46 protein-coding genes (2 of these 46 only partly in view) are annotated in these 57,671 nt (G+C 74.3%); 25 read left to right on the forward strand and 21 right to left on the reverse strand.

Translation table 11 applies throughout. The features are described 5' to 3' along the window. The 7 genes from EDD28_RS15080 to glgX form a co-directional block, all read left to right on the forward strand. A protein-coding gene (locus tag EDD28_RS15080; protein ID WP_123740565.1) for a carbohydrate ABC transporter permease crosses the window boundary here: on the forward strand, window positions 1-859 show its 3' portion. The gene continues 23 nt to the left of window position 1, outside the view; 859 of the gene's 882 nt are visible here — the last part of the coding sequence; its start codon lies off the left edge, out of view; its stop codon occupies window positions 857-859. 69 nt (window positions 860-928) lie between these two features. Further along, window positions 929-3,175, forward strand: coding sequence for a glycoside hydrolase family 3 N-terminal domain-containing protein (locus tag EDD28_RS15085; RefSeq protein ID WP_123740566.1), 2,247 nt, complete (start codon window positions 929-931; stop codon window positions 3,173-3,175). A 143-nt stretch (window positions 3,176-3,318) separates the two neighbouring features. Then, window positions 3,319-4,113 (forward strand): hypothetical protein, encoded by a 795-nt coding sequence (locus EDD28_RS15090; RefSeq protein ID WP_148059641.1) that lies wholly within the window; start codon window positions 3,319-3,321, stop codon window positions 4,111-4,113. A gap of 55 nt (window positions 4,114-4,168) precedes the next feature. Beyond that, window positions 4,169-5,674, forward strand: a complete 1,506-nt coding sequence (locus tag EDD28_RS15095; RefSeq protein ID WP_123740568.1) for an SDR family oxidoreductase — start codon at window positions 4,169-4,171, stop codon at window positions 5,672-5,674. Next, window positions 5,671-7,395: an alpha/beta-hydrolase family protein gene (locus tag EDD28_RS17525; protein ID WP_170169514.1), complete on the forward strand. Its 1,725-nt coding sequence runs from the start codon at window positions 5,671-5,673 to the stop codon at window positions 7,393-7,395. The genes EDD28_RS15095 and EDD28_RS17525 overlap by 4 nt, the downstream gene beginning before the upstream one ends. Window positions 7,396-7,441: 46 nt before the next feature. Then, window positions 7,442-7,957: a hypothetical protein gene (locus tag EDD28_RS15110; RefSeq protein WP_123740569.1), complete on the forward strand. Its 516-nt coding sequence runs from the start codon at window positions 7,442-7,444 to the stop codon at window positions 7,955-7,957. A gap of 90 nt (window positions 7,958-8,047) precedes the next feature. After that, window positions 8,048-10,387, forward strand: coding sequence for a glycogen debranching protein GlgX (glgX, locus tag EDD28_RS15115; RefSeq protein ID WP_123740570.1), 2,340 nt, complete (start codon window positions 8,048-8,050; stop codon window positions 10,385-10,387). Here the strand turns inward: glgX and EDD28_RS15120 are convergent. Then, window positions 10,384-11,931, reverse strand: coding sequence for a M23 family metallopeptidase (locus EDD28_RS15120; protein ID WP_123740571.1), 1,548 nt, complete (start codon window positions 11,929-11,931; stop codon window positions 10,384-10,386). The genes glgX and EDD28_RS15120 overlap by 4 nt on opposite strands. Before the next feature lie 160 nt (window positions 11,932-12,091). Between EDD28_RS15120 and EDD28_RS15125 the strand changes: the two genes are divergently transcribed. Beyond that, window positions 12,092-12,535: an HIT family protein gene (locus EDD28_RS15125; RefSeq protein WP_123740572.1), complete on the forward strand. Its 444-nt coding sequence runs from the start codon at window positions 12,092-12,094 to the stop codon at window positions 12,533-12,535. A gap of 288 nt (window positions 12,536-12,823) precedes the next feature. Here the strand turns inward: EDD28_RS15125 and EDD28_RS15130 are convergent, their stop codons facing one another. Further along, window positions 12,824-13,318 (reverse strand): hypothetical protein, encoded by a 495-nt coding sequence (locus EDD28_RS15130; RefSeq protein ID WP_123740573.1) that lies wholly within the window; start codon window positions 13,316-13,318, stop codon window positions 12,824-12,826. 120 nt (window positions 13,319-13,438) lie between these two features. Here EDD28_RS15130 and zapE point away from each other — a divergent pair, with 120 nt between their 5' ends. Continuing rightward, the gene (zapE, locus tag EDD28_RS15135) at window positions 13,439-14,425 is read left to right on the forward strand and encodes a cell division protein ZapE (RefSeq protein WP_123740574.1); all 987 of its coding nucleotides are present in this window, start codon (window positions 13,439-13,441) and stop codon (window positions 14,423-14,425) included. A gap of 21 nt (window positions 14,426-14,446) precedes the next feature. On the opposite strand, the gene EDD28_RS15140 is transcribed toward zapE, so the two are convergent. Beyond that, window positions 14,447-15,790 (reverse strand): carboxylate--amine ligase, encoded by a 1,344-nt coding sequence (locus EDD28_RS15140; RefSeq protein WP_148059642.1) that lies wholly within the window; start codon window positions 15,788-15,790, stop codon window positions 14,447-14,449. A gap of 49 nt (window positions 15,791-15,839) precedes the next feature. Between EDD28_RS15140 and EDD28_RS15145 the strand changes: the two genes are divergently transcribed. From EDD28_RS15145 to EDD28_RS15160, 4 genes are all read left to right on the forward strand, one after another. Next, window positions 15,840-16,427, forward strand: coding sequence for a DUF3000 domain-containing protein (locus EDD28_RS15145; RefSeq protein WP_245968105.1), 588 nt, complete (start codon window positions 15,840-15,842; stop codon window positions 16,425-16,427). Continuing rightward, window positions 16,420-17,694, forward strand: a complete 1,275-nt coding sequence (locus tag EDD28_RS15150) for an HRDC domain-containing protein (protein WP_123740576.1) — start codon at window positions 16,420-16,422, stop codon at window positions 17,692-17,694. The genes EDD28_RS15145 and EDD28_RS15150 overlap by 8 nt, the downstream gene beginning before the upstream one ends. 181 nt (window positions 17,695-17,875) lie before the next feature. Continuing rightward, entirely contained in the window at window positions 17,876-19,129 is a 1,254-nt protein-coding gene (locus tag EDD28_RS15155; RefSeq protein WP_123740954.1) for a thiolase family protein, read from the forward strand. After that, window positions 19,126-21,255, forward strand: coding sequence for a 3-hydroxyacyl-CoA dehydrogenase NAD-binding domain-containing protein (locus EDD28_RS15160; RefSeq protein ID WP_425469986.1), 2,130 nt, complete (start codon window positions 19,126-19,128; stop codon window positions 21,253-21,255). The genes EDD28_RS15155 and EDD28_RS15160 overlap by 4 nt, the downstream gene beginning before the upstream one ends. Window positions 21,256-21,265: 10 nt before the next feature. Here EDD28_RS15160 and pflA read toward each other — a convergent pair whose 3' ends face one another. Beyond that, window positions 21,266-22,069 carry a pyruvate formate-lyase-activating protein gene (pflA, locus tag EDD28_RS15165; RefSeq protein ID WP_123740577.1) on the reverse strand — a complete coding sequence of 268 codons (804 nt, stop codon included), beginning with the start codon at window positions 22,067-22,069 and terminating at the stop codon, window positions 21,266-21,268. 101 nt (window positions 22,070-22,170) lie between these two features. Continuing rightward, on the reverse strand, window positions 22,171-24,465 hold the full coding sequence (pflB, locus tag EDD28_RS15170) for a formate C-acetyltransferase (protein ID WP_123740578.1): 2,295 nt from the start codon (window positions 24,463-24,465) through the stop codon (window positions 22,171-22,173). Between the two features lie 159 nt (window positions 24,466-24,624). Between pflB and EDD28_RS15175 the strand changes: the two genes are divergently transcribed. The 7 genes from EDD28_RS15175 to EDD28_RS15205 are packed head-to-tail and all read left to right on the forward strand — an operon-like array spanning window position 24,625 to window position 30,525. Then, window positions 24,625-26,079 carry a GuaB1 family IMP dehydrogenase-related protein gene (locus tag EDD28_RS15175; RefSeq protein ID WP_123740579.1) on the forward strand — a complete coding sequence of 485 codons (1,455 nt, stop codon included), beginning with the start codon at window positions 24,625-24,627 and terminating at the stop codon, window positions 26,077-26,079. Window positions 26,080-26,083: 4 nt separating this feature from the next. Beyond that, window positions 26,084-26,770, forward strand: a complete 687-nt coding sequence (locus EDD28_RS15180) for a trimeric intracellular cation channel family protein (protein WP_245968106.1) — start codon at window positions 26,084-26,086, stop codon at window positions 26,768-26,770. A 19-nt stretch (window positions 26,771-26,789) separates the two neighbouring features. Next, a complete protein-coding gene (locus EDD28_RS15185; protein WP_123740580.1) occupies window positions 26,790-27,470 on the forward strand; it encodes an NUDIX hydrolase in 681 nt (226 codons plus the stop codon). Then, a complete protein-coding gene (locus EDD28_RS15190; RefSeq protein WP_170169515.1) occupies window positions 27,467-28,432 on the forward strand; it encodes a phosphotransferase in 966 nt (321 codons plus the stop codon). Before EDD28_RS15185 ends, EDD28_RS15190 begins: the two co-directional genes overlap by 4 nt. A gap of 4 nt (window positions 28,433-28,436) precedes the next feature. Beyond that, on the forward strand, window positions 28,437-29,150 hold the full coding sequence (locus tag EDD28_RS15195) for a GNAT family N-acetyltransferase (protein WP_123740582.1): 714 nt from the start codon (window positions 28,437-28,439) through the stop codon (window positions 29,148-29,150). Further along, entirely contained in the window at window positions 29,147-29,887 is a 741-nt protein-coding gene (locus EDD28_RS15200; protein WP_123740583.1) for a class I SAM-dependent methyltransferase, read from the forward strand. Before EDD28_RS15195 ends, EDD28_RS15200 begins: the two co-directional genes overlap by 4 nt. Further along, window positions 29,887-30,525, forward strand: coding sequence for a histidine phosphatase family protein (locus tag EDD28_RS15205; protein WP_123740584.1), 639 nt, complete (start codon window positions 29,887-29,889; stop codon window positions 30,523-30,525). The genes EDD28_RS15200 and EDD28_RS15205 overlap by 1 nt, the downstream gene beginning before the upstream one ends. A gap of 43 nt (window positions 30,526-30,568) precedes the next feature. Here EDD28_RS15205 and EDD28_RS15210 read toward each other — a convergent pair whose 3' ends face one another. From EDD28_RS15210 to EDD28_RS15240, 7 genes are all read right to left on the reverse strand, one after another. Next, a complete protein-coding gene (locus EDD28_RS15210) occupies window positions 30,569-31,879 on the reverse strand; it encodes a serpin family protein (RefSeq protein WP_123740585.1) in 1,311 nt (436 codons plus the stop codon). Between the two features lie 86 nt (window positions 31,880-31,965). Continuing rightward, window positions 31,966-34,815, reverse strand: a complete 2,850-nt coding sequence (gene acnA / locus EDD28_RS15215) for an aconitate hydratase AcnA (protein WP_123740586.1) — start codon at window positions 34,813-34,815, stop codon at window positions 31,966-31,968. A 36-nt stretch (window positions 34,816-34,851) separates the two neighbouring features. After that, entirely contained in the window at window positions 34,852-37,356 is a 2,505-nt protein-coding gene (locus EDD28_RS15220; RefSeq protein ID WP_123740587.1) for an HAD-IC family P-type ATPase, read from the reverse strand. Between the two features lie 273 nt (window positions 37,357-37,629). Further along, window positions 37,630-39,030: an Ig domain-containing protein gene (locus EDD28_RS15225; RefSeq protein WP_123740588.1), complete on the reverse strand. Its 1,401-nt coding sequence runs from the start codon at window positions 39,028-39,030 to the stop codon at window positions 37,630-37,632. A gap of 121 nt (window positions 39,031-39,151) precedes the next feature. After that, window positions 39,152-40,528, reverse strand: a complete 1,377-nt coding sequence (locus EDD28_RS15230) for an RNA polymerase sigma factor (protein WP_170169516.1) — start codon at window positions 40,526-40,528, stop codon at window positions 39,152-39,154. Between the two features lie 144 nt (window positions 40,529-40,672). Next, complete coding sequence (locus tag EDD28_RS15235) at window positions 40,673-41,956, reverse strand: class I SAM-dependent RNA methyltransferase (RefSeq protein ID WP_245968107.1); 1,284 nt, start codon at window positions 41,954-41,956, stop codon at window positions 40,673-40,675. Window positions 41,957-41,970: 14 nt separating this feature from the next. Continuing rightward, the gene (locus EDD28_RS15240; protein WP_123740590.1) at window positions 41,971-43,977 is read right to left on the reverse strand and encodes an APC family permease; all 2,007 of its coding nucleotides are present in this window, start codon (window positions 43,975-43,977) and stop codon (window positions 41,971-41,973) included. Window positions 43,978-44,040: 63 nt separating this feature from the next. Here EDD28_RS15240 and EDD28_RS15245 point away from each other — a divergent pair, with 63 nt between their 5' ends. Beyond that, window positions 44,041-44,694, forward strand: a complete 654-nt coding sequence (locus EDD28_RS15245) for a potassium channel family protein (protein ID WP_123740958.1) — start codon at window positions 44,041-44,043, stop codon at window positions 44,692-44,694. Further along, window positions 44,691-45,437: a potassium channel family protein gene (locus tag EDD28_RS15250; RefSeq protein WP_123740591.1), complete on the forward strand. Its 747-nt coding sequence runs from the start codon at window positions 44,691-44,693 to the stop codon at window positions 45,435-45,437. The genes EDD28_RS15245 and EDD28_RS15250 overlap by 4 nt, the downstream gene beginning before the upstream one ends. On the opposite strand, the gene EDD28_RS15255 is transcribed toward EDD28_RS15250, so the two are convergent. The 4 genes from EDD28_RS15255 to dut are packed head-to-tail and all read right to left on the reverse strand — an operon-like array spanning window position 45,334 to window position 47,819. Next, window positions 45,334-46,122 carry a DUF3159 domain-containing protein gene (locus tag EDD28_RS15255; protein ID WP_245968108.1) on the reverse strand — a complete coding sequence of 263 codons (789 nt, stop codon included), beginning with the start codon at window positions 46,120-46,122 and terminating at the stop codon, window positions 45,334-45,336. The genes EDD28_RS15250 and EDD28_RS15255 overlap by 104 nt on opposite strands. Next, window positions 46,119-46,517 carry a single stranded DNA-binding domain-containing protein gene (locus EDD28_RS15260; RefSeq protein ID WP_211339242.1) on the reverse strand — a complete coding sequence of 133 codons (399 nt, stop codon included), beginning with the start codon at window positions 46,515-46,517 and terminating at the stop codon, window positions 46,119-46,121. The genes EDD28_RS15255 and EDD28_RS15260 overlap by 4 nt, the downstream gene beginning before the upstream one ends. Window position 46,518: 1 nt before the next feature. Continuing rightward, window positions 46,519-47,295, reverse strand: coding sequence for a DUF3710 domain-containing protein (locus tag EDD28_RS15265; RefSeq protein WP_123740592.1), 777 nt, complete (start codon window positions 47,293-47,295; stop codon window positions 46,519-46,521). Next, window positions 47,295-47,819, reverse strand: a complete 525-nt coding sequence (gene dut, locus EDD28_RS15270) for a dUTP diphosphatase (protein WP_245968109.1) — start codon at window positions 47,817-47,819, stop codon at window positions 47,295-47,297. The genes EDD28_RS15265 and dut overlap by 1 nt, the downstream gene beginning before the upstream one ends. A gap of 74 nt (window positions 47,820-47,893) precedes the next feature. Between dut and EDD28_RS15275 the strand changes: the two genes are divergently transcribed. Continuing rightward, entirely contained in the window at window positions 47,894-48,376 is a 483-nt protein-coding gene (locus EDD28_RS15275) for a DUF3093 domain-containing protein (protein ID WP_123740594.1), read from the forward strand. 118 nt (window positions 48,377-48,494) lie between these two features. Here EDD28_RS15275 and EDD28_RS15280 read toward each other — a convergent pair whose 3' ends face one another. Both EDD28_RS15280 and EDD28_RS15285 read right to left on the reverse strand, forming a co-directional pair. After that, complete coding sequence (locus EDD28_RS15280) at window positions 48,495-48,794, reverse strand: DUF4193 domain-containing protein (RefSeq protein ID WP_123740595.1); 300 nt, start codon at window positions 48,792-48,794, stop codon at window positions 48,495-48,497. Between the two features lie 261 nt (window positions 48,795-49,055). Next, complete coding sequence (locus EDD28_RS15285) at window positions 49,056-49,910, reverse strand: inositol monophosphatase family protein (RefSeq protein ID WP_245968110.1); 855 nt, start codon at window positions 49,908-49,910, stop codon at window positions 49,056-49,058. A gap of 94 nt (window positions 49,911-50,004) precedes the next feature. On the opposite strand from EDD28_RS15285, the gene sepH reads away from it, so the two are divergent. Further along, on the forward strand, window positions 50,005-51,156 hold the full coding sequence (gene sepH, locus EDD28_RS15290) for a septation protein SepH (protein WP_123740597.1): 1,152 nt from the start codon (window positions 50,005-50,007) through the stop codon (window positions 51,154-51,156). A gap of 82 nt (window positions 51,157-51,238) precedes the next feature. Here sepH and EDD28_RS15295 read toward each other — a convergent pair whose 3' ends face one another. From EDD28_RS15295 to EDD28_RS15305, 3 genes are read right to left on the reverse strand one after another with little or no spacing between them, the layout of a single operon-like run. Then, complete coding sequence (locus EDD28_RS15295; RefSeq protein WP_123740598.1) at window positions 51,239-52,423, reverse strand: alkaline phosphatase family protein; 1,185 nt, start codon at window positions 52,421-52,423, stop codon at window positions 51,239-51,241. Continuing rightward, window positions 52,420-52,995, reverse strand: coding sequence for a DUF5998 family protein (locus EDD28_RS15300; RefSeq protein WP_123740599.1), 576 nt, complete (start codon window positions 52,993-52,995; stop codon window positions 52,420-52,422). The genes EDD28_RS15295 and EDD28_RS15300 overlap by 4 nt, the downstream gene beginning before the upstream one ends. 17 nt (window positions 52,996-53,012) lie before the next feature. After that, window positions 53,013-55,763, reverse strand: coding sequence for a GNAT family N-acetyltransferase (locus tag EDD28_RS15305; RefSeq protein ID WP_245968111.1), 2,751 nt, complete (start codon window positions 55,761-55,763; stop codon window positions 53,013-53,015). A 70-nt stretch (window positions 55,764-55,833) separates the two neighbouring features. On the opposite strand from EDD28_RS15305, the gene EDD28_RS15310 reads away from it, so the two are divergent. Further along, window positions 55,834-57,671, forward strand: partial view of a DNA gyrase/topoisomerase IV subunit A gene (locus EDD28_RS15310; RefSeq protein WP_211339243.1) — the 5' portion only. The gene runs 661 nt beyond the window's last position; only the first 1,838 of its 2,499 coding nucleotides appear in the window; its start codon is at window positions 55,834-55,836; its stop codon lies beyond the right edge, outside the window.

A 57,671-nucleotide genomic window follows, 5' to 3' on the forward strand; every position in this document is an offset into this window, starting at 1 on the left:
CCCGGCCGAGATCCACGCCCCGAACCGGCCGCGCCGGATCACCCCGGGCAGGATCCTCCTGATCCTCACCCTCACGCTCGGTCTGGCGGCGACGCTGCTGCCGTTCGTCTGGATGCTCCTGGGAGCGTTCAAGACCAACGCCGAGATCATGCGACGCCCGGTCACCTGGTGGCCGCAGGCGCCGACGATGGACAACTTCCGTGCGTGGTTCGTCGACTTCGACATGTCGCGGTACTTCTTCAACTCGGTCTTCCTCGCACTCGTCGCCGTCGCCACGACGCTCCTGTTCTGCTCGATGGTCGGCTGGGCGCTGGCGAAGCTCGAGTTCCCCGGCAAGCGGGTGCTCATCGGCGTCGTGCTCTCGACCATGTTCGTCCCGGGCATCGTCACCCTCATCCCGACGTTCGTGCTCGTCGCCAACTTCAACATGGTCGGCACCTACTGGGGGATGATCCTTCCCGGCATGGTCGGGGCGTTCGGCGTGTTCCTCATGCGCCAGTTCATGCTCGAGATCCCGGACTCCCTGCTGGACGCGGCCCGGATCGACGGCGCCGGCGAGTTCCGGATCTTCGGCGGCATCGTCATGCCCCTGTGCCGCGCACCCCTGGCCACGCTGGCGATCTTCACCTTCATGGGCTCCTGGAACGGCTTCCTGTGGCCGCTCATCGTGGCCCAGCGCGAGTCGCTCTACACCCTGCCGGTCGCGCTGGCGCTCTACACGAGCCCGACCGGTGACAAGGGCGCGGAGTTCGGTCTCCAGATGGCCGGGTCGGTGCTCATCATCGTCCCGGTGCTCCTCGTGTTCATCGCGATGCAGAAGCACTTCGTCCAGGGCATCGCGATGACCGGGATCAAGTAGACCGCGACGGGTCAGCGCACGACGCGCCGACCCGTCGGCCCGGCCCACGACACGAGAGGACCCACCTCGATGACCCATCCCTACCGCGACGCGCGCCTGCCGGTCGAGGCGCGCGTCGCCGACCTCCTCGGCCGCATGACGCTGCCGGAGAAGGTCGGCCAGATGATGCAGCTCTCGGCGCCGGACGGGATCGACGCCCAGGTGCTCGAGCGGCACGTCGGAGCGATCCTGCACGCCTCGCCCGAGCTGATCGCGCGGGCCCACCGGCTGACCGAGCAGACCCGGCTGCGCATCCCGCTGCTCGTCGGGGAGGACGCGATCCACGGCCACTCGTTCTGCCGCGGCGCCACGATCTTCCCCACCCAGCTCGGGATGGCGGCGACCTGGTCGCCGGCGCTCGTCGAGCGGATGGCGCGCGCGACGGCCCGCGAGGCGGCGGCGACCGGCCTGCACTGGACCTTCTCCCCCGTGCTCTGCCTCGCCCGCGACCTGCGCTGGGGTCGCGTGAACGAGACGTTCGGCGAGGACCCGCACCTCGTCGGGGAGCTCGCCAGCGCGGCCGTCCGCGGCTACCAGGGCGACGGGCTGCACGACCGCACGGCCGTCCTGGCGACGGCCAAGCACTTCGCCGGCTACTCCGAGACGCAGGGTGGGCGGGACGCATCGGAGGCCGACCTGTCCCAGCGCAAGCTCCGGTCCTGGTTCCTGCCGCCGTTCGAGCGGGTGGCGCGCGAGGGCTGCGGCACGTTCATGCTCGGCTACCAGACGATCGACGGCGTGCCCGTCACGCTGAACGACTGGCTGCTCACCGACGTGCTGCGCGGGGAGTGGGACTACCCGGGCATGCTCGTGACGGACTGGGACAACGTCGGGCGGATGGTGTGGGAGCAGGGCCTGCAGCCCGACTACGCGCACGCCTCCGCCGCCGCCGTCAGGGCGGGCAACGACATGATCATGACGACCGAGGAGTTCTTCGACGGCGCGCTGGAGGCGGTCGAGCTGGGACTGCTCACCGAGTCCGACCTCGACGGCGCCGTCGCGCACATCCTCGAGCTGAAGTTCCGCCTCGGTCTCTTCGAGGACCGTCGCGGCCCGGATGACGCGGCCATGGCGTCCGTCGTCGGCTCGCACCAGGACCTCAACCTGGAGATCGCCCGACGCAGCCTCGTGCTGCTGCGCAACCGGGACGTGCTGCCGCTGCCGCGGGACCGCCGGCTGAGCGTCGCCGTCGTCGGCCCGCTGGCGCACGACGCGCAGAACCAGCTCGGCGACTGGGCCGGGTCGTCCGGCCAGGTCGCGGACATGGCGGACGGGCAGCCGCGGGAGATGATCACGACCGTCCTCGACGGGCTGCGCGCCCGCGTGCCGGACGGATGGCGGGTGACGTTCGCGCGCGGGGCGTCGATCACGACGCTGGAGCCCGATCCCGAGGGCCCTCTCCACCCCGACGGGCAGCCGCGCCCCCCGCTGGCCGTGTCGGCCCCCGTCGACCCGGCCGAGCTGGCAGCGGCGGTCGAGGCCGCGGCGGACGCGGACGTCGTGGTCGCCGTCGTCGGGGACCAGATCGAGCTGGTCGGCGAGGGGTGCTCGACCGCGACGCTTGACCTCCTCGGCGGACAGGTCGCGCTCCTGGACGCGCTCGCGGCGACGGGGACGCCCGTCGTCGTCGTCCTGCTCGCGTCCAAGCCGCTCGTGCTCCCGCCGTCGGCGCTGGAGGCGGCCGCGATCGTCTGGGTCGCGAACCCCGGCATGACGGGGGGCCTCGCCCTGGCCGAGCTCCTGCTCGGCGAGATCGAGCCGACGGGGCGCCTGCCGATCTCGTTCGCGCGGCACGTCGGCCAGCAGCCCGTCTACTACAACCAGGTCCGCGGCCAGCACGGCAGCCGGTACGCCGACCTGACCCAGGACCCCGCGTTCGCGTTCGGCGAGGGGCTCTCCTACACGAGCGTCGCGTACTCCGACCTCGTCGTGACCACGCCGGTCGTCACGCCGCAGGAGTCCGTCCGGGCGCGGGTGACGCTGACGAACACGGGCGCGCGCCCCGCGCTCGAGACCGTCCAGGTGTACCTGCGCGACGTCGTGACCTCGGCGTCGTGGGCGGACCGCGAGCTCAAGGCGTTCACCCAGGTCGACGTCGCCCCCGGGGCGAGCGTCGACGTCGACCTCGTGCTCGACGCCCGCGACTGCTCGATCGTGGACGGTCGCGGACGCCGGGTCGTCGAGCCCGGGGAGTTCCACCTCCTCGTGGGGCCGAGCAGCCGGCCGGGCGACCTGCTGAGCTCGACCTTCCACGTCGCGGCGGGCGAGACCTCGTGACCGGCACGACGGCTGCCCGACCGACCGCCGGGCGGAGCGGACCACCGGTCGAGGCGTCGATCGAGGGGCCGTGCGACGGGCCGTGCTTCCCGATCCGGCCGCCGCGGCACACGGCCGAGCCCGCCGGGGAGACGAGCGGCGAGGTGGGCGACGGACCCCTGGGCCGAGCCCTCGGTGCCCTCGGCCGGGGAGCTGGGCTGACGCTGCTCCTCGCGGCCGCGAACGCCCCGCTCGTCCTGTCGACGCTGCTGCTGCGGCCCGAGCCGTCCCTCACCTGGCTGGTCGCTCTCTGCGCGCTCGCGCTCGGGCCCGCCATGAGCGCCGGGCTCTGGACCGTGCGCGAGCACCACCGCTCCCCCGACGTCGGGGTCCTCGACGCGTTCCGTCGCGGCTACCGGCTCGGCTGGCGCGACGCCCTCGTCACCACGGCGCCGGCGTGCCTCGTCGGCTGGCTCCTCGTCACCAGCGTGGCGGGAGGTCCGGCCGCCGGCGTCCCCGACGTCGTGACCGGCGTCGCCCGCGGGGCCGGCGTCCTCCTGCTCGTGCTGACGCTGCACGCGCTGGCGCTGCGGACCTTCTTCCGCCTCCGCCCGGCGGCCGCGTGGGCGCTGGCCGCCCACCAGCTCGTCCGGTCGTGGCGGTCCTCGATCGCCACGCTGGCGCTGGTCGCGGGTGCCGTCGCCGTCGCGACGCTCACGTCCGACGTCCTGCTCACCGCGCTGGGCGGGCTGTGGGCGGCCCTCTGGTATCGCGCGGTCGCGCCGATGCTCCGGACGTCCGGCGCCGCGTTCCTCGCCGACGCCGACGGCGCCGACGGTGTTGACGGCACCGCGGGGACCCGCGGCTGCCGCGTCCACGGCGAGCCCGATGCCGCCCTCGCGCGCGGTGGCCGCCGCGGGACGGCGCGCGGCGCCGCCGACGCGGGTGCGCGCCCGTAGAATCGCCCGGACCCCACGACTCCGCAGGCCCGGCCTGCACCAGCCCGGCAGGACCATGACGGCAACCCACGACGCGCCCGAGATCGACGCGGCGCCCAGCGACCCGACCAGCACCGTCGCCGACCCGCGCGGCATCGACCCGGCGGACATGGCGGTGTTCCTCCGCGTCGCCCAGGAGGTCGCCGCCCTGCCCTCCGACCACCCGGACCAGGTGCTCGCGCGCCGCGCGACCGCCGGGATGTACAAGATCGCCAAGAAGGTCCGCCGGGACGAGCGGCGGCGCGACCTGCTCGACCACGACCGGTCGGTCATCGAGGCGACCGCGACGGGCAGCCCCGGCAGGATCGACGACGAGACCGCCGGGCTCCTGCCCTCCTCCGCGACCGGCGAGGGCCGGGTCGCCGGGACGCTGCGCCGGCCCCAGCCGTGCTACGTCTGCAAGGAGCCGTTCACCCAGGTCGACTGGTTCTACCACCAGCTCTGCCCGGCCTGCGCCGCGCTCAACCACGCGAAGCGGGACGCCCGGACGGACCTGACCGGACGTCGCGCGCTGCTCACAGGCGGCCGGGCGAAGATCGGCATGTACATCGCGCTGCGTCTCCTGCGCGACGGCGCCGACCTCACGATCACGACGCGCTTCCCGCGGGACGCGGCCCGCCGGTTCGCCGCCATGGCGGACTCGGCCGACTGGCTGCACCGGCTGCACATCGTCGGGATCGACCTGCGCGACCCCGCCCAGGTCGTGGCCCTCGCCGACTCCGTCGCCGCCGGCGGCCCGCTCGACATCCTGGTCAACAACGCGGCGCAGACGGTCCGCCGCACGCCCGGCGCCTACTCGGCGCTCGTCGAGGCCGAGTCGATCGACCTGCCGGACGACCCGGACGTCCCGACGATCACGTTCGGCCGGACGAGCGCGGCGCACCCGGCCATGCTGGCCGGCTCCGTCACGGACCTGCCGTCGACGTCGCTCGCACCGGGCGGCGTGGCGCGCGCGGCGCTCGACGCGGCGTCCGCGTCGCTGGAGCGGCACCTCGCGGGGACCGCGATCGACGCCGGCGGCCTGCTGCCCGACGAGGTGGACCACAACTCCTGGGTCGCGACCGTCGAGCAGGTCGACCCGATGGAGCTGCTCGAGGTCCAGCTCTGCAACTCCACGGCGCCGTTCATCCTCCTCTCGCGGCTGCGCCCGGCCCTGGGGTCCACGGCGACGGGGCGCGCCTACGTCGTCAACGTGTCCGCGATGGAGGGTGTCTTCTCGCGCGGCTACAAGGGCCCCGGCCACCCCCACACCAACATGGCGAAGGCCGCGGTCAACATGCTGACCCGGACGAGCGCTGGCGAGCTGGCCGAGCACGGCATCTACATGACGAGCGTCGACACCGGCTGGATCACGGACGAGCGTCCGCACACGACGAAGCTGCGCCTGGCCGAGGAGGGCTTCCACGCCCCGCTCGACCTGGTCGACGGCGCCGCGCGCGTCTACGACCCGATCGTCCGCGGCGAGGCCGGCGAGCTCCTGCACGGCTGCTTCCTCAAGGACTACGCGAAGGCGGACTGGTGAGCCGCACCCCCGCGGCCCGCGCGTGGTGGGCGGCGCCGTGGGGCGGACTGCTGCGGTTCGGCGAGAGCCTCTCGCTCGCCGGCCTGCTCGTCGGCGTCCTCGCCCTCGCCGCCTCGACCCAGCCGTCGCTCGTCCCGCGCGGATGGGTGTTCCAGGGGGTGATCTCGGGACTCTCGCTGCTGGTCGGCTACGTCGCCGGCGTCCTCGCCCGGTGGCTGCTGCGCGTGCTCGGCCTCGCCCGCATCCTCCCGGTCGCCTGGTACCGGCCGGCGCACCGGATCGCGCTCGGCGTCCTGGCGGTCGTCGCCGTCGTCGCGCTCACGGCGGGCGCGGCGGCGCAGCGCCGGCTCACGCTGCTGTGGGGGCTCGAGCCGATCCCGGGCGGTGCGCACGCGCTCGGGGCGTTCCTGCTCGGCCTCGCGCTCGCGGTGCTCCTCCTGCTCGCCGCCCGCGCTCTGCGCGCCGGCGCGGGCGCGCTCGGCCGACTGCTCGGACGGTGGGTCCCCCGTCCCGTGTCCGCGGTCGTGAGCTTCGTCGTCGTCGGCGCACTCGTCGTGACGATCGTCAACGGCCTGTTCCACGAGCTCGTCCTCGGCTCGATCACGCCGGGCTTCCAGGCCCGCGACTCGGACGTCCCGGACGGCTACGCCCCGCCCGCCGCGCCCGAGCGGTCCGGGTCCGCCGCGTCGGCCCAGACGTGGGACACCCTCGGCTACCAGGGCCGCATCTTCGTCGCCGGCGGCCCGAGCACCGAGGAGATCACCGCGGTGACCGGCGAGGCGGCGATGACGCCGATCCGCGTCTACGCGGGGCTCGCGAGCCAGGACGCCGCCGGCGGGGACGTCGATCTCGACGCCCTGGCCGCCGAGGTCGTAGCGGAGCTGGACCGGACGAACGCGTGGGAGCGCAGCGTCGTGGTCGTGACGACCGCGACGGGCACCGGCTGGGTCGACCCCCTGTCGGCCGCCGCGGTGGAGTACGTGACGAACGGCGACGTCGCCACGGCCTCGATGCAGTACTCCTACAACCCGAGCTGGGTGACCCTCGTCCTCGATCTCGACCGGCCGCGGGTCGCCGGCCAGGAGCTGTTCGACGCCGTGAGCGAGCGGTGGCTCGAGCTGCCGGAGGACTCCCGCCCGCTCCTGCTCAGCTCGGGCGTCTCGCTCGGCTCGTTCGGCAGCCAGTCGTCGTTCACGTCGGAGGCGAGCATCGCCGCCCGGTCCGACGGCGCGGTCTGGGCCGGGACGCCCTACTTCACGCAGCTGTGGTCGCGCTTCACCGCCGATCGCGACCCGGGAAGCGTCCAGAAGCACCCGGTGCTCGACGCCGGCGCGAGCGTGCGCTGGGGCACCGAGAGCTCCGGCGACCAGGGGTTCGAGGACCTCGGCCCGGCCGACGGCGCCCGCATCGCCTACCTGCAGCACCCGAGCGACGGCGTCGTGTGGTGGTGGCTGCCGACGTTCTGGTCCAAGGACGACTGGTTCGACGAGCCGCGCCAGGGCGACGTGCTCGACGGGATCCGCTGGTGGCCCGTCATCACCGGGCTCCAGCTCATGGGCGACCAGTTCGCCGCCGGCTCCCCCACCGTCCCGCTCGGCCACGGGCACAACTACGGCGGCGAGTACGTCGACGCGTGGTCCTGGGCGACGGGCCGGTCGCTGTCACAGGAGCAGCTCGCGCCGATCCGCGACGCCGTCGACGCGACACCGCGGGACGGCTGAGGCCGCGAGGAAGGTCTGACACCGCGAGGGTCGGCAGACTGGGGGCATGGACGACCCGACGACGCTCCTGCGCTGGCTCCCGTTCCTGGTCCTCGCCGTGCTGGGGCTCATCGGCGGCATCCTCCTCGTGGCGTTCCGCGCCCGCCCGCAGGCCGGGCTGGGCCCGCTCGGGGCGACCGGTCCGGACGTGGACCCCGCGAGCGAGCCGCCGCACGCCGGCGCGTGGAACGCCTACCTCTACCGCGGGCGGCTCGGCGGCACCATCGGCGGGGCGTCCGGACGGTTCGACGTCGCGGGCGGCGAGCTGCGGTTCACCCCCGACGACCCGGCCGACTCGGCGTGGACGCTGCCGTGCCGGCAGATCGGCGTGTCCACCGGGACGGCGGTGTTCGGACCGCCCGTGACGCTCGTGACGCCGGCCGGCGTGCTGCGCTGCACCGTCAGCCGGGAGCGGATCAACCGGTTCTCCCGCAACACCGCCAAGACGCTGCGCGAGACGGGGTACGGCCGGGAGTTCGCCGACGTCCTGCTGAGGAACGGCGCGCACCCTGCGTCGGCGTGAGCCGCGACGGACAGCCCGCGTGACCTAGGACACCGCCCTAGCACGCACCGGGGATGCCGATCGGGCCCGCGGGCGTGTCATCCTTCCTCCATGCGTATCTGGCCGGGGCACTCCTACCCCTTGGGGGCAACCTACGACGGGAACGGGACGAACTTCGCCCTGTTCTCCTCGATCGCGGAGCGGATCGAGCTCTGCCTCATCGACGACGACGGCGCCGAGGAGCGGGTCGAGGTGACGGAGGTCGACGCCTTCGTCTGGCACGTCTACCTGCCGTCGGTGCAGCCGGGCCAGCGCTACGGGTACCGCGTGCACGGGCCGTACGCGCCCGAGCGCGGCATGTGGTGCAACCCGGCGAAGCTCCTCATCGACCCCTACGCCAAGGCGCTGGACGGTGAGGTCGACGGCGACCCGTCGCTGCTCTCCTACCCCGCCGGCGGCCGACCGGAGGCCGGGGCCGAGCCGACGGACTCCGACTCGCTGGGCCACACGATGTACTCCGTCGTGCACAACCCGTTCTTCGACTGGGGTCACGACCACCCGCCGGCGCACGAGTACCACCGCAGCGTCATCTACGAGGCGCACGTGCGCGGCATGACGATGCTCCACCCGGCCGTCCCCGAGGACCTGCGCGGGACGTACGCCGGGATCGCGCACCCCGCGGTGATCGAGCACCTGCGCAGCCTCGGCGTCACGGCCATCGAGCTCATGCCCGTCCACCAGTTCGTCGACGACTCGACGCTGCGTGAGAAGGGCCTGTCGAACTACTGGGGCTACAACACGATCGGCTTCTTCGCACCGCACAACGCCTACGCGGCGCGCGGCACGCGCGGCCAGCAGGTGCCCGAGTTCAAGGCGATGGTCAAGGCGCTGCACGAGGCCGACATCGAGGTGATCCTCGACGTCGTCTACAACCACACGGCCGAGGGCAACCACATGGGCCCGACGCTCTCGTTCCGCGGGATCGACAACCCGGCCTACTACCGCCTCGTCGACTCCGACCCGATCCACTACTTCGACACGACGGGCACGGGCAACTCGCTGCTCATGCGCTCCCCGCACGTGCTCCAGCTCATCATGGACTCGCTGCGCTACTGGGTGAGCGAGATGCACGTCGACGGCTTCCGGTTCGACCTCGCCGCCACCCTCGCGCGTCAGTTCCACGAGGTCGACCGGCTCTCGGCGTTCTTCGACCTGGTCCAGCAGGACCCGGTCATCTCCCAGGTCAAGCTCATCGCCGAGCCGTGGGACCTCGGCGAGGGGGGCTACCAGGTCGGCGGGTTCCCCCCGCTGTGGACCGAGTGGAACGGCGCGTACCGGGACACGGTCCGGGACTTCTGGCGCGGCGCCCCGCACACGCTCGGCGAGTTCGCGAACCGGCTCGCCGGGTCCTCCGACCTCTACGAGCACACGGGCCGCAAGCCGATCGCGTCGATCAACTTCGTCACGGCCCACGACGGGTTCACGCTGGCCGACCTCGTGTCCTACGACGAGAAGCACAACGAGGCGAACCTCGAGGGCGGCAACGACGGGGAGTCGCACAACCGGTCCTGGAACTCCGGCGCCGAGGGCCCGACCGACGACCCGGCGATCCTCGAGCTGCGCGCCCGGCGCGCGCGCAGCCTGATGGGCACGCTCCTGCTGTCCCAGGGCGTCCCGATGATCGCGCACGGCGACGAGCTCGGTCGCACCCAGCGCGGCAACAACAACGTCTACTGCCAGGACAACGAGCTGTCCTGGATGGACTGGAGCAAGGATCCGCGGTCGCGGACCATGCTCGAGTTCACCCGGCGGGCGATCGCGCTGCGCGCCGACCACCCGGTGCTGCGCCGTCGCCGGTTCTTCTCCGGCACGACGACGGGCAGCGGCCCGGACCAGATCGAGGACATCGCCTGGTTCACGCCCGCGGCCGAGCCCATGACGGGCGAGGAGTGGGACACCTGGTACGCGAAGGCGGTCATGGTCTTCCTCAACGGCGAGGCGATCAGCGAGCCGGACGAGTATGGCGAGCACGTCGTCGACGACTCGTTCCTGCTCCTGTTCAACGCCGACTCCGAGCCGATCTCGTTCACGCTCCCCGCCGCGAGGTACGGGACCGCGTGGACCGGGGCTCTCGACTCCGACCACACCGTCGAGTCGTGGCAGGTGCTCGCCGCCGGGTCGACGCTCGAGGTGGCCGGCTACTCCCTCGTCGTGCTGTCCCGCCCGAGCGCGACGGACGAGGACGCGGTCCGACCGACGGGTGCGACGACCGACATCTTCACCGACTACGACCCGGCCGCCGAGGCGGGCGGGTCGGACGAGGCCCCCGAGGCATCGGGCGAGGAGGAGCCCGGCGGCACGTCGGCCGGGGGCGACGACGCTGCGAGCAGCGACGAGGCCGCCGAGGGCGAGACCGAGGACGCGGCGCCGGCCGACGGCGCGTCGGACTAGGCGTCCGGCGTCGCGGCGGGCTCCGGCGCGGCCGAGGACGTCGCGTCGGACGACGGCGAGCCGGAGGCGCTCGGGGACTCCGGTGCCGGCGAGCTCGGCTCCGGGGTCGGCTCGCTCGGCGTGGGTGTCGGCGTGCTCGGGTCCGTCGGGCTCGGCGTGGGCTCGGTCGGCGTCGGGGTCGGGGACGGGTCCGTCGGCGTGGGAGTCGGGGACGGACTGGGCGACGGGGTCGTCGGTGACGGCGAGGGCGTCGGCTTGGGCGTCGCCGGCGTGGTCGGGCTCGGCGTCGGCGTCGGGGTCTCCGGACCGGTCGGCGTCGAGGGAGCCGTCGGTGTCGCCGGGGTCGTGGGGGTCGTGGGAAGGGCTGCGGCGAGACGGCGGTACAGCTCCTGCGCGGCGAGCCAGTCGGCGGTGAGCGGGACCGGCGTCACGCTCTTGCCGGACTTGAGGTCGATGCCGCGCGAGAGCATGAACGTGTACGGGTCGACCGACTTGCCGTTGACGTACGTCCCGAAGTGCAGGTGCGGACCCGAGGCGCGTCCCTCGCTGCCGACGAGCGCGATGATCTGACCGGCCTCGACCTGGTCGCCGACCCGGACGAGGACGCCCGGCGCCGCCATGTGGTTGTAAGAGGTCTGCACGCCGTCGCCGTGGTCGACGACGACCGCCCACCCGCTCAGCCCGAACTGGCGGTTGCCGTTGCCGACGTAGCTGACCGTGCCGGCCGAGGCGGCCCGGATCGGGTAGCCGAGCGGTGCGGCGAGGTCGACGCCCGCGTGGAACATCGCGCCGATGACGCCCGCGATCGGACCGCGGAAGCCGTAGCCGGAGACGTAGCGTCCGTTCGGGAGCGGGTTGACCCACCCGTCGTCGCTGACCGTGATGCCCGCCTCGGCGAGCTGCGCCGCGAGGGTGTCGTCGGCGGCAGCCGGCTCGGGGGCCGGCGGCGCCTCGGCGTAGATCGTCGCCTGCGGCCACCACTGGGCGAGGATCGCGAGCTCCTCGGCGAGCGACGGCTCGGGGTCGTGCGGCCGCAGGGGCTCGTCCCACGGCAGGCCGTCGAGCACGTCCGCCTCACCGACCTCGAGGACCGGGGCGGTCGGCGAGGGGCTGAGGACGTGCGGCTGCGTCGGAGCGACGGACGGGGTGGAGGCGGCGGCCGGGTCCGCAGCGACGCGGGTGGTGTCGCCGGTCCCGGGGTTCGGACGGGCCGAGGTCCCGGAGGTCACGGCGACCGAGGTCCCGGTCGACGACGTCCCGGTCGTCGACGGGGTCGGGAGCTGCGCGAACGGCGTGAGCAGGTAGTCGGGGTACACCGACCGGGACGTGGAGGAAGCGGTGCCGGTCCCGCCGGTGGACGGGGTCGTCGACGTGCCCTGACCCGTCACGGTCCGCACGAGCGTCGGGCTCAGGCCCGCGTCGATGCTCGACGACCGTGCCGATGCCGCTGGGAGACCGGCGCTCTCGCGCGCGCCCCCCGGGCCGGCCGACGCGGCCGAGCCGATCCAGCCGACGATCGCGAGGGTCGCTGCCGCGACCGTCACGCTACGCCTCATCGCGATGCGCACGACGTACGCTCCTTACGCTCTGCCCCCGACCGGGATCCGGCCTCGACGGATCCCACGTACCTGGGCAGGGTACCTCCGCGTTCGAGCGGGCACTACCCCTGACCCCCGATCACGTCCGGGCCGGTAGGTTCGTGACATGCCAACGCTCTTCAGCCGCATCATCGACGGCGAGATCCCCGGCCGGTTCGTCTGGTGCGACACCCGGTGCGTCGTCTTCCTCGACGTCTCCCCCGTCACCCCCGGTCACGCGCTCGTCGTGCCGCGGGAGGAGGTGGACCACTGGATCGACGCGTCGCCCGAGCTGCTGGCGCACCTGCACGAGGTGGCCCGCGAGATCGGCGCGGCCCAGCTCGCGGCATTCGGCGGTGAGCGCGCCGGCCTCGTCATCGCCGGATACGGCGTCCCGCACCTGCACCTGCACGTGTTCCCGACGTCCGACATGGCGCCGTTCGCGAACCTCGACGGCGCCCCGGCAGACGAGGACGACCTCGACGCCGCCGCCCGTGCCCTGCGCTCGGCCCTGGTCGAGCGGGGCCACCACGACGTCGTCGAGGCGTCGCTGCTCGCGTCCGCGCGCTAACCGCCGAGCCCGCGCCCGAGCCTGCGCCCGAAAGGCAGGGCTCCGGCTCACGCCACGAGCTGGCACGCCACGAGCTGGATGGTCGGCTCAGCCCTCCGCCAGAGGGCGGCTGCCGGGCCAGGCCTCCAACTGGATGGTCGGCCCGAGCCTGCGCCCAAAAAGCAGGACTCCGGCTCACGCCTCCAACTGGATGGTCGGCCCGAGCCTGCGCCCAGAAAGCGGGGCTCCGGCTCAGGCCTCCAACTGGATGGTCGGCCCGAGCCTGCGCCCGAAAAGCAGGGCTCCGGCTCAGGCCTCCAGGTAGCTGGTCCCGGTGTAGAAGTGCAGCACCGCCACGTCCAGCTCCTCCTCGATCCGGTCCGCCCAGCCGCGGTGGAACGCGTCCGCCACGGCGCGCGGCTGCGTGACCGCGAACACCTGGATCTCCCCCTGCGCCGTCTCGAGCTCGGTCCGCAGCGCGGCCACGACGTCGTCGGCAACGGTCCCGCTCGCCACGTCGAGCCCCTGCTCGGCCAGGGCGGCGACCGATCGCGCCAGCGCGTCCGACGCCGTCGCGATCGCCTCGTCCGGCGTCACGTCGTTCGCCCCGGTCAGGTCCTCCCACGCCTCCTTGAGGTCGAGGACCGCCAGGTGGTCGATGAAGTCCGCGACGACGCTGCGGCGCACCTCGCTCGGCACGATGAGGCGCACGTCGGTCCCGTCCGGGCCGGCGATCGTCCGGATGTGGGTGACGTCGATCGGGAGGAGCGCGTCCTCCGTGATGACGACGACGGTGTTGGGCATGGCGTCTCCTGTCCATCTGCTGACCGCCACCCGTATCCACGTGGCGGTCCGGGGCCTGGCACCAGCCTAGGGCTGCCCTACGCTCGGGGGGTGCCAGCTCGCGCCCACCTCACCGATCGCATGCCGGAGGTGGCGCCGTCGGAGCTCCTCGCCGGCCTCGTCCCGCCGCCGCAGTTCGCCGGGGCGACGTTCGAGAGCTACCACCCGGACCCGGCCCACCCGTCCCAGGCCGCCGCGCTCGCCACGATGCGCGGCCTCGCCGAGGCGATCCTCGCGCCCCCGCGCCGCGGGCTCTTCCGCAAGGCGCCGCCGCCGCCCGCGAGCGTCTACCTCGACGGCGGCTACGGCGTCGGCAAGACCCACCTCCTCGCGTCGCTCGCGCACGCCGTCGGCCCGGAGCGCAGCGCCTACGGCACGTTCGTGGAGCTGACCCACCTGGTCGGGGCGATGGGCTTCGCCCAGACCGTCTCGGCGCTCTCGGCCCTGCGCCTGCTGTGTATCGACGAGTTCGAGCTGGACGACCCGGGCGACACGGTCCTCATGTCCCGGCTCCTGCGCGAGCTCGCCGACGCAGGCGTCTGCATCGTCGCGACCTCGAACACGCTGCCCGAGGCGCTCGGCGAGGGCCGGTTCGCCGCCGAGGACTTCATGCGCGAGATCCAGGCGCTGGCGGCCCGGTTCACCGTCGTGCGGATCGACGGACCGGACTACCGGATGCGCGACGGCCGGCCCGAGCACCGCACCCTGACGGACGAGGAGCTGGCGGCCGAGCTCGCGGCGGTCGGCGACGACGCCACCGTCTCCCAGGACGCGTGGGGCGACCTGCTCGCCCACCTCGCGCGCATCCACCCCTCGCGCTACGGGCGCCTGGTCGACGACGTCGACGCGGTCTTCCTCACCGGCGCGGCCCAGCTCGACGACGACATGGTGGGGCTGCGGCTCGTCGTGCTGGTCGACCGGCTCTACGACCGGGACGTGCCCGTCCGGGTGAGCGGGACGGCCGTCGCCGACCTGTTCTCGCCGCGGATGCTGAGCAAGGGGTACCGCAAGAAGTACTTCCGCGCGCTGTCCCGGCTCGGCGCGCTCGCGAGCCGCCGGCTCCCGTAGCTCCGGCCGGGCCGGACGGGCTCAGCGCGCCGGCCGCCGGCGCACCAGCGGCGACGCCGGGTGGTGCCGGGCGAACTTCTTGAGCTGGTTCGCCATGGCGACGGCGATGTAGAGCCATCGCCGCGGGCTGCGCTCGGCCCGGTAGTAGAGCGGGTTCGTCACGGCGCCCGCCCGGCGCAGCCGCCGCACGAGCCGGCGCTGCTCCGGGGCGAACACCCGCAGGAGCAGGAGCGGCACGACCGTGAACAGGTGCTCGCGGGACGCCAGCACGAGCGAGGGCGCGGCGTCGCCCCCCGCCTCCGCGGCCTCGCGGTCGGCCGGGACGAAGGCGTGCGCGTACAGCGCGGCCACGTTGTACCCCGAGGCCGTCACCGCGAAGCCGCTGCGCCCCACGCGCGGGTTGATCTCCAGGACGCGGTAGACGCCGTCGGCGTCCCGCATGAGGTCGACGTTCGCGAACCCCGACCAGCCCAGGTGCTCGACGAGCCGGACGACCTCGCGCAGCGTCAGCTGGACGGCCGGGTCCTGGCGTGCGTCGACCGTCGCCTGCGCGACGGAGTTCCCGAGCGCCGACGGCGTGTGCTCCTCCAGCAGCACGCGGCCGAGCTGCGCGAGGACCGGGCGCCCGCGCGCGTCGAGGAACACGTTCGCGGCCGCCATGGCCGCGTCACCGCCGGGCAGCAGCTCCTGGACGAGGACCGGCGAGCCGAGACCGGCGCCTGCCATCGTCGCCAGCAGGCGCACCGCCTCGTCGGCCGACGCCGCCACGTGCACCTTCGCCTGCCCCGGGTAGCTGACGGCGTGCGCCGCCGTCGTCGAGGCGACCTTGACGACCCGCGGGTAGGTCAGCGCGCGGAGCCGGTCGTCGATCCCCGGCTCGCCCGGGACGACGACGAGTGTCTCGGGGTGCGGCACGCCCAGCTCGGCGCACGCCGCCATGACCTCGGCCTTGCTGGAGACTCGGGCGACGGTCGCCGCGTCCGGGTAGGGCACGACGAGGTCGGGCACGTCGGCGAGGGACGGCGCGGCGCGCACGAGCAGATCGACGAGCCAGTCGGCGCTGGCCAGGACGAGGTGCGGCCGGCCGGGCTCCTCGGCCGCGACCGAGCGCAGCACCTCGGCGAGAAGCTGCGGCGTCTCCAGCCCGGGGACGACGCGCAGGTCGACGATCGCCGAGTCCGCGACCGCCCCGGTGCGAGCTCCCGCCACTACGACGCTGCGGACCCCGAACGCCTCGTGGAAGGCCCGGGCGCTGCCGTAGGCGCCGAGGTCACCGCCGAGGATGACGGGCCGCGGCACCGTTCCCGCGACCGCTGGATCGACGGGTTCGGGACGGGAGGATCGGTGCCGCGAGGTGGGAGCCACGACGGCGAGCCTAGACGGCACAGCACCTGACGCGCTCTAGCCTGGGCGCGTGCCGCAGAACGAGACCCCCTCGCTGCCGCCCGACTTCGAGGCGGCCCTGCTCAGCCTGCGTGGCCATGCGTGGCGGAGCGAGGTGCGTCTCGAGGAGGTCCCGCCGCCGACCCGGATCGCACCGTGGGCCCTCGCGCTGACCGCGGAGGTCAACCCGACGAGCGAGCCCGAGGACATGGTGGCCAACGGCCGCTTCGTCGTCCTCCACGACCCGGACGGACAGGACGCCTGGAACGGCACGTTCCGCGTCGTCGTCCTGGCCCGCGCCCGGCTCGAGGACGAGATGGGCGACGACCCGCTGCTCGGCGAGGCCGCGTGGAGCTGGCTGACCGACTCCCTCACGGAGGCTGGCGCCGACTACCACTCGCTGTCCGGGACGGTGACGCGCGTCCTGTCGGAGACGTTCGGCGGGCTCGAGGTGCGCGGGCACGAGGTGGAGGTCGAGCTGCGCGCGTCCTGGACGCCCGGGTCGACCGACCTCGGACCGCACCTGCGCGCCTGGGTGGCCGCGACGGCCTGGGCCGGCGGTCTCCCGCCGCTGCCGGAGAACGTGACCGCGCTCGGCGCTCGGCGGCCCCGTGGCTGAGGGCGACGCGAACGTCCCGGCGACGCAGGTCGAGCCGACCCCGCTCCTCGAGCCGCGGGACGGCGTCCCGCCGGTGATCGAGACCCAGCAGGCGCTGGAGGAGTACGCGGCGGCCCTCGCTGCCGGTACCGGGCCGGTCGCGGTCGACGCCGAGCGGGCCTCGGGGTTCCGGTACGGCCAGCGCGCCTACCTCGTCCAGCTCCGGCGCGAGGGGGCGGGCACGGGACTCGTCGACCCGGTCGCCGTCCCCGACCTCACGCCGCTGGCCGACGCGCTGGCCGGGACCGAGTGGGTGCTCCACGCCGCCTCCCAGGACCTGCCCTGCCTCACCGAGCTCGGGCTGCACGCCGACCGCGTGTTCGACACGGAGCTGGCCGGGCGCATCCTCGGCCGCGATCGCGTCGGGCTCGGCGCCATGGCCACGTCGGAGCTGGGGCTGTCGCTGGCCAAGGAGCACTCCGCGGCCGACTGGTCGACGCGGCCGCTGCCGGAGGCCTGGCTGCGCTACGCGGCCCTCGACGTCGAGATCCTGGTCCGGCTGCGCGACGTCCTGGAGCGCGAGCTGCGCGCGAGCGGCAAGCTGGCGTGGGCCGAGCAGGAGTTCGAGGCGACCCGGCTCGCTCCCCCGCCCGCGCCGAAGATCGACCCGTGGCGGCGGGTGACCGGCGTCTCGCGGCTGCGCGAGGCGCGTCGTCTCGCGATCGCCCGCGAGCTGTGGCTCGCCCGCGACGCCCTCGGGCGCGAGCGTGACATCTCCCCCGGCCGCGTGCTGCCGGACCGCGCGATCCTCGCGGCGGCCGAGGCGGCGCCGCGCACGGAGCAGGGGCTCGGCTCGCTGCCGGAGTTCCGGGGACGGGGCACCCGCGCGCGCCTCGCCTACTGGTGGAAGGCCGTCGAGCGCGCGCTCGCCCTGCCGGAGTCGGAGCTGCCGCCCCGGCGCGCCCCACACCCGTCCGGCCCGCCGAACCCCCGCTCGTGGCTGCCCCGGTTCCCCGAGGCGGCCGAGCGACTGCGCGCGGTCCGGGCGAGGATGCGCCTGCTTGCCGACGAGGTCGGGACGCCGCAGGAGAACCTGCTGTCCCCCGACCTGCAGCGTCGTCTCGCCTGGGAGCCGCCGAACCCGGTCGACGACGCGAGCGTCGAGGCCGCGCTGCTCGCCGCCGGCGCCCGCCCGTGGCAGGCGGGACTCGCCGCCGGACCGCTGGCGGCGGCGCTGCTCGACCCCGCGTCGGTGCCCGACGGCCCGACCGGGACGGATGCCCCCTGAGCGCTCGCGGTACACCTGATACTCCTGGTATCAGGTAACCTCCTGCTGTGGGCGCAGCGGCGCCCGTCACGCTCCCCGGAGGTCACCGATGCCCTCGTCAGCCGTCCCGTCCCCGCCCACCGTCGCCGGTCCCGAGCCATCGGCCGAGCCCACCCGGCGCGGCCGCCGCGCCCGGCGCGGGATGCTCGGACGCCCCGTCGTCCTGGTCGACGGGGTCCGCACCCCGTTCGGTCGCGCCCGCGAGGACGGCCTGTACGCCAGCACCCGCGCGGACGACCTCGTGGTCGCCTGCGTCCGCGAGCTGCTGCGCCGCACCGAGGCGCTCCCGCCCGAGCGGATCGGCGAGGTCGCGATCGCGGCCACGACGCAGTCGGGCGACCAGGGACTCACGCTCGGCCGGACGGTCGCGCTGCTGTCCGGGCTGCCAGAGGACGTTCCCGGGTATGCGATCGACCGGATGTGCGCCGGAGCCCTCACGGCGCTGACGCAGACCGCGTCGCAGATCGCGGTCGGCGCGATCGACCTGGCCGTCGCGGGCGGCGTGGAGCACATGGGACGGCACACCCTCGGGGCCGACGCCGAACCCAACCCGCGATTCCTCGCGGAGCGCATCGTCGACGCCGACGCGCTCGTCATGGGCGCCACGGCGGAGAACCTGCACGACCACGACCCGCGCCTGACCAAGGAGCGCGCCGACGCGTTCGGCGTCGCCAGCCAGCAGCGCTACGCCGCCGCGCTCGCGGCCGGGCGGATCGACGAGGACCTGGTGCCCGTCGGGGTGTGGTCGCCGCAGGGCTGGGGGCTCGCGACAGCTGACGAGCCGCCGCGGCCCGGGACGACGCTCGAGGCGCTCGCCGGGCTGCGCACCCCGTTCCGTCCCGGCGGCCGCGTCACCGCGGCCACGTCCTCGCCGCTGACCGACGGGGCGACCGCGTGCGTCCTGGCCGCCGAGGAGACCGCGGCCGAGCTCGGCCTCCCGGTGCGGATGCGGCTGGTGAGCTACGCGTTCGCCGGCGTCGACCCCCGCGTCATGGGCCTCGGCCCGGTTCCCGCGACCCACCGCGCGCTCGACCTCGCCGGCCTCACCATGGCGGACATCGGCGCGATCGAGGTCAACGAGGCGTTCGCCGTCCAGGTCCTCGCGTTCCTCGACGCCTTCGGGATCGACGACGACGATCCCCGGGTCAACCCGGACGGCGGCGCGATCGCGATGGGCCACCCGCTCGCGGCGTCGGGCGTCCGCCTCGCCATCCAGCTCGCCCGGCGCTTCGCCGCGGACCCGTCGATCCGGTACGGGCTCACGACCATGTGCGTCGGCCTCGGCCAGGGGGCGACGGTCGTCTGGGAGAACCCGCACCACCCCGAGTACGCCTCGTCCGTCGCCGCCGTCCCGTCGACCGCGTCAGCCCCGTCCGCCGAGGAGGCCCAGCCGTGAGCACCACCCGCATCCTGGTCCGCGACGTCGACCTCCCCCTCGTCGAGCCCGGCCGCACGCGGCTGCGCGGCGGCGGGCGGATGGCCCTGCTGACGCTCGACAACGGTGAGGACCACCGACGGCCGAGCGTCATCAGCCCCGAGACGATCGCCGAGCTGCACGAGGTCCTGCTCGCCCAGCGCGAGCGCGCCGGCCGGGGTGAGATCCAGGCGCTCGGCGTCACCGGCAAGCCCTACTGCTTCGCGGCCGGCGCCGACCTCAAGCGCGTCGCCGAGGTCCGCACGCGCGAGCAGGCCCTCGCGCTGGGCCGGGACGGCCACGCGGCGTACCGGCTGCTCGGGGAGCTCGGCGTCCCGTCCTTCGCCTTCGTCAACGGGATCGCCCTCGGCGGCGGCCTCGAGCTGGCGCTCGCCTGCGACTACCGCACGCTGTCCGGCGACGTCCCGGCCGTCGGACTGCCCGAGACGTCGCTCGGCCTGGTGCCGGGCTGGGGCGGCTCGACCCTGCTGCCCCGGCTCGTCGGGGTCGAGGCCGCGATCGACATCATCGTCGACCGCCCGGCGGCCAACCGGCCGATGCGCCCGCACGACGCCGGCATCCTCGACGTGGTCGACCGCGTGCTCGACCCCGCCGACTTCCTCGCCAGCTCGATCGAGTGGGCCGGCCACGTGCTCGTGGGACAGGAGGTGCCGCGGCGCGCGCCCGACGGCGAGGAGGAGGCCGCGACGATCCTCGCGGCGGCGCGCGATCGAGTCGAGGCGGTCTGGGGCCACACCGTCTCCCCTCGCGAGGACGGCGACTCCCGCCCGGCGCAGCACCGCGCGCTCGACCTCATCGAGCGCACCCGGGGCCTGGACCTGACGCAGGCGTACGCGCTCGAGGACGAGGTGCTCGCCGACCTCATCATGACCGACGAGATGCGCAGCAGCGTCTACGCCTTCAACCTGGTCACCGGGGCCAAGCGACCCCAGGGAGCCCCGGACGCCGCGCTCGCCCGGAAGGTCTCGCGCGTCGGGATCGTCGGGGCCGGCCTCATGGCGGCGCAGATCGCGCTGCTCGTCGCCCGCCGGCTGCGGGTGCCCGTCGTCATGCGCGACATCGACGACGAGCGAGCTGCCGCCGGGCTCGGCTTCGTCGCGGCCGAGGTGGACCGGTCGGTCCACCGGGGGCGGCTCACCCGCGACGCAGCCGAGCGGGTGCTCGCGTCCGTCACCGCGACCACGGACCTCGCGGACCTGGCCGGGTGCGACCTCGTCATCGAGGCCGTCACCGAGCGGCTGGACCTGAAGAAGCGCGTGTTCGCCGAGGTCGAGGAGGTCGTCGACGCCGAGGCGGTGCTCGCGACGAACACCTCGGCGCTGTCCGTCACGGCGATGGCCGCCGACCTGCGCCACCCCGAGCGCGTCGTCGGGCTGCACTTCTTCAACCCGGTCGCCGCGATGCCGCTCGTCGAGGTGATCCGGGCCGAGCGCACCGACGAGGCGTCCCTCGCGACCGCGTACGCCGTCACCAAGGCGCTGGGCAAGAGCGCGGTCGGGTCGGCCGACCGACCGGGCTTCGTCGTCAACCGCCTGCTCGTGCTCCTGCTGGGCCGGATCGTCGGGGCGGTCGAGCGCGGGACGCCGGTGGGCGTCGCCGACCGCGCGCTCGACGTGCTCGGCCTGCCGATGCCGCCGTTCCAGCTCTTCGACCTGGTCGGACCGGCCGTCGGGCTGCACGTCCTCCAGTCGCTGCGCGCCGAGCTGGGCGAGGCGTTCCCCGCCTCGCCGGGGCTGGAGCGGATCGTGGCCGAGCGGCTGCCGATCGTCGGCGAGGCGGCGGCTCCGGGGCTGCCGCGCCGGGTGCTGCCGGAGCTGCAGGAGGCGTTCGGCCCCGTCGACGCCGAGACCGCGCTCGATGAAGCCGGCGTCCGCGACGACGTGCTGACGGCGCTCACGCTGGAGATCGACCGGATGCTGGCGGAGGGCGTGGTCGCGACACCGTCGGCGATCGACACCGCGATGATCCTCGGCGCCGGCTGGCCGTTCCACCTCGGCGGGATCACGCCGTACCTCGACCGGCTCGGCTACTCCGAGCGGCTGCTGGGCAGGCGCTTCCTGCCGGAGGGCGTCGCGAGCCTCCCCTGACGACTCGGTGTCAGTACGTGGTGAGGCCGGCGGCGCGGAACATGTCGCGGACCTCCTCGGTCCGCTCGTTGCTCGGCGGGGAGACGTCGCCGAGCTGGTACGGGATGCCGAGCTCGGCCCACTTGTCGCGCCCCATCTGGTGGAACGGCAGGACCTCGACCCGCGTCACGGTCGACAGCGACGCCGCGTACTCGACGATCGGTCGGATGTTCTCGTCGGCGTCGGTCAGCCCGGGCACGAGCACGAACCGGATCCAGGTCTCGATGCCGAGCTCGGACAGGCGCCGACCGAAGACGAGCGTCGGCTCCAGCTCCTGGCCGGTGACCTTCTTGTAGGTCTCCGGCAGCCCCGACTTCACGTCGAGCAGCACGAGGTCGACGCTGGCCAGCAGCTCGTCGCTCGCGTTCACGCCGAGGTTGCCCGACGTGTCGAGGCACGTGTGGATGCCCATCTCCTTGGCGCCCTCGAGGATGCGCCTGGCGAAGGCCGGCTGCATGAGCACCTCGCCCCCGGACAGCGTGATGCCCCCGCCCGTCGCCTTGAAGACGTTCCGGTAGCGCCGGATCCGGGCGAGCAGGTCCTCGGCGCGGACGGGCTTGCCGTCGCGCATCTTGAGCGTGTCCGGGTTGTGGCAGTAGAGGCAGCGCAGGGGGCAGCCGGTGAGGAACGTCGTCATCCGCGTCCCCGGCCCGTCGACCGCCGTCACGAGCTCCCACGAGTGGACCATGCCGATCTCACCCGTCCGCATCCCCAGCAGCAGGTTCTTGCGGTCGTCCGAGGCGGTCGAGAGGCCGCCGAGCATCGACGCGGTCATCACGGTCCTCTCTCGTCGAAGGGCTCCTGGATGGTGACGCCCCGGCGACCATGATCGGTCACCGGGGCGTCACCCCTGGTACGGGTCAGGTTCGGACTGGCTCAGACAGACTCGTGGAACGTCCGGTTGAGCACGTCGAGCTGCTGCTCGCGCGTCAGCTTGACGAAGTTCACGGCGTAGCCCGAGACGCGGACGGTGAGCTGCGGGTAGTTCTCCGGGTTCTCCATCGCGTCGACCAGCGTGTCCTTGTTGAGCACGTTGATGTTCGCGTGGAACAGGCCCTCGCCCATGCCGGCGTCGAGGATGCCGACGAGGTTGGCGACCTGCTCGTCCTTCGTCCGACCGAGCGCCGACGGCGTGATCGTGTTGGTGAGCGAGATGCCGTCGAGGGCGTCGTCGTAGTCGAGCTTGCCGACCGACATCATGCTGGCGATCATGCCGTGCGTGTCCATCCCGTTCTCCGGGTTGGCGCCCGGCGCGAACGGCGTGCCGGCGCGGTGGCCCGACGGGAAGTTGCCCGTCGCCTTGCCGTACACGACGTTGGACGTGATCGTCAGGACGGACTGCGTCGGCACCGCGTCGCGGTACGTCGGCAGGGCGCGGATCTTGTCCATCACCGTCTTGACCACGAGCTGGGCGATCTCGTCGGCCCGGTCGTCGTCGTTGCCGTAGACCGGGAAGTCGCCCTCGGTCACGTAGTCGACGATGAGGCCGGTCTCGTCGCGCACCGGCGTCACGGTGGCGTACTTGATGGCCGAGAGGCTGTCCGCGACGATCGACAGGCCGGCGATGCCGCAGCCGAGCGTGCGGAGCACCTCGTCGTCGTGCAGCGCCATCTCGATCGACTCGTAGGCGTACTTGTCGTGGCTGTAGTGGATGATGTTGAGCGCCTCGACGTACGTGGCGGTCACCCAGTCGAGGATGGCCGAGTACTTCTCCCACACCTCGTCGAAGTCGAGCGGACCGTCGCCCGTGATCGGCTCGTAGCCCGAGACGACGAGCTTCCCGGACATCTCGTCCCGACCGCCGTTGAGGGCGTAGAGCAGCGACTTGGCAGCGTTGACGCGCGCGCCGAAGAACTGCATCTGCTTTCCGACGCGCATCGGGGACACGCAGCACGCGATGGCCGCGTCGTCGCCCCAGTGGTCGCGGATCTCGTTGTCGGACTCGTACTGCAGGGCCGACGTCTCGATCGAGATGGCCGCGCAGAACTCCTTGTAGCCCTCGGGGAGCTTGTCGCTCCAGAAGATCGTGATGTTCGGCTCCGGAGCGGGACCGAGGTTGCGCAGCGTCTGGAGGAGGCGGAACGAGGTCTTCGTGACCTGCGTGCGGCCGTCCTCGCTCATGCCGGCGTCCGACCAGGTCGCCCAGTACGGGTCGCCCGAGAAGATCTGGTCGTAGTCGATCGTGCGCAGGAAGCGGACGATGCGCAGCTTGATGACGAGCGCGTCGATGATCTCCTGCGCCCCGGCCTCGGTCAGTGTGCCGTTGGCGAGGTCACGCTCGACGTAGATGTCGAAGAACGGGGAGAGACGCCCGATGCTCATCGCGGCGCCGTCCTGGCTCTTCACCGAGGCGAGGTAGGCCAGGTACGTCCACTGCACGGCCTCCTTCGCGTCGGCGGCTGGACGCGACAGGTCGAAGCCGTAGATCGTCCCGAGGTTCTTGAGCTTCTTGAGCGCCTTGACCTGCTCGGAGTGCTCCTCGCGACGACGGGCCCACGACTCGGAGAACGGCTGGTCGACGTCGGCGTCCTTGTCCTTGAGCTTCTGCTCGATGAGGAAGTCGACGCCGTACAGCGCGACACGGCGGTAGTCGCCGATGATCCGGCCGCGGCCGTAGGCGTCCGGCAGGCCGGTCACGATGTGCGACGAGCGCGCCGCGCGGATGCGCGGGGTGTAGATGTCGAAGACGCCCTCGTTGTGCGTCTTGCGGTACTTGGTGAAGATCTCCTTGACCGCGGGCTCCGGCTCCTTGCCGGCCTCCTTGATCGCGGTCTCGACCATCCGCCACCCGCCGAACGGCATCATGGCGCGCTTGAGCGGGACGTCGGTCTGGAGGCCGACGACGACGTCGTCGTCCGCGCTGATGTAGCCGGCCGGGAACGCGTCGATGTCGGCGGGGGTGTGCGTGTCGACGTCGTAGACGCGGCGCTCGCGCTCGACGGCGAGGAAGTCCTTCGACAGGGTGTCCCAGGTCCGGAGCGTCTTCTCGGTCGGCCCCGCCAGGAAGGAGGCGTCACCGGTGTACGGGGTGTAGTTGCGCTGGATGAAGTCGCGCACGTCCACGGTCTCCGTCCAGGGACCGGGGACGAAGCCGGCCCAGGCCCGATCGGCGACGGTCTCGACGACGCCGTCGACCTCGATGTCGACGCCGCTGGGGGCTGTGGTGGTCATTCGTTCCTCCTGCTTGTGGCTGGAACCGACCCGATCGGGTCTTGACGTCGACTTTACGGAGAGGCGCCCGAACGCGTCCGGGACTTTGATCCCGAAGGCCTGTGACCGTACTCACCCGGTGTGATATGGCACACCGGCGCCCCCGTAGGCTTGGGAGTCATGCGACTGCTTCCCGGCCATGCGCCGAGCGCCGACCTCACCTACGGCGACGTCTTCCTCGTCCCGTCCCGATCCGACGTCACCAGCAGGTTCGACGTCGACCTCGCGCCCCGGGACGGCACGCGCTCGACGATCCCCCTCGTCGCCGCCAACATGACCGCCGTGAGCGGTCGGCGGATGTCGGAGACGCTGGCCCGTCGCGGCGCCCTCGCGGTGCTCCCCCAGGACGTCCCGATCGACGTCGTGGCGCGCGCCACCGCGTGGCTCAAGCAGCGCGACCCGGTCGTCGAGACCGCCGTCCACGTGACGCAACGGGATACCGTGCACGACGCCCTCACGCTCATCGCCAAGCGGTCGCACGGCATGGCGGTCGTCATCGACGACGACGAGCGGCCCGTCGGCGTCGTCACCCCGGCCGACCTCACCGGCGTCGACCAGTTCACGCTCGTCGGCGAGGTGATGGCCGAGGCGCCGACCGTCATCGAGGCGGCGACGCTCGAGGGGCCGGACGGCGCCCGCCGGGCCTTCGACACGCTGCACGCGGCGCGCCGTCGGGTCGCCCCCGTCGTGCGCGAGGACGGGACGCTGCTCGGCGTCCTGACCCAGACCGGCTCGCTGCGCTCCTCCATCTACACCCCGGCCCTCGACGCCGACGGCGCGTTCCAGGTCGCCGCAGCCGTCGGGATCAACGGCGACGTCGCCGGCAACGCGGAGGCGCTCCTGGCCTGCGGCGTCGACGTGCTCGTCGTCGACACCGCGCACGGGCACCAGGAGAAGATGATCCAGGCGCTGCACGCCGTCCGCTCCGTCGCCCCCGACGCGCTCGTCGTCGCCGGCAACGTCGTGACGGCCGAGGGCGTGAGCGACCTCGTCGCCGCCGGCGCCGACATCGTCAAGGTCGGGGTCGGCCCCGGCGCCATGTGCACGACCCGGATGATGACCGGCGTCGGGCGTCCGCAGTTCTCGGCCGTGCTCGAGTGCGCGACGCGGGCGCGCGAGCTGGGCGCCAACGTGTGGGCCGACGGCGGCGTCCGGCACCCGCGCGACGTCGCCCTCGCCCTGGCCGCCGGCGCCAGCCAGGTGATGATCGGCTCCTGGCTCGCCGGGACGCACGAGTCCCCCGGCGACCTGCACGTCGACGGCTCCGGCCGGCGCTACAAGGAGAGCTTCGGCATGGCGTCGGCGCGCGCCGTCGCCGCCCGCACCCGCGGCGACTCCGCGTTCGTCCGCGCCCGCAAGGCGCTCTACGAGGAGGGCATCTCCTCCTCGCGGATGTACCTCGACCCAGCGCGACCCGGCGTCGAGGACCTGCTGGACCAGATCACGGCCGGCCTGCGCTCGGCGTGCACCTACGCCGGGGCGCGCAGCCTCGAGGAGTTCCACGAGCGCGCCGTCGTCGGGGTGCAGTCGGCGGCCGGCTACGAGGAGGGGCGGCCCCTCCCCACGAGCTGGTGACGAGGTGATCCTCGCCGACTCGGGGGTCGACGTCGTCGCCGCCAGCAGCGAGCTGGTCCGCGTCCTCGACCTCCTCGGCGTCGCCGCCAACGTCCTGCTCGCCGGCATGCTCGCGCGCGAGAAGAGGTTCGACCTCGTCGGCTTCCTCGTCCTCGGGATCGCGGCCGGGCTCGGCGGGGGCATGCTGCGCGACACGCTGCTGCAGCGCGGCACGCCGATCGCCCTGACCGACCTCAGCTACCTCGGGGTCGCCGTCGCGACCGCCGTCGTCGCCTACCTCGTCAACATCGACGGACGCTGGTGGCACCGCGGCGCCCGCGTCATCGACGCGATCGCCCTCGGCACGTGGGGCGCGGTCGGCGCGCAGAAGGCGATCGGGCTCGGCCTGCACTGGCTGCCGGCGATCATGCTCGGCACGATCACGGCCGTCGGCGGCGGGATGGTCCGCGACCTCCTGCTGCTGCGCACCCCGATCGTGTTCGGCGGCAACACCCTCTACGCGACGTGCGCGAGCGCGGCGGCCGCCGTCGTCGTCCTCGCCGACTGGGCGACCGGCGGCGACTACAAGGGCCTCACGACGCTCGCCGCCGCGATGGTCGGGGCCGCGATGTGCCTCGTGTCCTACCGGCTCGGCTGGCGGCTGCCTGCCGCGCGCGAGTGGCGGCTCGGTCGCCGGCCGAGGCCGACGTGAGTCCGTCCAGGAGGACGCCGTGACCGCGGCCGGGTGGGCGCGCGACGACCTCGTCGCGCTGTGGCGGCGCGGGGGCTGGAGCACGGCGCTCGGCCGCCCGCGTCCCGGCGGCCCGACGCCGCGGCGCAGCGCGGTGCTCCTGCTCTTCGGGCTGCTGGAGACGAGCGACCACGCCGACCCCGCGTCCGCCGACGTCGACCTGCTCCTCACCCGGCGCTCCGACGACCTGCGCCACCACCCGGGCCAGGTCGCCTTCCCCGGTGGCGGGCTCGACCCGGGCGAGGACGCGGTCGACGCCGCCGTCCGCGAGGCGCACGAGGAGACCGGGCTCGACCCGCGCGGCGTCGAGCCGATCGGTCCCCTCGCGGACGTGCCCGTGACCGTCAGCGGCAACGTCGTGACGCCCGTGCTCGCGTGGTGGCGCGTGCCGTCGGCGCTGCGGCCGGACGGGACCGAGACCGCCGAGGTGTTTCGCGTCCCCGTCCCCCAGCTGGTCGACCCGGCCAACCGCGGCACCGTCCTCGGCGAGCACGCCGGCCAGCGGTTCGCCACACCGGCGTTCACCGTCCCCGACGTCCCGCTCGTGTGGGGGTTCACCGCCTACGTCCTGGACGCCGTGCTCGACGCGCTCGGCTGGGCCGTTCCCTGGGACGCCGACCGCGTCGTCCCGCTCCCCCGACCGCCGGGCACGACGCCGTGACCGGGCGGCCGCCGGGTGACACCGGGATCGTCGACGCGGATGACGACGGCGTGACGCAGGACGCCGTCGTGGCCCGCGTCCTGGCCTCGGGTGCGCCCGGGCTGCTCGACCTGCCCCGCCGGGTCGTCGCGGAGGGCTGGGACAACCTCCTCGTCCGCCTCGGCGACGACCTCGTGCTCCGGCTGCCGCGACGCGCCCGGACCGCGGAGCTCGTCGCCACCGAGCAGCGCTGGCTGCCCGTGCTCGCGCCGTCGCTGCCCGTCGCGGTCCCCGTCCCCGTCGTCGCCGGTCGGCCGGGGCCCGACTTCCCGTGGCCGTGGAGCGTGCTGGCGTGGCGAGAGGGCGAGGTCGCCGGCTCGCGGCCGCGCTCGCGCGCGACGGCGTGGGTCCCGGACCTGGCCGCGGCCCTCGCCGCGCTGCACCGGCCCGCCCCGGCGGAGGCACCGCACAACCCGGTGCGCGCCGTGCCGCTGGCGGAGCGCGACCGGGTGGTCCGGGAGCGGCTGGAGCGTGGCCGGCTGCGCGGTCTCGACGTCTCGGCGGCGCTCGAGGTCTGGGCGCGCGGCGTCGCGGCCCCCGCGTGGGGGTCGGCGCCGGTCTGGGTGCACGGCGACCCTCATCCGAACAACCTCCTCGTGCGTCCCGGGCCGGACGACGGGCCGGACCGGCTGGACGCGCTGCTCGACTGGGGCGACCTGTCCGCCGGGGACCCCGCCTGCGACCTCGCCGCCGCGTGGCTCGTCCCGGACCGGGTGGGCCGGACGGTGTTCGTCGCCGCCTACGACGACCTGGTCGGCGCACGAGCCGACGGGCACGCGGACGACCCCGGCCGCTGGGACCGTGCCGCGGCCTGGGCGGTGTCGATGGCCAGCAGCGTCGTCGTCGACGCGCCGGACGACGCGGCCAACCGGCGCTGGGCCGACGCAACCCTGCGCGAGATCGCGGAGAGGTCCCTAGGCTGATCCCGTGACAGCCGAGGCCCTGACGACCGTCGACCTGACCGCGCCGGACGAGGCGCCGCAGCTCCTGCGGGCGGCGTTCGACGCCGTCCTGCGTCCCTCGTTCACCGGCGACGAGCTCGGCGGCCCCGAGACGATCGAGCCGTCCGAGCGCCGCGTCGTCAGCATCGTCTCGACGGCCGCCGGCGAGCCGATGGGCGTCGCCGTGACGGACCTCGACCCGGACGGGATCAGCCTGCTCGCCAACCTGGCCGTGAGCCCGGCGAGCCGCGGCCTCGGGGTCGGGGCGCGCCTGATGAGCCACCTCGCCGAGGTCTGGGCGGCGCGCGCCGGGGTCGTCCTCGCGGAGGTGCACGACCCGCGCGGTCACGCGGACACCCCGAGCGAGCACCCGCTCGCCCGGCTCCGGTTCTACGAGCGCGCCGGTGCCCGGGTGCTCGACACGCCCTTCGTCCAGCCGGCGCTCCACCCCGGCGCCGCGCGCGTCCCGGACATGCTGCTGCTCGTGCTGCACCCCGTCGGCCCGGCGGGTGCGGTCGACGCCGTGGACTCGGCCGAGCTCGCCGAGTGGATCCGGCGCTACTACGTCGCCGTCGAGGGGACGGACCCGACGGACCCGACGGCACGCCGGCTGCTCGCCCGGGTACGGGAGCGCGAGAGCGTCCCGGCCTGGCCGCTGGCGCGCTGGCGGGACGTCGCCCGGCTTACCCTCGACGGATGAGCGACCCCCTCGCCACGTCCTTCGGCCGCGCCGCCCGCACCTACGAGGCCGGTCGGCCGTCCTACCCGGAGGCGGCCGTCGCCTGGCTGCTCGGCGGGCCGGAACGGCCGCGACCGCGGGTCCTCGACGTCGGCGCCGGGACGGGCAAGCTCACCCGCGCGGTGCTGGCCAGCGGGGCCGAGGTCGTCGCCGTCGACCCGGACCCCGACATGCTCGCCGTCCTGCGCGAGCAGGTGCCCGGCGTCCCCACGATGGTCGGCACGGCCGAGGCGCTGCCGGTACCCGACGGGTGCGTCGACGTCGTCGTGCTGGGGCAGGCGTGGCACTGGGTCGAGCCCGTCGCCGGGTGCCGTGAGGTCGCCCGCGTCCTGCGCCCCGGCGGTCACCTCGGCCTGGTGTGGAACACGCGCGACGAGTCCGTCCCGTGGGTGGCCCGGCTCACCCGGATCATGCGCGGCAGCAACGCCGAGGCGATGCTCGCCGCCGGGGATCCGCCCCTCGCTGCGCCGTTCTCAGCCGACCGGCTCGAACGCGCGACGTGGACGTGGTCGCGCGAGGTGACCCGCGCGGACCTGCTCGCGATGGCGCGCTCGCGCAGCTACGTCATCACCGCCGAGCCGCGGGAGCTGGAACGGATCGAGCGCGAGCTGGCCGACCTGCTAGACGAGGTCGGCGCGACCGGCGACGCCGCGGTCGCGCTCCCCTACGTCACCTCGGCGTTCCGGGCCGCCGCCTGATGGAGCGCGTCCTCGTCGTCACGCATCCCGAGGCCACCCACCACGTCGACCGCGTCGTCGGGGGCTGGTTCGACTCCTCGCTCACCGAGCGGGGGCTGCGACGCGCGGCCGAGATCGCCGCCTACGTGCGGGCGGCGATCCCGCGCGACGCCGAGCCGCAGCTCGTCACCTCCGACCTGCTGCGGACCCGCCAGACCGCCGACGCGATCGGCGCCGAGCTCGGCGTCGTCCCCGCGCTCGACGCGGACCTGCGGGAGAAGTCCTACGGCGTCGCCGGCGGACGACCCCAGGCGTGGCTGGACGAGCGGTTCATCCCTCCGCCGGCCGCTGGCGACCGGCTGGGGCACGTGGAGGGGATCGACGGCGCCGAGACCATGGGCCGGTGCGTCGCGCGCGTCTACGCCGCCGTCGCCCGGCTCACGCAGCGACCGGCCGCGCACCGGGTCGTCGTCACCCACGGCGGGACGGCGGGCTTCGTCATCGCGGCCTGGCTGCGGATCCCCGCGGCGGCGTGCGGCGACGCCCGGTTCCGGGTGCCGTCGGGCAGCGTGTCGGTGCTGGAGCTCGACGACCGGTACCACAACCGCTCGCTCGTCGCCCTGGGGGTCACCGACCTGGCGGTCGGCTCCCCCGGGTAGGGCCCAGGACGGGAGGGTCTCGACGCCAGCCGCGCCCACGGCTCTACGGCTCGCGGACCGCGGCGAGGAACAGCGTGGCGCCGGTGTCGTCGTGGGACAGGCGCAGCAGGAACGGCCGGTCGAACCGGACGACGACCTCCTCCCGCTCGACGGGGGCCGCGCCGGCCTCCATCCCGAGCTCCGTGACGGCCGCCGCGACCGTCCCCTCCTCGTCGAGCCGCAGCCGCGCCTGCTGGAACGCCTGGGAGACGAACAGCGGCTCGGTCGTCGTGATGCCGGACAGGTCCGGCTCCTCGAGGAGGCCGCCGAGCCCGACGACGCCGAGCGCGTCGCGCAGGTCGAGCACGTCCGGCTTCAGGTCCAGCACGGGCACCGACACGACGACGTCGGTGTCGTCGTCCGCCGTGACCACCGGCGTGGCCCCGGTCCCGGTCCGCAGCGCGGTCAGGACGGTGTCGGGCACGTCCGCCGGGTCGACGCCGTCGGGCGGGAGCACGAGGTCGGCGGAGAAGCCCTCGACGTAGGGCAGCCGGACGGCCCGCCAGCCGTCGGCGTCGGTGACGCTCCAGGACCGGCCGCTCGACCCGTGCATCGTCGGCACCGCGCGGGTGCCGTCGGCCGTGGTGAAGTCGTCGTCGTAGGTCGCGGGCTCGGCGAAGGGCACCTCCCAGCGAGCGGCCAGCACGATCGCGTCCTGCAGGACGAGGCGCAGGTCGGCGTTCGGGGTGATCGCCGACTTCTCGATCAGCCCGCCCGTCTCTCGCCTCACCCAGGCGTCCAGGGTCTTCTTCGCGGCGGCGTCGCCGAGGTCGAGCGTCTCGAGGGAGGCGTCGTAGCCGGAGGAGAGCACGTCGAGGTAGGACTGCTCCGGGACGAGCTGGTCGTCCAGCAGCGCGCGCGTCGCCAGGTGGAGGACGGGGGTCTCGGGCAGCTCGTCGCCGGCCGCGACCGCCGGGTCGCCGTCGTAGGCGAGCAGCGCCTCGCGCAGGGCTCCGACGCTCGCGGTCCGGTCGGCGCCCGAGGCGCCCAGCGCGTCGTCGAGCGCCGTCGCCGTCTCGCCGCGAGCACCCTCGGCGAGCATGCTGAGGGCGACCGTGAGACTGAGCGGCGACACGACGACGTTCGGGTCGTCCGCCGTCGTGAGCATCGCGAGCCCGAGCCGGTCGGAGGCCGCGAGGACGCCGTCGAGGTCCGGCGCCTCCGCGAGCGTGACGGGGACGTACGGGGCGTCACCGGTGTGGACCGTCGTGTCGACACCCTGGCCACCGCACGCGGCGAGGACGCCGCAGCCGAGAGCGAGGGCGGCGGAGGCCGCAGCGACGTGGCGGGGGCGCGGGCGGTTCGTCGGGGTCATACCTGGCCTGTGTCGGGAGCCGCGCGGCTCTTGCGTGCGGCGGCGAGACCGCGGGACCGGTGACCGGCCCCGCGGTTCGACGCGGCTCAGTCGACGAGCGAGCGGAGCACGTACTGCAGGATGCCGCCGTTGCGGTAGTAGTCGGCCTCGCCGGGGGTGTCGATCCGGACGACGGCGTCGAACTCGACCGTCTCCTTGCCCTCGGGCGAGAACTCGCTCGGCTCGGCGACGACGTGCACCGTGCGGGGCGTCACGCCCGCGTTGAGCTGCTCCAGGCCCGTGATCGAGATGACCTCGGTGCCGTCGAGGCCGAGCGAGGCCCAGCTCTCCCCCGCGGGGAACTGGAGCGGGACGACGCCCATCCCGATGAGGTTCGAGCGGTGGATCCGCTCGAAGCTCTCCGTGATGACGGCCTTGACGCCCAGGAGGCTCGTGCCCTTCGCCGCCCAGTCGCGCGAGGAGCCCGAGCCGTACTCCTTGCCGCCGAGCACGACGAGCGGGATGCCGGCCTCGCGGTAGTTCTGGCAGGCGTCGTAGATGAAGGCCTGCGGGCCGCCGGGCTGGGTGAAGTCGCGCGTGTAGCCGCCCTCGACGACCGCGCCGTCGTTGACGGCCGAGACGAGGAGGTTCTTCAGCCGGATGTTCGCGAACGTCCCGCGGATCATCACCTCGTGGTTGCCGCGGCGCGAGCCGTAGGAGTTGAAGTCGCGCTGCGCGACGCCGTGCGCCGTGAGGTACTGCGCGGCCGGCGTGCCCAGCTTGATGTTCCCGGCCGGGGAGATGTGGTCCGTCGTGACCGAGTCGCCCAGCGTCGCCATGACGCGCGCGCCGACGATGTCCCGCACCGGCGTGAGCTCCATCGTCATGCCATCGAAGTACGGGGGCTTGCGGACGTACGTCGACTCCTCGTTCCACTCGAAGACCGGGCCGGTCGGGGTGGGGAGGGTGCGCCAGCGCTCGTCGCCGTCGAACACGGTGGCGTACTGCTTGATGAACTGCTCGCGCGAGATCGAGGAGTCGATGATCTCCTGCACCTCCTCCGGGGAGGGCCAGATGTCGCGCAGGTAGACGTCGTTGCCGTCCCGGTCCCGCCCGAGCGGGTCGGTCTCGAAGTCGAAGTGCATCGAGCCGGCCAGCGCGTACGCCACGACCAGCGGCGGGGAGGCGAGGTAGTTCATCTTCACGTCGGGGCTGATCCGGCCCTCGAAGTTCCGGTTGCCCGACAGGACCGCCGTGACGGCGAGGTCGTGCTCGTTGATCGCCGCGGAGACCTCGTCGATGAGCGGACCGGAGTTGCCGATGCAGATCGTGCAGCCGTAGCCGACGGTGTAGAAGTCGAGCCCCTCGAGCGCCTTGTCCAGGCCGGACTTCTCGTAGTAGTCCGTCACGACCTTCGAGCCGGGGCCGAGCGTCGTCTTGACCCAGGGCTTGCGGCGCAGCCCGCGGTCGACGGCCTTCTTCGCCAGCAGCCCGGCCGCGATCATGACCGACGGGTTGGACGTGTTGGTGCAGGAGGTGATGGCGGCGAGCGTCACGGCGCCGTTGTCGAGCAGGTAGGCCTCGCCCTCGGGCGTCGTCACGCGCACGGGCTTGGAGGCGACGTGCGGCGCACCGGAGGAGATGACGACCTCGCGCGTCTCGTGGTCCTCGTCGCCCGGCGCGATCCCCGGGTCGGAGGCCGGGAAGGAGTGCCGCGAGTCGAGGTCGACGATCGAGTGGGAGACCTCGGAGCTCGTGTAGTGGAGGATGTCCCGCTCGAACTGCTCCTTGGCCTCGGACAGCAGGATGCGGTCCTGGGGGCGCTTCGGGCCGGCGATGGAGGGGACGACGGTGCCGAGGTCGAGCTCGAGGTACTCGCTGTAGCTCGGCTCGTTCGCGGCGTCGTGCCAGAGCGACTGCTCCTTGGCGTACGCCTCGACCAGCGCGACCGCCTGCTCGCTGCGACCGGTCAGGCGCAGGTAGTCGAGCGTGACGTCGTCGATCGGGAAGATCGCGGCGGTCGAGCCGAACTCCGGGCTCATGTTGCCGATGGTGGCGCGGTTGGCCAGCGGGACGGAGCCGACGCCGGCACCGTAGAACTCGACGAACTTCCCGACGACGCCGTGCTTGCGCAGCATGTCGGTGATGGTGAGCACGACGTCGGTGGCCGTGACACCGGCCGGGATCTCCCCGCTCAGCCGGAACCCGACGACCCGCGGGATGAGCATCGAGACGGGCTGGCCGAGCATGGCCGCCTCGGCCTCGATGCCGCCGACGCCCCAGCCCAGCACGCCGAGGCCGTTGACCATCGTGGTGTGGGAGTCGGTGCCGACGCACGTGTCCGGGTAGGCGCGCAGGACGCGGTCGCCGCCGACCGTGACCTCGCGGTCGTAGACGACCTTCGCCAGGTGCTCGATGTTGACCTGGTGGACGATGCCGGTGCCCGGCGGGACGACCTTGAAGTCGTCGAACGCCGTCTGGCCCCAGCGCAGGAACTGGTAGCGCTCGCCGTTGCGCTCGTACTCGATCTCGACGTTGCGCTCGAGCGCGTTCGGCGTGCCGAACAGGTCGGCGATGACGGAGTGGTCGATCACCATCTCGGCGGGCGAGAGCGGGTTGATCCGGTTCGGGTCGCCGCCGAGCGCCGTCACGGCCTCGCGCATCGTGGCGAGGTCGACGATGCAGGGGACGCCGGTGAAGTCCTGCATGACGACGCGGGCCGGCGTGAACTGGATCTCGGTGTCCGGCTCCGCGTCAGGGTTCCACCCGCCGAGGGCCTCGATCTGGGCCTTCGTGACGTTGGCACCGTCCTCGGTGCGCAGCAGGTTCTCCAGGAGGACCTTGAGGCTGAAGGGCAGCTTCTCGTACCCCGGCACCCGGTCGATCCGGAAGATCTCGTACTCGGTGCCCGCGACCTCGAGGGTCCCCTTGGCTCCGAAGCTGTCGACCGTACTCATGGGTACTCCTCGCTGTCACCGCAAATTATCTCGACGTCAAGATATCTTAGCGCTCCGCGGCTCCGTCGCTCGACTCGCCCAGGCCCGCCCGACCCGCCGGACGACGACGAGCAGCGCCCCGCCGACCACGACGACGGCCCCGACGAGGCCCCAGTGCGCGAGCGTCGGCCGCTCGACCAGGAAGAAGTCGGCGGCGAGCGGCACGTAGGGCGCGGCGAGCCCGGCGGCCAGCAGCACGACGACCATGACGCCCTTCCACCAGACCGGCTCCCCCGCGTGCAGCACGACGACGACCATCCCCAGCCCGAGCGCGACGAACGTGGCGAGCGTGCGCGCCATCTCCTCCCCCGCGCTCTCCCGGACGGCGAGGTAGACGGTCAGCGCCGCGGCGGCGAACAGCACGCCCGCGGGGATCGCGAAGGCGAGGACGCGGCGGAGGAAGCCGGGCACGTACCGCTGGCCGCTCGGCGGCAGCGAGAGGAGGAAGCCGGGGATGCCGATGGTGAGCGCGCTCACCAGGGTGAGCTGCCGGGGCAGGAACGGGTACCCGATCGGGAGGGCGAACGCGGCGAGGATCGTGACGAGGGCCAGCACCGTGGAGTAGGCCGTCTTGACCAGGAAGAAGTTCGCGACCCGCTCCATGTTCGCGATGACGCGCCGTCCCTGCGCGAGGACGCCCGGGAGCACCGAGAACCGACCGTCGAGCAGGACCAGCCGGGACACGGCCTTGGTGGCGCGCGCGCCGTTGCCCATGGCGATGCCGAGGTCGGCGGTCTTGATCGCCAGCGCGTCGTTGACGCCGTCACCCGTCATCGCGACGGTGTGGCCCGAGTGCTGGAGCGCCTCGACGATCGCGACCTTCTGCTCCGGCGTGACGCGGCCGAGCACGGGCGCGTCCTCGAGGAGGTCGGCGAGCCGCGTCACGTCCTCGGGCAGCGAGCGGGCGTCGGTCCCCTCCACCGCCTCTCCGGGGCCGAGCAGCTCCACCTTCGTCGCGATCGCCCCGACCGTCTCGGGGTTGTCGCCCGAGACCACGTGCAGCTCCACGTCCTGGTCGCGGAAGAAGGCGAGCGTCCGGGCCGCGTCGTCGCGCACGTGCTCGGCGAGCACGGCGAGGGCGACGGGCGTCACGGCCGGGCCGACCCCGGCGTCGACCTGTGGCAGCGCGTCGGTCCGCCCGAGCAGGACGACGCGCGAGCCGGTGGTGGCCAGCCCGGCCGCCGTCCGCAGCGCGCCCCTGGCGACGTCGTCGTCCCGGTCCGCGAGGACGAACTCGGGGGCGCCGAGGACCCAGGAGCCGGCCGCGTCGCCGTCGGCGATCTCGAGCGCCGACCACTTGCGCTCGGACGAGAACGGCACGCGCTCGCCCACCCGCGGGGCCGCGACGTCCGCCGGGACGGCCCCGGCGAGCGCCCCCGCCGTCGCGTTGGCCTCGGGATCGCTCGCGATGCCCGCGACGGCGAGCCACGTGGCGTGCGGAACCTCGCCGGTCCGCGCGCCGTCGGCGCCGAGCGGCACGACCTCGTCGCACGCGACGGCGCCGTCGGTGATCGTTCCCGTCTTGTCCAGGCACAGCGCGTCGACGCGGGCCAGGATCTCGACGGCCGGAAGCTCCTGGACGAGCACGTTCTGCCGCGCGAGCACGACGGCGGCGAGCGCGAAGTTGATCGAGACGAGGAGCACGAGGCCGTCCGGGATCATCCCGACGACGCCGGCGACGGCCTGGACGACCGCGTCGCGCCACGTCCCCGTCGACGTCACCTCGTGCCAGCCGCCGAGCGCGCGGACCTGGGACAGGCCGAGCAGCAGCGCCATCGGCACGATGATCCAGCTCACGACGCGCAGGATCGAGCGGATCGCCCCCTGGAGCTCGGACGAGGCGAGGGAGTACCGGCGGGCAGCTGCGGTGATCCTCTGCGCGTAGGAGTCGGCGCCGACGCGGTTCGCGCGCACGGTCGCGGAGCCCGCGACGATCGAGGAGCCCGAGAGCACCTCGTCGTCGGTCGCCTTGCGCACCGGGCGGGACTCCCCCGTGAGCAGCGACTCGTTGGCCTCCAGCCCGCGGGAGGTGAGCACGACGGCGTCGACGGGCACCTGGTCGCCCGTGCCGAGCTCGAGGACGTCGTCCAGGACGATCTCGGCGACCGGGACCTCGCGCATGCCGCCGGCGCGGTGGACGCGCGCCGTCGGGGCGTCGAGGATCGCGAGGTCGTCCAGCGTCCGCTTGGCGCGGTACTCGGTGAGCACGCCGATGCCGGTGTTGAGCACGAGGACGAAGCCGAACAGCCCGTCCTGCCAGCGTCCGGTCGTCAGCACGAGGACGAACGCGGCGCCGAGCATCGCGTTGAACAGCGTGAAGGTGTTGGCGCGCAGGATCTCCCACACGCTGCGGCTCGAGGCGTCGTCGGTGACGTTGACCCGCCCGGAGGCGACGCGCTCAGCGACCTCGGCGTCGCTCAGGCCGAGCGTCGACCCGGACCCGCCCTCGACGGTCTCGGCACCGGACGGGGACGACGGCGCATGCCTCGGGGAGGTGGTCACCTCGTCATTCTGCCCTGCCGCCGCGCCCGGCCGTCGTGCGGCGCGGCTCTCGCCGGCCCGAGCGGACGCGCGCACCCCACGCGGGAGGCGTTCCGAAGGTGTTCCGAAGGCGTTCCGAAGGCCCGGAGCCCGAGGGGGACGGCTCCGGGCCTTCGTGGCCGGCGACTCCTCGGCTCGTCGCCGGGGGAAGCGAGGAGCGAGGGGTGGGGGTCGCCGACCAGCCGGAGGGCTGGCCGTGAGGGTGGCCGCGCCTCCGGGGTCGTGGTGGCTCGACTAGACGAGCGCCCGCCGGCGCAGGACGAGCGCGCCGGTCCCGGCGGCCAGGAGCACGCCGCCCGCGACGAGACCACCGACGGGACTTCCGCCACCCGTCCACGCGAGCGTCGAGTACGTCGGCACCGGGCTCGGCGTGGCGCCGGCGGACGGGATCGTCGGCGCGGCACTCGGCGTCGTCGTCGGTTCCGGGCTGGGTGTCGTGGGTTCGGGGGTCGGCGTCGGCTCGCCGCTCGGGTCCGTCGAGGGCTCCGGGCTCGGCTCCGGCGTCGCCGCCGGAACGACGACGATGACGTACTCCCGCGCGACCTCGCCGGCCTCGTTGGCCGCCGTGATCGCGACCGGATAGCTTCCCGCCGCGGTCGGGGCACCCGAGATCAGGCCGCTCACGGGGTCGAGCGTGAGACCCGGCGGCAGCGCGCCACCGGTCACGGACAGCTCGATCGGCGAGGTCCCCTCGACCTCGACGGTCGCCGCGTACGGGGTCCCGACGGTCGCGTCCGGCAGCGTCGCGGTCGTGATCGACGGCGGCTGGGCGACGTGGTTGCCGATCACCGTGCCGACGGTGATCCACTCCGGTGTCGACCCGCCCGCGCCGTTGGGGAAGCAGGAGAGGTTGAGCCGGTAGTGCGGCGTCCCCGGCTCCGCGCGCTGGACCGTGGCCACGCTGACCTGGACGGCGTTCGCGCCGCCGAAGACGAGATCGAGCGTCGTGCCGGTCCACGAGGACGGGATGTCGATGTCGGCCCAGAGCCCGAGGGTCGCGAGCTCGATCGGACCGACGCCGTCGATCGGGACCACGGGGTCGTCCGCCGTGCCCAGCGGGAAGGGGTCGCTGTCGATCGGCACCGTGAACCGGCTGTACCCCGCGTCGCCGGTGAAGGCAGCGTGCGCGGTGACGTCGCCGACCAGACCATCGTCGTAGGCCTTCTCCCGGATGACGTGGCTCACCGCCGACGGCAGCACTAGCACGAGCTCCGAGCCCCACGGCTCCGGGAATGCCCCGCCCGGCATCGGGTTCCCCGGCAGCCGCTGCTCCCCCGTCCCGACGGCCACGTCCACCGCGACCTGGAACGGGTAGTCCGGCTCGCCGACGGCCGTCATCGACTCCGCGAACCACCACGGCGGGTTGGCCAGCAGGTAGGCGACGTCGTCCGGGTTCGCGGGGTCGGCCGGGTGCGCCCCGTCGTCCGAGTCGTCCGGCACCATGATCGGGTCGCCGTTCTCCCACGTCGTGAAGAAGCACCCCACCTCGAACGTGGCGGTGAGCCCGTCCTGGTTGAACGGGGGCGAGTCGGTCGCCGCCCCCGCCGTCGCTCCGGTGCCGACGGCCGCGAGCGCGGCCAGCAGGGCTGCCGCCCCGCCCGTCCGTCGCGCGCGGTCCCGCATCGTCCTGTCCATCCTCGGTTTCTCCCTCTGGTCGCCTTCTCGAGCGCGGGCGCCGTGTCCCGTGCCTCCATCACTGGATAGGACGGGTCAGCCGGGAGAATCTGTCGGTGCCGGTTCTCCGGCCGGTGCCGGGCTAGAACGGCCCGCCGGCCGTCCCCGTGACGGTGCGCTCGCCGACGGTCGCGACGAGCACGACGTCGTACCCGCCGTCCGTCACGCTCGTCGGGGCATCGAAGGTGAACGTGCCGCCCGGGTCGGACGGCTCGGTGGACGTGCAGGTCACCTCGTCGGCCACCTGGTCGCACGTCCAGGAGTCCGGTCGGTCCGCCAGGGCGGCGCCCGCCGGCACGACGAACGTGAGCGACGCGACCTCCCAGTCCGCGTCGACGACGCCGAAGTCGACGTCCAGCGCCACCACCTGGTCGACCCGCGCGTGGCTCACGTCGAAGTGCGCCTGCGGCGGCGCGGCTGGCGCCCCGGCAAGGCTCGTGCCCGCGACGACCGCACCGGTCACCGCCGCGGTCCCCGCGAGCACCATCGCCAGCCTCGTCGGGGCCGAGAGCGCGGCGATCGTCGTGCGGACAGCGGTCAGCGTCGCGCCGACGACCGGGAGCAGCTGACCCCCGGTGCCGACGGCGGCGGCCGGTCCGCCTGCGGACCCCGCGGCCGACGGACTCGCAGGAGGGACGGCCGACGACGCGCCCGGCGACTGCGCGGCGTCGACCTCGGCCGTCCGCCAGGCCAGCGACACCGGCACGACCAGCGGGAGCAGCGAGTAGCTGCCGCCCATCGCGGCGAACCGCGACCACGCCCGCCGGCAGCGCTGGCAGGAGCGGATGTGGAGCATGCCCGAGCCCTCACCCGTGGCGTCGGGGTCCGGCCCGACGACCTCGGGGAGCAGTCCGGCCGCCTCGCGGCACGACGGCGGGGCGTCCTCCTCCAGACACACCTGCGCGGTGGCGCGACGCAGCGCCGCCCTCGCACGCCGGGACAGCGAGTAGATCGCGGACGCGGGGCGGCCGAGCTCCTCCTCCAGGTCGCGCGGCCGGCGACCGTCGACGATCGTGGCGACCAGCACGCGGCGGTACGGCTCCGAGAGCCGGCCGAGCGCCGCCTCGACCGTGGCGAGCTCGCGGGACAGGTCGCTGCGTCGGTGCTCCTCGTCGTCGGCCACGACGAGGCTCTCGTCGTCGGGGAGCGCGACGACGCGCGAGCGCGGGGACCGGTGCTCGTCCGTCATCCGGTTGCGCATCGACTGGATGACGAAGGCCGTGACGTGGACGCGCGGCCCGCCGCCGCGGCGCCAGAGGCTCAGGAGCGAGGCGATCGCCTCGGCGAGCAGGTCCTCAGGGTCGATCGTCGGGCCGGCGATCCGCCGCGACATCGCCGTCAGCAGGTCCCACCGGCGAGCGAACAGCTCCCCCGCAGCCTCCTGGTCACCCGCGGCGGCCTCCTTGGCCAGCTCGTCGTCGGAACGCTGACGGACGGGCTGGACGGTCGCGTGCGCCACGGAGTCTCCTCGCCGGATGGCCGATCGGGAACGGGCGAGAACGACGTCAAGCACCCCGAGCCGGCCCGTCAGCCATGCTAGGTCGGGTCGACGCGGAGCGCACTCGGAGCGCGGCGCGGCACGCACCTAGTCAGGATGGCCGGCTCACGACCGGTCGAGGACGGCGACCGCCTCGAGGTGGTGGGTGTGCGGGAACAGGTCGAACGCGCGCAGGGAGGTCAGGCGGTAGCCGGCCCGGCCGGCGAGCGCCACGTCCCGGGCGAGGGCGACGGGATCGCAGGCGACGTAGACGATGCGCCGGGGGTCGAGCGCCGTGACCGACTCGACGACGCGCCGGCCGGCGCCCGCGCGCGGCGGGTCGAGGACGACGACGTCGGGCGGCCCCGCGGGCGTCGCGCGCCCGTCGGCGATGGCGCGCGCCACGTCGGCCGCGACGAGGTGCACCCGACGGTGCGCGCGGGCGTTGCGGCGCGCGGCGCGCGCCCCCGGGCCCGGCGCCTCGACGGCGACGACCGAGCCGGTCGGGCCGACCGCGTCCGCGAGCGGCAGCGTGAACAGCCCGGCGCCCGCGTAGAGCTCCAGGACGCGCTCGCCGGGGGCGGGACGGGCCGCGTCGAGCACGGCTCCGGCCAGCAGCGCGGGCGCGCCGCGGTGGACCTGCCAGAACCCGGTCCCCTCGACCTGGAGGTCGTAGGTGCGCCCGGCGACCTCGACGACCTCGTGCACCCGCGTCCGGCCGCGTCGGGGCGTGCCGTCGACGTAGACCGCCACCCCCTCGTCGGGACCGGACGGGGCGACGACGTCGATCCGGGCACCCGGCTCCCAGCGTCGTCCGACGACCTCCGTCGCGAGGACGTCCCGGAGCGCCTCGACGGCGAGCGGCATGTCGGTCAGGGCGAGCAGGTCGTGGCTGCGGTGGCGGTACATCGCCGGCCGGCCGTCGGCGTCCGCGGTCAGCTCGATCCTGGTCCTCGTGCCGAGACCGCCGGTCTCGTCGTCGCCCGGGACGGCCTCGACCGCCGCGCCGCCCGCGGCGTCGATCTCCTCCGCGGTCAGCCCGGCGAACCGCTCGAGCGCCTCGCGCAGGACGCGCGTCTTCCAGGCGCGCTGCGCCGGCAGCGTCGCGTGGGCCAGCTCGCCGCCGCCGACGCCGCCGGGGCCCGCGGCCGGCCACGCGGATGCCACCCGGTCGGGCGAGGGCTCGTGCACCGCGACGGCGTCGCCGCGCCAGAACCTCGCGTCCTCGCCGGCCTCGGTGAGCTCGACGTCGACCAGCTCACCCGGCAGCGCGTGCCGGACGAAGACCACCCGGCCGTCGTGCCGCGCCACGACGTGCCCGCCGTGGGCGGGCGCGCCGACGCGGACCTCGCGCAGGAGCAGGTCGTCCGACGGGGTCGGCTGGATCGGGTCGGCGGGAGATGACGGCACGGGAGAAGTCTCCCTCACGCGCCCGGCTTCCACGGCAGCGCGGGCTCGTCCCAGTGCGAGCCGTCGCCCGCGCGCTCGGCGGAGTCGAGCTGCCACGGCACGGAGGCGACGACCACGCCGGGGGTGAACAGCAGGCGGGACTTCAGCCGCAGCGCGCTCTGGTTGTGCAGGAGCTGCTCCCACCAGTGGCCGACGACGTACTCGGGCACGTAGACGACGACGAGGTCGCGCGGCGAGGACGTGCGCAGCGACTTGACGTACTCCAGGACGGGCCGGGTGATCTCGCGGTAGGGCGAGTCGAGCACCGTGAGCGGCACCGGGATGTCGAGCGCAGCCCAGTCGCGGCGCAGCTCCTCCACGTCACCCGGGTCGACCCCGACCGTGATCGCCTCGAGGCTGGACGGGCGCGTGGCGCGGGCGTAGGCGATCGCCCGCATGGTCGGCTTGTGCACCCGCGAGACGAGGACGACGGCCTTGACGCGGGAGGGCAGCGACCGGGCGGCCGCCGGGTCGTCCAGCGCGAGCTCCTCGCTCACCTGCTCGTAGTGGCGCGAGATGGCGCGCATCATGACGAAGAGCACGGCCATGAGCAGGAGCGTGATCCAGGCGCCGCGGGTGAACTTCGTCAGCAGGACGATGAGCAGCACGAGCGACGTGAGCCCGAACCCGAACGCGTTGACGGCCCGCGAGCGCTCCATCCGCCGCCGGACCGGCGCCTCGACGACGGTGCGCAGCTCGCGCGTCCAGTGCCGCACCATGCCGAGCTGGCTCATCGTGAACGAGATGAACACGCCGACGATGTAGAGCTGGATGAGGCGGGTGACCTGCGCGTCGAAGATCCACACGAGCGCGATCGCCGCGACCGCGAGGGTGATGATGCCGTTGGAGAACGCCAGGCGGTCGCCGCGCGTGTGGAGCTGGCGCGGGAGCAGGCCGTCGCGGGCGAGGATCGACCCGAGCACCGGGAAGCCGTTGAAGGCGGTGTTGGCGGCGAGGACGAGGATGAGCCCGGTCACGGCGGTGACGAGATAGAACATCGGCCGGAAGTCGTGGAACACGGCGGCGGCGATCTGCCCGATGACGGGGTTCTGGGTGTAGTCGACCGGCAGCGGCTGACCGTCGAGCGTCATCTGCTCGTGCGGGTTCTCGGCGTACAGCACGCCGGTCCGGTTCGCCAGGTACAGGATCGAGACGATCATCGCGGCCGAGACGAGGCCGAGCAGCAGGAGCGTCGTGGCGGCGTTGCGCGACTTGGGCCGCCGGAACGCCGGCACGCCGTTGCTGATCGCCTCGACGCCCGTGAGCGCCGCGCAGCCGGAGGAGAACGCGCGGGCCATGAGCATCGCGCCGCCGAGGCCGACGAGCCCCTGCTCGAACCCGGGCTCGGCGACGAGCTCGAACCCGGCGCTCTCGGCGAGGTGGAGGTTCCCGGTGAGCGCCTGGAGGGTTCCGACGACGGCGAGCAGCCCCATCGCGCCCATGAAGCAGTAGACGGGGATGGCCAGCGCGCGGCCGGACTCGCGCACGCCCCGGAGGTTGACGAGCGTGAGCAGGACGATCGCCGCGACCGCGACCGTGCGCTCGTGGCCGTCGAAGACCGGCAGGACGGCCGCGAGGTACTGCGACGCCGTCGAGATCGACACGGCGACCGTGAGCACGTAGTCGACCAGGAGGGCCGAGGCCACCCCGACGCCGGCGCTCGGGCCCAGGTTCGTGGTCGCCACCTCGTAGTCGCCGCCCCCCGAGGGGTAGGCGTGCACCGTCTGGCGGTAGGACGCCACCACCGTGAGGAGGACGACGACGACCGCGGCACCGATCCACGGCGAGAGCACGTAGGACGTGATCCCGGCGATCGAGAGCGTGAGCAGGATCTCGTCCGGGGCGTAGGCGACGGACGAGAGCGCGTCCGATGCGAACACCGGGAGCGCGATGCGCTTCGGCAGAAGCGTGTGGCCGAGCCGGTCGCTGGCCACGGGACGGCCGACCAGCAGACGCTTGGCCCCGTCGAGGAGTGCGGGCACGAGTCGACATGCTAGGCCGCGGGGAGGAAGAGTTGTAGCGTCGCCCCCGTGCACGTCGTCATCATGGGTGCCGGCCGCGTCGGAGTGACGCTGGCCGAGGCGCTCGAGGAGCGGGGCCACTCCCTCGCCATCATCGACTCCAACCCCGAGGCGTTCCGCCGGCTCAAGCCGGACTTCTCGGGTCGCCGGGTCACCGGCCTCGGCTTCGACCGGGACGCGCTGGTCCAGGCGGGCATCGACGAGGCCTACGCCTTCGCCGCCGTCTCGAACGGCGACAACTCCAACATCCTCGCGGCGCGCGTCGTCCGCGAGACGTTCGGCGTCGACAACGTCGTCGCCCGGATCTACGACGCCGGTCGCGCCGAGATGTACACGCGGCTGGGCATCCCGACCGTCGCGACCGTGCGCTGGACGGCCGACCAGATGCTGCGCCGGCTGCTGCCGGCCGGGGAGATGACGGAGTTCACCGACTCCTCCGGCAAGGTCGCGCTCGTCGAGATGATGTTCCACGAGGCCTGGATCGGCACGCCGTACGCGCGCGTCGAGGAGGTCTCCGGCGCCCGCGTCGGCTTCCTCACCCGCTGGGGCCAGGGCGAGCTGCTCCGCCCGGGGGCGGTCGTCCAGGAGAACGACATCGTCCACGTCCTGTGCCCGCCCGACCGGGCCAACCTGGTGCAGCGCACGCTCGCCGCGCCGCCGGCGAAGGAGGAGGCATGAGAGCCGTCATCGCCGGCGCGGGCAGCGTCGGCCGCTCGATCGCCAAGGAGCTGCTCGGCCACGGTCACGAGGTGACGCTGATCGACCGGAACCCGGCCGCGATGCGCGTCGCGAGCGTGACGAAGGCCGACTGGCTGCTCGGGGACGCGTGCGAGATGAGCACGCTCACCGAGGCCCGCCTCGAGGAGTGCGACGTCGTCGTCGCCGCGACCGGGGACGACAAGGCCAACCTCGTCCTCTCGCTCATCGCGCGGACGGAGTTCGCCGTCCCGAAGACGGTCGCCCGCGTCAACAACCCGAAGAACGAGTGGATGTTCGACGAGATGTGGGGCGTCGACGTCCCCGTCTCGACGCCGCGGATCATGACGGCGCTCGTCGAGGAGGCCGTGAGCATCGGCGACCTCGTCAAGCTGTTCGAGCTCCAGGCGTCCGGCGCCGGCATGTACGAGGTGACGCTGCCCGAGCGCTCGCCGCTGGTCGGCGTGCGGGTCGGGGACGTGTCGTGGCCGCAGGACTGCGTGCTGGCGACGATCATTCGGTCGAACCGTCCGATCCCGCCGACCGTGGACGACGTCCTCGAGGGCCGCGACCAGCTCCTGTTCGTGCTCTCCGAGCGTCCGCTCGGCTCGGGGTCCGAGCTCAGCTCGTCGGAGCCGCCGGTCGCGGAGCTCCAGCGCGTGCTCGAGGGCGGACCAGCAGCCACGTCACCCACAGCACCAGCGCCCACATCGGCAGCCCCATGACGAGCCGGGCCGTGCCGAGCCAGGCGACCGAGCCGCCGAGGAACAGCGGCACCTGAACCGCGAGGCGGAGCAGGAACGCCGCGAGCCAGAGCCAGGTCGCGAGCGTGTAGCGGCGCAGCTCGTCCGGCACCTCGCGCCAGGACAGGTCGACGACGTCCGCGAAGCCCTGCGGGGCCGGCTCCGCCGCGGTGGCGACCTCGACGTCGACGACGGGCTCGGCGTCGGTGGCCGCCGCGGAGCCCGCGGCGGCGTCCGCGTCGGCGTTCTCGGCCCGCTCGCGCCGGGTGAGCCCGAGGGAGCCGGCGACCAGCCCGACGACGGGGTAGCGCACCGCGAGCGAGACGGCCATCGCCAGCGCGAACGCCGCGTTGGTGAGCAGGCCCCAGGCGTAGTAGTTCTCCGCCTCGCCCGAGCGCCAGGCCCAGAAGGCGCCGATGGCGACGCCGAGGACTCCCCCGAGCGCGTAGGTCACCGAGCTGCGGCGCAGCAGCCGGGCGAGCACCGCGACGAGGGTGACGGCGAGCGAGCCGACGATCGCCGGCACCAGCTCGCGGGTCGCGACGAACACGACGACGAAGACGAGACCGGGGGCGGTCGACTCGACGAGGCCGCGCCAGCCGCCGACCGCGTCGGCGATCGAGAAGCTGTCCGAGCCGAGGGCGCGCAGGCCCTGGGGCTCGCTCACGCGGCGGTCCGCTTCGGGACGAGCAGCTCGTAGCGCGGGTTGTGGATCGTCAGACGCGGCCCGTCGGGGGCGGAGCCCGCCACCATCCCCTCGGCGAGGAGGCGACGGCCCGGCTCGATCCCGGGGACGGCGCGGCGGCCGGTCCAGCACAGGCGGATCGAGGCGGTCCCGTCGAACAGCTCGGCGCACAGCGACGCCGAGGAGCCGCGCGGCGCGTAGGTCACGGCCCGCAGGACGCCGGCGACGCGGGCGCGCCGGCGCGGCACGAGCGTGCGGATCGGCTCCACCCCGAGGCGGGCGACCCACGACCGCTCCTCCTGGGCGGCGAGCTCGGTGTGCGACGCGAGCAGCCCGGGGCGCTCCTCCCGGGTCTCCCGGGCGTCGGCGCGGACCACGTCAGCGAACCTCGCTGATCTCGGGGCCCCGGGTCAGGATGTCGTCGACGGCGGCCGGCTGGCCGGGCGTCGGGACGGGACGGGTCGCCTGGCCCGGCATCGTGAGGGTGAGCAGCTCGCTCGGCGGGCGCGGCTCGGAGCCGCGGACGACGACGACCTCGGAGAAGTAGCGCTCCATGATGGCGCGCTGGTTCTGGTCGACCAGTGCGGCGCCGCGCAGGATGCCGCGCAGGAACCAGCGCGGGCCGTCGACGCCGAGGAACCGCGCGGGCACGCGGCCGGTCTTGCCCGAGGCGTCCTTGACGGGCAGCAGCGCGAGGAGCTCCGTCCCCCACGGGCCGGGCATCTCCTTGACCTCGCCGCCCTGCGCCGTGATCGACGCGGAGATCTGCGGTCGGATGTCGTCCCAGATGCCGGCGGTGCGGGGCGCCGCGAACACCTGGAGCTGGAGCGTGGACTGGCCGAGGGAGACGTTGGCGGCGATGACGGCCTTCGACGTGCGGTCCAGCTCCATCCGCAGCTGCATGCCCTGGATGCCGGGGATGCGCAGGGCGCCGAGGTCGACGCGTCCGGGGCGCTCGTCGGCGTCGGCGAGGTCCCAGGGACCGCGTCGGGCGGACCCGGCGCTCCCCGCCGCGGGCTCGTCGGCAGCGGTGGCGTCGGCGGCAGCCGTCGTCTCGTCGGTGGCGTCGGGCGCCGACGCGTCGCTCCCGGTCCCGTCGGGGGCGGGTGTCTCGGAGTCGGCGGCGGTCTTGCCGCGCCGCTTGAAGAGGGCCATCAGGAGTCCTTCCCCGTGGTGGTGGCTTGATCGGCGCCGGTCGGGACGGCGTCGTGCCCGCCCGTCGACCCGAAGCCGCCGGCACCGCGCGCGGTGTCCGGCAGCTCGTCGACCACGTCCCAGCCCGCGGTCGCGACGCGCTGGAGGACGAGCTGCGCGATCCGGTCGCCGCGACGCACGGTCACCGGCGTCGTCGAGTCGAGGTTGACGAGGACGACACCGATCTCGCCGCGGTAGTCGGCGTCGATCGTTCCCGGTGCGTTCAGCACCGTGAGGCCAGCGCGGAGCGCGAGGCCGGAGCGTGGGTGGACCAGCCCGACGTAGCCGGGCGGGATCGCGACGGCGACGCCGGTCGGGACCAGCGCGCGCTCGAAGGGCGCCAGCGTCACGTCCGCCGTGCTCACGAGGTCGGCACCGGCGTCGGTGGCGTGGGCGTACCGCGGTGCGGCGGCGTCGGGGTCGAGGAGTCGGATCGGGACGGCAACGACGTCCGCCGGGTTCCCCGGCACCGCGACTCCACTCACCCGTCCACTCTACCCGCGCCGCACCGCCCCGCGCCGGGGCCGGTGGAGGCGACGGAGCGTGGCAGGCTTGGTCCATGCCGTTGCCCGTCGTCTCCCAGGAGGTCTACGTCGAGCGGCAGTCGCCCCCGTTCGGGGTGTGGCTCCTCGCCCCGTTCGCCGGCCTCCTGACCGCCCTCGTGGTGCTCCCGCTGTCCCTGGCGGCGGCGGTCGCGCTGTTCGCCGTGGTGTCCGTGACGATCGCGCTCCTGCTGCTGCGCTCCTCGAGCCGGATCGTCGTGACCGACGGCACCGATCCCGGCCTGCGGGCCGGCCCCGCGTATCTCGAGGCGTGGCACATCGGTGACGTCGTGCCGCTCGACCGCGACCAGACGCGCGACGTCCTGGGCCCCGGGGCGAACGCGCTCGCCTACCTGGCGCACCGCGGCTGGATCTCGACGGCCGTGCGCGTTGAGGTGCGCGACGTCGAGGACCCGACGCCGTACTGGGTGGTCTCGACGCGTCGCCCGCTCGAGCTGGCGTCGGCGCTCGACGCCGTCCGCCCGCCCCTCGCCGACTGAGCCCCGCCGCGTCGGGCTCGACCACCCCGCGGTCACCCCGAGAACGGACGCGCCCCCGCCCTCATCGAGTGAGGGCGGGGGCGCGTCGTTCCGGATCCGGACGGATCCGAGGATCTGCTCAGGCGGCGCACTCCGAGCACACCGGACCGAGGTCGTCGGTGAACGCGAGCTGCGAGCGGTGGTGGACGAGGAAGCATCGGGTGCAGGTGAACTCGTCGGCCTGGCGCGGAAGCACCCGGACCGAGAGCTCCTCACCGGACAGGTCGGCACCGGGCAGCTCGAATCCTTCGGCCGCCTCCGTCTCGTCCTCGTCCACGACGGCCGAGGTCTTCTCGGCGCGACGGGCCTTGAGCTCCTCGAGCGAGTCCTCGTTCAGCTCGTCGTCTGTCTTGCGGGGGGCGTCGTAGTCGGTCGCCATGGGGGGCGTCACACTCCGTCTTCGAGGGGGCGGGTCTTGACCCGTCCGCGTTGGGGGCACCGACCGGACGGTGGCGTTGCGGCTCGGCAGCGGCCACGGACGCGGGGAGATTGTGCACCATCCCGAGCCGGAATGCACCTCCGACTCTCCGAGGTCCGTCGCGCCGTGCCGACCACGCCCCGTCCGGGTGGTCTCACGGCTGCCAACACCGCGTCCGGGTCGGGCATTCCCGCCCCGGCCGGCGCCGGGACGAGGCGCGCGTCACACCCCGCGAGACAGGCCGGCGGCCTCCGCCAGCGCGGCGTCGAGCGGTGCTCGCGCCGCCATCGTGACGCGTCGCCCGTCGACCCCGAGCGGGTAGTGGTGAACGACGCCGCCCGCCTCCCGGACCACCAGCTCCGCCGCCGCGACGTCCCACGGGTTGAGCCCGCGCTCGAGGTGCGCGTCGAGCCGGCCCGCGGCCACGTCGCACAGGTCGAGCGCCCCCGCCCCGGCCCGGCGCAGGTCCCTGATCCGGGGCAGCAGCCGGGCCACGAGGTCGCCCTGCTCGGCGCGCACGCCCGCGTCGTAGGAGAAGCCGGTCCCGAGCAGCGTCCCCGCCAGCTCGGGTGGCTCACCCATGACGAGCCGGCGCCCGTCCAGCTCGGCGCCGAGCCCGGCCGCCGCGCGGTAGGTGGTCCCCAGCTCCGGGGCGTGCACGCAGCCAGCGATCGGACGCCAGGCCTCGACGTCGGCGGGGTCGCCCAGCACCGCGGCGACGCTCACGGCGTACTCGCGCCGCCCGTAGAGGTAGTTGACGGTGCCGTCGATCGGGTCGACGACCCAGGTGATCCCGCTGCTGCCGGCGGTCCGTGCGCCCTCCTCGCCGAGCAGCCCGTCGTCCGGGCGTGCGAGCCGCAGCAGCTCGGCGACCCGCGCCTCGGCCGCGAGGTCGGCGCGGGTCACGACGTCGGTCGCGCTCGACTTCGTCGCCGCCACCTCGACCGCCTCCTCCCGCATCGAGCGGACGAGGGCGCCGACCTCGCGCGCCACCCGCTCGGCGAGGTCGCGCAGCTCGAGGAGGAGCCGGGCGTCGGGAAGGGTGAACGGGGGCGTCGGACGCTGGTGGTCGGTCACGCTCACCAGCCTAGGCAGTCCGACCGGGCAACCCACCGAGCCAAATGCGGGGCCACCGGCCGGGGCGGTGGCACTCTGGTGGCCAGGAGGTCCCATGCGTGAGCTCGCGCTCGAAAGCCTGCACGCCGACGGCGAGCACCTCGTCCTCGTCGACTCCGGCGGGCAGCAGTACCGTCTCGCGATCGACGACGCGTTGCGCTCCGCCGTCCGCTCCGACCGCCCGTACCTCGAGGCGATCCGCGCCGGCGCGCGCTCCGCGCTGCCGCCGCGCGACATCCAGGCCCGCCTGCGCGCCGGGGAGTCCGTCGAGTCCGTCGCCGCGGCGGCCGGCCTGCCGACGTCGGCGATCGAGCGGTACGAGAGCCCGGTGCTCGCCGAGCGCGCGTGGATCGTCGAGCAGACCCAGAAGCTCGCCATCGGTCACGAGGTCGGCGCACCGACGCTGGGCGACCTCGTCGTCGACCGGCTCGCCGCGCGCGGCGACACCGCACCGATCACCTGGGACGCCCGCCGCACGCCGGGGGCGCCGTGGGAGGTGAGCGTCGCGTTCGGACCGGGCGGCGACCAGGTGGCGACCTGGCAGGTCGACCTGCAGGCGCGCTCCCTCACGGCGCTCGACTCGCGCAGCCGGCTCCTGTCGGAGACGGACCTGACCGATCGACGCGCCCGCGCCCCGTTCGACCTGGAGGCGGAGGACTCCCGCCGCGGCGCGGACCTGCTCATCCGCGACTCGCGCGAGCACGCCCGGCCCGACGCGGCCGCCGGCTCGGCCGCCGCGACCGGGACGACGGCTCCGGCCGCTGCGCCTGACGACGCCGCCGACCCGAGCGCCGAGCGCCAGCCGACCGGGAAGGCGTCAGCGACGGACTCCCTGCTCGAGCGGCTCGGTCGGGCGCGCGGTCGTCGCGCCGCCCCGCCGTCGCCGACGGACGAGGCGCAGGACGCGGCACCGGCCGAGCCGGAGCGCGAGTCCCAGGACGGACTGTTCCCCGTCGCCCCGGTCCTGCGGCTGCGTCGCGAGGAGCACGAGCAGCCGGCCGTCGAGGGGGCTGCCGAGTCCGACGAGTCGACCGGCGGCGCGGGCGTGGAGCCCGCGGCGGCCGGGTCTGCGGCGAGCGAGGACGGGACGGCGCAGGAGACCGGCGAGGAGGCGGCCCAGCCCGAGAAGCCGCGCTCACGCTCGCGCTCCCGCCGGGCCTCCGTCCCGACGTGGGACGAGATCGTCTTCGGCTCGCGCGGCGACTGACCACCCGGCCCGTCCAGCACTCCGATATCGGGGTGGCCTCGATCGCGATAGGCGATCGGAGTCACCCCAGTGTCGGTGGCCGTCAGCCGACGGCCACGAGCAGCGGGATCTCCACCTCGTCGGGCGTGAGCGAACCGTGCATCCCGACGAGCGTGAGCGACGCCGGGGTCTGGGTCCGGGAGTCCTGCACCGCGACCGTCCCGCGGGCGGCCACCACGACGTCGCCGACGAGCCCGGCGTTGCGAGGCTCGACGAGCCCGAACAGCCCGCCGGCGATCGCCTCCTCGCCTGGCAGCACCCAGGCGGCGTCGCCGAGCAGGTCCGACCAGCGGGCCGTGACGTCGGCGACGTCCTCGGCCCGGTCCAGGTGCAGGTGCAGCGCGCGCGGCTCCCCCGCGACCAGGGCGACGCCCTCGCGCAGCGCCGGCGAGTGCGCGACGTCGATCCGCTCGGTCACGTCCACCATCCCGTGGTCGGCCGTGAGCACGAGCGGGGTGCCGGCCGGCAGGCGACGCAGGAGCGTCGTCACCGCGGCGTCGAGCGCCTCGAGCTCGTCGCCCCACGCCGCGCTGCCCCAGCCCTCGTGGTGCCCGACGGAGTCGAGGCCGCCCCAGTAGAGGTAGACGAGCCCCGGTGAGCGCAGCGCGCGCCGCGCCTCCTCGACGGCCCGGTCGAGCGTGTCGGCGGCGACGAACGCGGAGCCGCGCAGCGCCGCCCGGGTCAGGCCCGAGCCGGCGAACCGCGCCTTGCCCAGCGTCGTCGTCGCGATCCCGGCCCGGCCGAGGAGCTCGAACACCGTCGGGTGCGGCTGCCACAGCGCCGGCTCCGGCCCCGGCACGCCGGCCGCGTTCGCCCACTGGACGAGCCCGATGAGCTCGGTGCCGCCGCGCGGACCCTGCCGCGGGTCGCGCACGGAGTAGCCGAGCAGCCCCGTCTCCCCCGGCGTCCGGCCCGTGCCGAACGAGGCGAGCGAGGCGGCGGTCGTCGTCGGGTAGCCGGCGCTGCCGACGCGCTCGCCCTCGTTCAGCAGGCCGCGCAGCGTCGGCGCGTGGCCGGAGCGCGCGGCGAGCTGCCGCGCGCCCAGACCGTCGACGAGGACGACGACGGCGCGGTCGGCGCTCGGCAGCGCGAGCCCGGCGCTCGGCAGGTCGGGCGCGTCGAGACCGACCGCGCGGGCGACGTCGGGCAGCACACCGCGCAGCGAGCGCGGCCCGGGCAGGACGAGGCCGGGCGGGGGGACGAGGGCTGGCGATCCGGGGTGCGTCACGAGCGCGCCGTCGCGCCCGACAGCGCCCGCGCGAACGCGAGGGCCGAGAGGAGGGCCGACTCGCCCTCGGCGTCCGCGCTCACGCGCAGGACGAGGTCGTCCGACGTGGCCGACCCGGTGAAGCCGTGGTCGGCCTCGCACTGCGGGTCGGAGCAGCCGGCCGGTTCGAGGTCGAGCCGCTGCACGGCGCCCCAGCCGAGCGCGATCGTGAGGTCGCGGCGGCGCATCTGGCCGACGTCCTCGGGGTTGGACACGCCGTGCGTCACGACGACGGAGCGGATCTCACCGAGCGGCACGGCCTCCGTGCTCGCCATGGCGGTCGGCACGTCGTCGACGAGGTGGTCGTCGACGTGGGCGACGATGAGGCGCGACGGGGTGAGGACGGCCGCGGTGAGGTGGCGCCGGATCCCGGCCTGGTCGAACGTGGTCTCCGGCTGGAGCAGGTGGGCCACGACCGACTCCCCCGCGATCGCGAGGTCGAGCACGGAGGCGATGAGGTCCGGGAAGTAGCCGCCGCGGCGCAGGTCCTTGGCGAGGGACGCGGCGGAGTCGTTGCGTGACACGGCGAACATCCTCCCACCTCCGGGCGTCAGCGCACGGCGGGCCGCAGGGCGCGACGACCGCCGTCGGGACGGATCTGCGGCGCGACGCTCACCCGCGCCGAGAGCACGAGGATGCCCTCCTCCGTCGCCAGGGCTGGGGTGAGCTCCAGCGCGCGTAGCTGCGGGATGGCCTCGATCGCCTCGGCCACCCGCGCGATGACGTCCTCCAGCGGCTCGAGGTCGGGCTCGCTCTCCAGCCGGTCGGCCAGCCGCGAGAGCAGTCTCGGCGCCGCCCGGATCCCCCGGACGAGCCGGTGCACGTCTCCCGAGCGCAGCGGCGGCAGGGCGTAGGTCGCGTCCTCGAGCAGCTCCGTCGCGTCGCCGGCGAGGCCGAACGACACGACCGGTCCGACGACCGCGTCGTCCCAGCCCCGCACCACGCAGGCGACGCCGAGCGGCGCCATCGCCTGGAGCTCGACGGGGCCGCTGCCGCCCTGCCGCAGCCGCACGGTGCGCAGGGCGTCGACCAGCTCCAGGGGCCGGGTGATGTCGAGCCGCACGCCGCCGATGTCGCGCCGGCGCAGGACGGGGTCGATCGACCGCACGGCGACCGGCCAGCCGATCTCGCGCGCCAGCGTGACGGCCTGACGCGTCGAGTGCACGCGGTAGGACGGCAGCATCGTGATGCCGAGCGCCGCGAGGAACTCGCGCGTCGGCTCGGACGCGAGGTCGCTCCCCTCGGGGTGCTCGCGCAGCGTCTCCTCGACGATCTCCCGGGCGCGACGCAGGTCGACGCCCTCGGGCTCGACGAGCGAGCCGGGGTCCTGCCGGCGCCACGTCGCGTAGCGCAGCGCGAGCGTGAGCGCGGCGACCGCCTCCTCGACCGACGGGTAGGACGGGACGACCGGCTGGCGGGTCCCGAGGGGCTCGGCCGGTGGCGCGGGCGCGGCGACGTCGGTCACGGCGAGCTCGGGGGTCCAGCCGTGCAGCCCCGGCACGACGGCCAGCACGGGCCGCCCCGTCCGGGTCAGTCCCGTCAGCTCCCGCAGGATGGCCGGGTCGCGCTCGCCGAGCAGGTCGACGTGGATGACGAGCGCCACGTCCCACTCCCGCGCGGCGAGCAGCTCGACGGCCGCGGCGACCGCGGGCGCGCCGCCGCGCGCGTCGTAGCTCGCGAGGACGGGATCGGCGTCGACGCCGGTGAGCTGACCGGCCGCCAGGCCGACCAGGGCCGCCGAGCTGCCGAGGACCGCGACCCGGCTCCCCCGGGGCAGCGGCGTCGCGGCGAGGAGCGCGACGGCGTCGATCATCGCCGGCATCGTCGGCGCGACGAGGACCCCCGCCGCGAGCATCGCCTCCTGCAGCGCGGCCCGGCCGAGCCCGCCCTCCTCGCGCTGGGAGGCGCCGACGACCGCGACCACCGGCACGCGGGAGCTGACCCGACCGGCGACCCGGGCGAACTTGCGCGGGTTGCCGAGCGACTCCAGGTACATCCCGACGGCGCGCACGTCGGGCAGGTCGCTCGCGTACTGCAGGAGGTCGTTGCCCGAGACGTCGGCGCGGTGGCCGGCGGAGACGTACGTGGCGACGCCGATCCCGCTCGCCGCCGTCGCGGCGAGGAGCTGCGCCGACAGCGCGGCCGACTGGCTGAACAGGGCGACCGGGCCGGGCGGCGGACCCGGGTCGGCGAGCGTGGCGTTGACCGTGGCGACGACCGGGTCGTCGCGTCCGGCGTCGCCCTCGACGGCGCCGTCGGGTCCGGCGCCGTCGGGTCCGGCGTCCACCGGTCGCAGGACGAGGCCGTAGGAGCGCGGCCCGACGATCCGCAGCCCGCCCTCCCGGGCGGCCGCGACCAGCTCGGCCTGCGTCGGCGCGCCCTCGCGGTCGAACCCCGAGCCGAGCACGACGACGCCACGCACCCCGACGGCCGCCAGCCGCGGCAGCAGGCCGAGCATCGCCTCGGGCGCGGTGGCGGCGTAGGCGAGGGTGGCGGTCGGCGCCGCGTCGAGATCGGGGAGCCACGGGTGCCCGTGCTCGGCCGCGACGGCCCGGAGCGGACTCCCGACGCACGTGACGTCGGTCCGCGCCGCGAGGTTCGCCGCGATCCGCTGGGCGAGGTTCGCCTGCCCGTCCTCCTCGGTCCCGGCGACGACGAGGATGCCGGCCGGTGCGAGCAGGGCGCGCATCGACGCCGCGTCCGTCCGCTGCTCGCGGCTGGCGACGACGTCGAGCGAGCGCTGCGTCGGGTCGATCCGGAACTCGAGCGAGATGACGCCGTCCTCGTAGCGCTGCCGGACGTCGTAGCCGGCGTCGGAGAACACGCGGATCATCCGCGCGTTGGCCGGCAGCGTGTCGGCGACGAACCGGTCGATGCCGCGCTCGCGGGCGGCGGCGGCCAGGTGCTCGAGCAGGACCGAGCCGAGCCCGCGGCCCTGGTGCACGTCCGAGACGTTGAACGCCACCTCGGCGGTCCCGGCGTCGACCCGGTCGTACCGGCCGACGGCGACGATCCGGTCGCCCGACAGCATGACGAGCGCGACCCGGTCGGCGTGGTCGACCGTGACGAGCCGGCGCAGGTCCTTCGGCGGCAGCGTGCGCAGCGGCGCGAAGAACCGGAAGTAGGTCGACTCCTCGCTCTGCGCCTCGTGGAAGGCCTGGAGCGCGTCAGCGTCGCTCGGGAGGATCGGGCGGATCCGCATGGTCGAGCCGTCGCGCAGCAGGACGTCGGCCTCCCAGTGCGCCGGGTAGGGCGCGGGAGCTGGTGCGCGACCGGGCGCGACGGCGTCCTCGGGCTCCATGGGGCTCACCATATCGGCGCACCCGGCGAGCCGTCCCGGGAGTGCGCCCCGGGTGAGCGATCATGTCCCAATGGCTTCTCGCAGCACGCCCGCGCGCGGTACGGGTGACCGCGGTATCGGTGACGTCGTCGACATCGACGTCACCTCGGAGATGCAGGGCTCGTTCCTCGAGTACGCGTACTCCGTCATCTACGCCCGCGCCCTCCCCGACGCCCGGGACGGCCTCAAGCCCGTCCAGCGCCGCATCCTCTTCCAGATGGCGGAGATGGGCCTGCGCCCCGACCGCGGCCACGTGAAGTCGGCGCGCGTCGTCGGCGAGGTCATGGGCAAGCTGCACCCGCACGGCGACACGGCGATCTACGACGCGCTCGTCCGGATGGCGCAGCCGTTCTCGCTGCGCCTGCCGCTCGTCGACGGCCACGGCAACTTCGGCTCGCTCGACGACGGCCCGGCCGCGCCGCGCTACACCGAGGCACGCCTGGCCCCCGCGGCGATGGTGATGACGGCGGGGCTCGACGAGGACGTCGTCGACATGGTGCCGAACTACGACAACCAGTTCATGCAGCCGTCCGTGCTGCCCTCGGCCCTGCCGAACCTCCTCGTCAACGGCGCCTCGGGCATCGCGGTCGGCATGGCGACGAACATGCCGCCGCACAACCTCGTCGAGGTCGTCGCCGCCGCGCGGCACCTCGTGGCGAACCCGGACGCCGACCTCGACGCGCTCATGCGGTTCGTCCCCGGCCCCGACCTGCCCGGCGGCGGCAAGATCATCGGGCTCGACGGCATCCGCGAGGCCTACGAGACGGGTCGCGGCACGTTCCGCACCCGCGCGACGACGCGGATCGAGAACATCACGGCCCGGCGCAAGGGCATCGTCGTCACCGAGCTGCCCTACCTCGTGGGGCCGGAGAAGGCGAAGGCGAAGATCGCCGACGTCGTGCGGGCGAAGAAGGTCCAGGGCGTCGCCGACGTCGTCGACCTGTCCGACCGCAAGAAGGGCATGCGGCTCGTCATCGAGGTCAAGACCGGGTTCAACCCGGAGGCCGTGCTGGAACAGCTCTTCCGCGCGACGCCGCTGGAGGAGTCGTTCGGGATCAACAACGTCGCCCTCGTCGACGGGCAGCCGCGCACGCTCGGGCTGCGCGAGCTGCTGCGCGTCTACGTCGGCCACCGCCTCGAGGTGACGACGCGCCGGACGCGCTACCGCCTCCGCAAGCGGCAGGAGCGACTCCACCTCGTGCGAGGTCTCCTCATCGCGATCGCGGACATCGACGAGGTCATCGCCGTCATCCGCTCCTCCGACGACGCGGCGGCCGCGCGGACCCGCCTCATGGCGATCTTCGACCTCAGCCAGGCGCAGGCCGACTACATCCTCGAGCTGCAGCTGCGCCGGCTCACGAGGTTCTCGACCATCGAGCTGGAGAAGGAGCAGGGCGAGCTCGAGCGGCAGATCGCCGAGCTCGAGGAGATCCTCGGCGACGACGCCGTGCTGCGCCGGGTCGTCTCGGAGGAGCTGGCGGAGGTCGCGGCGGCCCACGGGACGCCGCGCCGCACCGTGCTGCTGGAGTCGGCCGGGTCGGCCGCGGTCTCCGGGGCGGCGGCGGCCGGGCTGCCGACGGGTCGGGGCGCGCGCTCCGGCGCCGGTGCCGTGCCGCTCGAGATCGCGGACACCCCGACGTCGGTCCTGCTGTCGGCGACGGGCCTGCTCGCGCGGACGGCCGAGGACAGCCCGGTCCCCCGGTCGGGCGCGCGCTCGCGGCACGATGCGCTCGCGTCCGTCGTCCCGACGACCGCCCGGGCGACGCTCGGGGCCGTGACGTCGGCCGGCCGGATCGTCGAGCTCTCGGCGCTCGACGCCCCGACGCTGCCGCCGACCGACGGTCCGCCGAGCCTCGCGGGCGGCGTGCC

Source organism: Salana multivorans, from assembly GCF_003751805.1.
Classification (GTDB): Bacteria; Actinomycetota; Actinomycetes; order Actinomycetales; family Beutenbergiaceae; genus Salana; species Salana multivorans.

Bases quoted from the DNA above. Each gene is read 5' to 3' on its own strand.
- EDD28_RS15085 (WP_123740566.1), top strand. From the start codon at position 929: ATGACCCATCCCTACCGCGACGCGCGCCTGCCGGTCGAGGCGCGCGTC.
- EDD28_RS15095 (WP_123740568.1), top strand. From the start codon at position 4,169: ATGACGGCAACCCACGACGCGCCCGAGATCGACGCGGCGCCCAGCGAC.
- EDD28_RS15110 (WP_123740569.1), top strand. From the start codon at position 7,442: ATGGACGACCCGACGACGCTCCTGCGCTGGCTCCCGTTCCTGGTCCTC.
- glgX (WP_123740570.1), top strand. From the start codon at position 8,048: ATGCGTATCTGGCCGGGGCACTCCTACCCCTTGGGGGCAACCTACGAC.
- EDD28_RS15125 (WP_123740572.1), top strand. From the start codon at position 12,092: ATGCCAACGCTCTTCAGCCGCATCATCGACGGCGAGATCCCCGGCCGG.
- EDD28_RS15130 (WP_123740573.1), bottom strand. From the start codon at position 13,318: ATGCCCAACACCGTCGTCGTCATCACGGAGGACGCGCTCCTCCCGATC.
- zapE (WP_123740574.1), top strand. From the start codon at position 13,439: ATGCCGGAGGTGGCGCCGTCGGAGCTCCTCGCCGGCCTCGTCCCGCCG.
- EDD28_RS15155 (WP_123740954.1), top strand. From the start codon at position 17,876: ATGCTCGGACGCCCCGTCGTCCTGGTCGACGGGGTCCGCACCCCGTTC.
- pflA (WP_123740577.1), bottom strand. From the start codon at position 22,069: ATGACCGCGTCGATGCTCGGCGGCCTCTCGACCGCCTCGGACGACCGC.
- pflB (WP_123740578.1), bottom strand. From the start codon at position 24,465: ATGACCACCACAGCCCCCAGCGGCGTCGACATCGAGGTCGACGGCGTC.
- EDD28_RS15175 (WP_123740579.1), top strand. From the start codon at position 24,625: ATGCGACTGCTTCCCGGCCATGCGCCGAGCGCCGACCTCACCTACGGC.
- EDD28_RS15200 (WP_123740583.1), top strand. From the start codon at position 29,147: ATGAGCGACCCCCTCGCCACGTCCTTCGGCCGCGCCGCCCGCACCTAC.
- EDD28_RS15205 (WP_123740584.1), top strand. From the start codon at position 29,887: ATGGAGCGCGTCCTCGTCGTCACGCATCCCGAGGCCACCCACCACGTC.
- EDD28_RS15210 (WP_123740585.1), bottom strand. From the start codon at position 31,879: ATGACCCCGACGAACCGCCCGCGCCCCCGCCACGTCGCTGCGGCCTCC.
- acnA (WP_123740586.1), bottom strand. From the start codon at position 34,815: ATGAGTACGGTCGACAGCTTCGGAGCCAAGGGGACCCTCGAGGTCGCG.
- EDD28_RS15225 (WP_123740588.1), bottom strand. From the start codon at position 39,030: ATGGACAGGACGATGCGGGACCGCGCGCGACGGACGGGCGGGGCGGCA.
- EDD28_RS15245 (WP_123740958.1), top strand. From the start codon at position 44,041: ATGGGTGCCGGCCGCGTCGGAGTGACGCTGGCCGAGGCGCTCGAGGAG.
- EDD28_RS15250 (WP_123740591.1), top strand. From the start codon at position 44,691: ATGAGAGCCGTCATCGCCGGCGCGGGCAGCGTCGGCCGCTCGATCGCC.
- EDD28_RS15265 (WP_123740592.1), bottom strand. From the start codon at position 47,295: ATGGCCCTCTTCAAGCGGCGCGGCAAGACCGCCGCCGACTCCGAGACA.
- EDD28_RS15275 (WP_123740594.1), top strand. From the start codon at position 47,894: ATGCCGTTGCCCGTCGTCTCCCAGGAGGTCTACGTCGAGCGGCAGTCG.
- EDD28_RS15280 (WP_123740595.1), bottom strand. From the start codon at position 48,794: ATGGCGACCGACTACGACGCCCCCCGCAAGACAGACGACGAGCTGAAC.
- sepH (WP_123740597.1), top strand. From the start codon at position 50,005: ATGCGTGAGCTCGCGCTCGAAAGCCTGCACGCCGACGGCGAGCACCTC.
- EDD28_RS15300 (WP_123740599.1), bottom strand. From the start codon at position 52,995: ATGTTCGCCGTGTCACGCAACGACTCCGCCGCGTCCCTCGCCAAGGAC.
- EDD28_RS15305 (WP_245968111.1), bottom strand. From the start codon at position 55,763: ATGGAGCCCGAGGACGCCGTCGCGCCCGGTCGCGCACCAGCTCCCGCG.